The 57,671-nt window shown below is 61.6% G+C and carries 42 protein-coding genes and 2 pseudogenes (1 of these 44 running past the window's edge); 21 read left to right on the forward strand and 23 right to left on the reverse strand.

The features are described from left to right. Both BLO49_RS18605 and BLO49_RS09110 read right to left on the reverse strand, forming a co-directional pair. Nucleotides 1–150 (reverse strand): annotated as a pseudogene (locus BLO49_RS18605) (5-dehydro-4-deoxy-D-glucuronate isomerase); the annotation flags it as partial. Nucleotides 151–264: 114 nt separating this feature from the next. Beyond that, nucleotides 265–1,323: a LacI family DNA-binding transcriptional regulator gene (locus BLO49_RS09110; RefSeq protein ID WP_090647427.1), complete on the reverse strand. Its 1,059-nt coding sequence runs from the start codon at nt 1,321–1,323 to the stop codon at nt 265–267. Between the two features lie 168 nt (nt 1,324–1,491). Here BLO49_RS09110 and BLO49_RS09115 point away from each other — a divergent pair, with 168 nt between their 5' ends. Next, nucleotides 1,492–2,853: a pectate lyase family protein gene (locus BLO49_RS09115; protein ID WP_245678962.1), complete on the forward strand. Its 1,362-nt coding sequence runs from the start codon at nt 1,492–1,494 to the stop codon at nt 2,851–2,853. Nucleotides 2,854–3,041: 188 nt separating this feature from the next. Here BLO49_RS09115 and BLO49_RS09120 read toward each other — a convergent pair whose 3' ends face one another. The 11 genes from BLO49_RS09120 to BLO49_RS09170 form a co-directional block, all read right to left on the reverse strand. Beyond that, a complete protein-coding gene (locus tag BLO49_RS09120) occupies nt 3,042–4,637 on the reverse strand; it encodes a carboxylesterase/lipase family protein (RefSeq protein WP_090647429.1) in 1,596 nt (531 codons plus the stop codon). Then, a complete protein-coding gene (gene pelA, locus BLO49_RS09125; protein WP_090647434.1) occupies nt 4,634–5,941 on the reverse strand; it encodes a pectate lyase in 1,308 nt (435 codons plus the stop codon). The genes BLO49_RS09120 and pelA overlap by 4 nt, the downstream gene beginning before the upstream one ends. 10 nt (nt 5,942–5,951) lie before the next feature. Then, nucleotides 5,952–6,806, reverse strand: a complete 855-nt coding sequence (locus BLO49_RS09130) for a rhamnogalacturonan acetylesterase (RefSeq protein ID WP_090647436.1) — start codon at nt 6,804–6,806, stop codon at nt 5,952–5,954. 1 nt (nt 6,807) lies between these two features. After that, entirely contained in the window at nt 6,808–8,400 is a 1,593-nt protein-coding gene (locus tag BLO49_RS09135; RefSeq protein ID WP_245678963.1) for a family 43 glycosylhydrolase, read from the reverse strand. Between the two features lie 86 nt (nt 8,401–8,486). Continuing rightward, nucleotides 8,487–11,456 carry a TonB-dependent receptor gene (locus tag BLO49_RS09140; RefSeq protein ID WP_090647442.1) on the reverse strand — a complete coding sequence of 990 codons (2,970 nt, stop codon included), beginning with the start codon at nt 11,454–11,456 and terminating at the stop codon, nt 8,487–8,489. A gap of 275 nt (nt 11,457–11,731) precedes the next feature. Further along, nucleotides 11,732–12,895, reverse strand: coding sequence for a glycoside hydrolase family 88/105 protein (locus BLO49_RS09145; RefSeq protein ID WP_090647445.1), 1,164 nt, complete (start codon nt 12,893–12,895; stop codon nt 11,732–11,734). Beyond that, nucleotides 12,892–14,469 carry a glycoside hydrolase family 28 protein gene (locus BLO49_RS09150; protein ID WP_090647448.1) on the reverse strand — a complete coding sequence of 526 codons (1,578 nt, stop codon included), beginning with the start codon at nt 14,467–14,469 and terminating at the stop codon, nt 12,892–12,894. The genes BLO49_RS09145 and BLO49_RS09150 overlap by 4 nt, the downstream gene beginning before the upstream one ends. Beyond that, on the reverse strand, nt 14,466–15,779 hold the full coding sequence (locus BLO49_RS09155; protein WP_170828275.1) for an ABC transporter substrate-binding protein: 1,314 nt from the start codon (nt 15,777–15,779) through the stop codon (nt 14,466–14,468). The genes BLO49_RS09150 and BLO49_RS09155 overlap by 4 nt, the downstream gene beginning before the upstream one ends. Further along, nucleotides 15,776–16,645: a carbohydrate ABC transporter permease gene (locus tag BLO49_RS09160; protein WP_090647453.1), complete on the reverse strand. Its 870-nt coding sequence runs from the start codon at nt 16,643–16,645 to the stop codon at nt 15,776–15,778. Before BLO49_RS09160 ends, BLO49_RS09155 begins: the two co-directional genes overlap by 4 nt. Next, on the reverse strand, nt 16,645–17,559 hold the full coding sequence (locus BLO49_RS09165; protein ID WP_170828276.1) for a carbohydrate ABC transporter permease: 915 nt from the start codon (nt 17,557–17,559) through the stop codon (nt 16,645–16,647). The genes BLO49_RS09160 and BLO49_RS09165 overlap by 1 nt, the downstream gene beginning before the upstream one ends. Continuing rightward, nucleotides 17,559–18,677: an ABC transporter ATP-binding protein gene (locus BLO49_RS09170; protein WP_090647456.1), complete on the reverse strand. Its 1,119-nt coding sequence runs from the start codon at nt 18,675–18,677 to the stop codon at nt 17,559–17,561. The genes BLO49_RS09165 and BLO49_RS09170 overlap by 1 nt, the downstream gene beginning before the upstream one ends. Before the next feature lie 1,771 nt (nt 18,678–20,448). Here BLO49_RS09170 and BLO49_RS09180 point away from each other — a divergent pair. From BLO49_RS09180 to BLO49_RS09215, 8 genes and pseudogenes are all read left to right on the forward strand, one after another. Continuing rightward, nucleotides 20,449–21,847 (forward strand): annotated as a pseudogene (locus BLO49_RS09180) (transposase). A gap of 534 nt (nt 21,848–22,381) precedes the next feature. Continuing rightward, nucleotides 22,382–24,184: an ATP-binding protein gene (locus BLO49_RS09185; protein WP_090647461.1), complete on the forward strand. Its 1,803-nt coding sequence runs from the start codon at nt 22,382–22,384 to the stop codon at nt 24,182–24,184. Next, nucleotides 24,181–24,864, forward strand: coding sequence for a response regulator transcription factor (locus BLO49_RS09190; protein WP_090647463.1), 684 nt, complete (start codon nt 24,181–24,183; stop codon nt 24,862–24,864). The genes BLO49_RS09185 and BLO49_RS09190 overlap by 4 nt, the downstream gene beginning before the upstream one ends. A gap of 413 nt (nt 24,865–25,277) precedes the next feature. Then, nucleotides 25,278–26,630: a pilus assembly protein TadG-related protein gene (locus BLO49_RS09195; protein WP_170828277.1), complete on the forward strand. Its 1,353-nt coding sequence runs from the start codon at nt 25,278–25,280 to the stop codon at nt 26,628–26,630. Continuing rightward, nucleotides 26,627–27,178 (forward strand): TadE/TadG family type IV pilus assembly protein, encoded by a 552-nt coding sequence (locus BLO49_RS18410; protein WP_170828278.1) that lies wholly within the window; start codon nt 26,627–26,629, stop codon nt 27,176–27,178. The genes BLO49_RS09195 and BLO49_RS18410 overlap by 4 nt, the downstream gene beginning before the upstream one ends. A gap of 1 nt (nt 27,179) precedes the next feature. Further along, entirely contained in the window at nt 27,180–27,566 is a 387-nt protein-coding gene (locus tag BLO49_RS09205; protein ID WP_090647473.1) for a TadE family protein, read from the forward strand. A 253-nt stretch (nt 27,567–27,819) separates the two neighbouring features. Beyond that, nucleotides 27,820–28,767 carry an ABC transporter ATP-binding protein gene (locus tag BLO49_RS09210; RefSeq protein WP_090647477.1) on the forward strand — a complete coding sequence of 316 codons (948 nt, stop codon included), beginning with the start codon at nt 27,820–27,822 and terminating at the stop codon, nt 28,765–28,767. Further along, complete coding sequence (locus tag BLO49_RS09215) at nt 28,764–29,750, forward strand: ABC transporter permease (RefSeq protein WP_090647479.1); 987 nt, start codon at nt 28,764–28,766, stop codon at nt 29,748–29,750. Before BLO49_RS09210 ends, BLO49_RS09215 begins: the two co-directional genes overlap by 4 nt. Nucleotides 29,751–30,048: 298 nt before the next feature. On the opposite strand, the gene BLO49_RS09220 is transcribed toward BLO49_RS09215, so the two are convergent. After that, a complete protein-coding gene (locus BLO49_RS09220; RefSeq protein WP_090647481.1) occupies nt 30,049–30,417 on the reverse strand; it encodes an endonuclease domain-containing protein in 369 nt (122 codons plus the stop codon). Between the two features lie 777 nt (nt 30,418–31,194). Here BLO49_RS09220 and BLO49_RS09225 point away from each other — a divergent pair. From BLO49_RS09225 to BLO49_RS09270, 10 genes are all read left to right on the forward strand, one after another. Next, nucleotides 31,195–31,374, forward strand: a complete 180-nt coding sequence (locus BLO49_RS09225; RefSeq protein ID WP_090647484.1) for a Flp family type IVb pilin — start codon at nt 31,195–31,197, stop codon at nt 31,372–31,374. A 120-nt stretch (nt 31,375–31,494) separates the two neighbouring features. Beyond that, nucleotides 31,495–32,355 carry a Flp pilus assembly protein CpaB gene (gene cpaB, locus BLO49_RS09230; RefSeq protein WP_090647486.1) on the forward strand — a complete coding sequence of 287 codons (861 nt, stop codon included), beginning with the start codon at nt 31,495–31,497 and terminating at the stop codon, nt 32,353–32,355. A gap of 114 nt (nt 32,356–32,469) precedes the next feature. Next, nucleotides 32,470–33,906 carry a type II and III secretion system protein family protein gene (locus BLO49_RS09235; RefSeq protein WP_170828279.1) on the forward strand — a complete coding sequence of 479 codons (1,437 nt, stop codon included), beginning with the start codon at nt 32,470–32,472 and terminating at the stop codon, nt 33,904–33,906. Then, a complete protein-coding gene (locus tag BLO49_RS09240; RefSeq protein ID WP_090647492.1) occupies nt 33,893–34,207 on the forward strand; it encodes a hypothetical protein in 315 nt (104 codons plus the stop codon). The genes BLO49_RS09235 and BLO49_RS09240 overlap by 14 nt, the downstream gene beginning before the upstream one ends. Before the next feature lie 362 nt (nt 34,208–34,569). Continuing rightward, a complete protein-coding gene (locus BLO49_RS09245) occupies nt 34,570–35,769 on the forward strand; it encodes a CpaE/TadZ family protein (RefSeq protein WP_090647494.1) in 1,200 nt (399 codons plus the stop codon). Next, a complete protein-coding gene (locus BLO49_RS09250; RefSeq protein WP_090647497.1) occupies nt 35,766–37,118 on the forward strand; it encodes a TadA family conjugal transfer-associated ATPase in 1,353 nt (450 codons plus the stop codon). Before BLO49_RS09245 ends, BLO49_RS09250 begins: the two co-directional genes overlap by 4 nt. 4 nt (nt 37,119–37,122) lie before the next feature. Beyond that, nucleotides 37,123–38,121 (forward strand): type II secretion system F family protein, encoded by a 999-nt coding sequence (locus BLO49_RS09255; RefSeq protein ID WP_090647500.1) that lies wholly within the window; start codon nt 37,123–37,125, stop codon nt 38,119–38,121. A gap of 9 nt (nt 38,122–38,130) precedes the next feature. Next, nucleotides 38,131–39,081, forward strand: coding sequence for a type II secretion system F family protein (locus tag BLO49_RS09260; RefSeq protein WP_090647503.1), 951 nt, complete (start codon nt 38,131–38,133; stop codon nt 39,079–39,081). Next, on the forward strand, nt 39,081–39,899 hold the full coding sequence (locus tag BLO49_RS09265; RefSeq protein ID WP_090647505.1) for a LytR C-terminal domain-containing protein: 819 nt from the start codon (nt 39,081–39,083) through the stop codon (nt 39,897–39,899). Before BLO49_RS09260 ends, BLO49_RS09265 begins: the two co-directional genes overlap by 1 nt. Before the next feature lies 1 nt (nt 39,900). After that, nucleotides 39,901–40,785 carry a tetratricopeptide repeat protein gene (locus BLO49_RS09270; RefSeq protein WP_170828280.1) on the forward strand — a complete coding sequence of 295 codons (885 nt, stop codon included), beginning with the start codon at nt 39,901–39,903 and terminating at the stop codon, nt 40,783–40,785. Nucleotides 40,786–40,908: 123 nt separating this feature from the next. Here BLO49_RS09270 and BLO49_RS09275 read toward each other — a convergent pair whose 3' ends face one another. The 3 genes from BLO49_RS09275 to BLO49_RS09285 form a co-directional block, all read right to left on the reverse strand. Continuing rightward, on the reverse strand, nt 40,909–43,596 hold the full coding sequence (locus tag BLO49_RS09275) for a glycoside hydrolase family 3 protein (RefSeq protein ID WP_245678964.1): 2,688 nt from the start codon (nt 43,594–43,596) through the stop codon (nt 40,909–40,911). A gap of 112 nt (nt 43,597–43,708) precedes the next feature. After that, nucleotides 43,709–45,112 carry an ATP-binding protein gene (locus BLO49_RS09280; protein WP_090647510.1) on the reverse strand — a complete coding sequence of 468 codons (1,404 nt, stop codon included), beginning with the start codon at nt 45,110–45,112 and terminating at the stop codon, nt 43,709–43,711. Between the two features lie 14 nt (nt 45,113–45,126). Further along, nucleotides 45,127–45,783: a response regulator transcription factor gene (locus tag BLO49_RS09285; protein ID WP_220083718.1), complete on the reverse strand. Its 657-nt coding sequence runs from the start codon at nt 45,781–45,783 to the stop codon at nt 45,127–45,129. A gap of 246 nt (nt 45,784–46,029) precedes the next feature. Between BLO49_RS09285 and BLO49_RS09290 the strand changes: the two genes are divergently transcribed. Together BLO49_RS09290 and BLO49_RS09295 are read left to right on the forward strand one after the other, a co-directional pair. Then, the gene (locus BLO49_RS09290; RefSeq protein WP_090647513.1) at nt 46,030–48,321 is read left to right on the forward strand and encodes a TonB-dependent receptor; all 2,292 of its coding nucleotides are present in this window, start codon (nt 46,030–46,032) and stop codon (nt 48,319–48,321) included. 72 nt (nt 48,322–48,393) lie between these two features. Further along, nucleotides 48,394–49,785, forward strand: coding sequence for a metallophosphoesterase family protein (locus BLO49_RS09295; protein ID WP_220083719.1), 1,392 nt, complete (start codon nt 48,394–48,396; stop codon nt 49,783–49,785). 10 nt (nt 49,786–49,795) lie between these two features. Here BLO49_RS09295 and BLO49_RS09300 read toward each other — a convergent pair whose 3' ends face one another. The 6 genes from BLO49_RS09300 to BLO49_RS09325 form a co-directional block, all read right to left on the reverse strand. Beyond that, entirely contained in the window at nt 49,796–52,882 is a 3,087-nt protein-coding gene (locus BLO49_RS09300) for an efflux RND transporter permease subunit (RefSeq protein WP_090647515.1), read from the reverse strand. Between the two features lie 4 nt (nt 52,883–52,886). Next, the gene (locus tag BLO49_RS09305; RefSeq protein WP_090647518.1) at nt 52,887–53,807 is read right to left on the reverse strand and encodes an efflux RND transporter periplasmic adaptor subunit; all 921 of its coding nucleotides are present in this window, start codon (nt 53,805–53,807) and stop codon (nt 52,887–52,889) included. Beyond that, the gene (locus tag BLO49_RS09310) at nt 53,804–55,105 is read right to left on the reverse strand and encodes a TolC family protein (protein WP_139159657.1); all 1,302 of its coding nucleotides are present in this window, start codon (nt 55,103–55,105) and stop codon (nt 53,804–53,806) included. The genes BLO49_RS09305 and BLO49_RS09310 overlap by 4 nt, the downstream gene beginning before the upstream one ends. Nucleotides 55,106–55,180: 75 nt before the next feature. Further along, nucleotides 55,181–56,185: a YncE family protein gene (locus tag BLO49_RS09315; RefSeq protein ID WP_090647524.1), complete on the reverse strand. Its 1,005-nt coding sequence runs from the start codon at nt 56,183–56,185 to the stop codon at nt 55,181–55,183. Between the two features lie 184 nt (nt 56,186–56,369). Further along, the gene (fdhD, locus tag BLO49_RS09320; protein WP_090647527.1) at nt 56,370–57,194 is read right to left on the reverse strand and encodes a formate dehydrogenase accessory sulfurtransferase FdhD; all 825 of its coding nucleotides are present in this window, start codon (nt 57,192–57,194) and stop codon (nt 56,370–56,372) included. Next, nucleotides 57,194–57,671, reverse strand: partial view of an FdhF/YdeP family oxidoreductase gene (locus BLO49_RS09325; RefSeq protein ID WP_090647530.1) — the final stretch only. 1,802 nt of this gene lie beyond the right edge of the window; only the last 478 of its 2,280 coding nucleotides appear in the window; its start codon lies beyond the right edge, outside the window; its stop codon occupies nt 57,194–57,196. Before BLO49_RS09325 ends, fdhD begins: the two co-directional genes overlap by 1 nt.

Raw genomic sequence — 57,671 nt, forward strand, 5'->3', positions numbered from 1 at the left:
GCGCTCGAAATGGGTGTAGTTCAGCACTACGGCGTCGGGCGCAAACAGGCCCGTCATCAGGTATTTGTCGCGCAGATCGGCATTATCCGCCCCCTTCATCATATCCGGATGCGTGGCGTAGAGCGTCTTGGCATAGTGGCTGGTACACATGGTTTTATTCCCGTTTGAAAAGGCTTATGCGGACGTTTTCCGTTAGATGCCTTGTTGTTTATGCGTTTTGGTAACCGGTGTCATTTGTTTTGACAATACAATTCTGGCATGGCCTCAAAGGCCGGCCTTTGGCGCTCCCGAAGAACCGCGCACGATCAGGGCTGAAGGCACCGTCATGGTCTGGTCTGCGGTCGCTGGCCGGGAGACGAGCAGGTCAGCGGCCATGCGCGCCATGTCTCGCGTCGGCAGGCGGACCGTCGTCAGCGGCGGCGACAGGCGATCGGCGATTGGCGCATCATCGAAACCGATCAAGGTGAGGTCGCCGGGGATACGCAGGTCCGCTTCAAAAGCGGCCTTGTAGGCACCGGCGGCCATTTCGTCATTGGCGCAGATGATCGCCGTCGGGCGGTCCGGCCGGCGCAGAAGGCGTCTCGCCGCCGCATAGCCGGATTCGAAGCTGTAATTTCCCGGTTCATCGAGGTCCGGCGCGATGGCGGCGCCGTGCGCGGCCAGCCCGGTTTCGAAACCGTGCCGGCGGACATGGGCCGAGGGGTAGTCAGGGTTGCCGCCGATATAGCCAATACGACGATGACCGAGACCGGCGACGTGTGCGCCGGCCTCGGCGCAGCCGATATCATCGCAAGACACGATTTCCCGTCCGATGGCGGCATTGCCATCGCCAGAGGTGCGCGCCGTCACGCGTACACGCGGCACGTTCAGTTCCTCCAGCAGGTCCAATAGCTGCCGATCCTCGGCGATCGGCGGCAGGACGATAACACCGGAGGGCCGCTGGCTTTCCAGAAAGTCGCGCAGTTCGGAAAGGAAGGTCTCACTGTGCCAGGTACAGGGATGGACGACCAGTTCGATGCCTGAACCACGCAGGCGATCCAGTGCGCCCATCTGCATGTTGACGATGTACTGGGCATTGGGATTGTCGTAGATCAGGCCGATCAGCAGAGCCCGGCGAAAAGCCAGGCCGCGCGCCTGCGGATCAGGGCGAAAACCGACACGGGTAATAATTTCGGCGATATCGTCGCGGGTCCGGGCATGGACGCTGGGCGAGTTGTTGATGACGCGTGAAACGGTTTTTTTGGAGACACCGGCCAGCCGGGCCACATCGTTTATGGTCGCCTTCCTGCCGCGGCCGAGAAAGGCTTCAATCGTCTCCGTCATCCCGCCTCCCCGGAATCCGGCCCCTTGCAACGAGCGCCGATTAGCTTTATGACACCGGTTACCATATTATAAGGCGGACGTCACGCATCGATTTCATGCAGGGAATCGAGCGGGCGAGCCGAAGACGGCCAAACGGGTCGAAACAGGGTTTAAAAGGAAGGAAACACTATGTCTTTCAATAAGATATTGTGGCTGTGCGGCGTCATGGCTCTCGCTACCCCATTCCAAGTTCCTCCGGCAATGGCCGCGGCGCCGGCGACAGCGGATTTTCACCTGAACCGCTCGACCTATGATGTCCTGGGCTGGGCGCGCGCCACGCAGGGCGGCAAGGGGGGGCGCATTCTTCGCGTCACCAATCTCAATGAAAGCGGGCCGGGCTCCTTCCGCGCCGCGGTGGAAGCCGAAGGGCCGCGCATCGTGGTCTTTGAAGTCGGCGGCGTCATCGATCTCGACAGCGCCTCGATTCGTATCAAAAATCCTTTCCTGACCATTGCCGGCCAGACCGCGCCATCGCCCGGCATCACCTTTATCAAGGGCGAATTCAATATCGCCACTCATGATGTCATCGTGCAGCACATCATGGTCCGCACCGGCGAGGCCGGCCACCCCAAGAAAAGCGGCTGGGAAGCCGATGGCCTGTCCGCCAACGGGGCGTATAATGTCATCGTCGATCATTGCAGCTTCTCCTGGGCGACCGACGAGAATCTGTCGGCCTCCGGGCCGCGCTTCAAGGGGGCGGACATCACCGAATGGCGGCAGAATACCTCGCATAATATCACCTACAGCCATAACCTGGTCTATGAGGGACTGGCGAAATCGACCCACGGCAAGGGCGAGCATTCCAAGGGCGGCCTGATCCATGACAACGCCACGGGCATCCTGCTCTATGCCAATCTCTATGCCTCGAACGAGGAGCGCAACGCCCTGTTCAAGGGCGGGGTCCATGCCGCCGAGATCAATTCGATGATTTATAATCCGGGGCAGAAGGCGGTTCATTACAACCTGATCGCCCATGAATGGGAAACCCATCCGTTCGAGACCGGGATGATCACCCTGATCGGCAATGTTTATCGCCAAGGGCCGGATACGGTCACCGCCACGCCGCTGTTCAGCCTGGGGGGCGATGGCGATGTGTCGCTGTACATGCGCGACAATATCGCCGTCGATCCCTATGGAACACCGGTGGCGCAGACCGGTCGCTATACCACCGGTTCGGCGAAAATCATCAAGGCGCAGACGCCCTACATCCCGGAGGATATGCCGATCATTCCGGCGGCGCGGCTGGAGGACGAAATCTACGAATCCGTCGGTGCCCGCCCCTGGGACCGTGACGATGTCGATTTCAAGATCCTGTCGGATGTGGCCGAGGGCCGCGGCGAGATCATCGATTCCGAAACGCAGAACTATTACGGCTATCCGAAATATCAGCGCACCGATGCGCCCTTCGTGGAAGCCGACTGGAACCTCGATGACATGAGCCCCAGGGCCGGCTGGGCCTCACTATACACGAAGTCCCATCCGAAGCACTGAGATAACCAGAAGAATAAGGGTATCCGCAGATTACGCAGATTTTTCAGAGATCTGCCGGCGGACTGATGTGCATAAAACATTCAAAAGTGATGGCGCTTTGCGCCAGAGCAAATCTCCATCACTTTCCAATCATACCTATTAAGCGCTGAAAAATCTGCGTAATCTGTGTAATCTGCGGATACACTTTCTCAGGTGCCCTGCTGGATAAAGGGCACCTTAGCAAAGAGTTTGCGTTCCTCGCCGCGCGGATCATTCGCCAGTTGCGGCGGCAGGTCCATCAGCATTGTTTCGCGCTTTTCCATCGAATAGGGCTTCCAGTCCGGCAGGATGGCGGTTTGTGGCGAGCCTGAGCGGGCGAAGGCGATGAAAGCATCCGAGAACAGATCGGCCATTCTGCGCGCCTCTGCGCTGTCGGTTGTGATGCTGTCAGCCACGGCCGTGGTGCGGAAAACCAGCGGAATATCAATGGTGTGCGGCGCGCCCAGCCGGCCGGCGTCTTTCGGCGTTTTCCAGTCGACCTGATAGGCATAGGTGACCGCGCCAGATTTCGCACGGGCCTCCAGTTCCTCGATCGCGCCGCGCCACGATCTGCCGGCGGTGGTGGCCACAAAGAAAACATCTGATGGCGACATCTGCGGATAGAGGCGGCGGTAGGTGTCGATCACCACATAGGGGTCGATATCGATGCGGTATTGCGGCGGCAGTTTTACCGGCAGCTCTTCCCAGGTCAGATCGAAATTGTGCGGATCACCGCTTAAGAAAGCGCGGGTTTCGTCGTGCGTATTGCCGATCATCATGGGTATGTCAGCGGATTGTGACGGCGCGTCGGGCCAGAAGGGATGACGGGACAGGGTCGTTTCATCGAGCACCGGGCCGAAATAAAGCCCGCCCTTGCCGATCACCGGATCGTTGGCCTTCAGCGCTGCCACAAGGTCAGCCATGGGCAGGGCCTGTACCTGCGCCAGGCCCTCGGCGTCGGGCTTCAGGTCCAGCGCAGCCAGGAAAGCTATCGTGCGTTGGGTGGCATTGCCGGGACCGGAGGCGGTGACCTGTTGGCCGCTCATGGTGGCGGCGCGGTGAAACAGGCCCCTGGCCGCGGGTGTCGCCATCATCGTGGCGATCTTGGCGCCGCCACCGGACTGGCCGAAAACCATTACGCAACCGGGATCGCCGCCGAAGGCGGCGATATTGTCGCGCACCCATTCGAGCGCCAGATGGATATCGAGCTGACCGCAATTGCCGGAAAAGGCCAGCGGTCCCGGCGCGCCCGTGACCTCGTGTTCCAGCCGCGCCAGATAGAGATAACCGAAGGCGTTCAGGCGGTGATTGATGGTCACAACCACCACATCGCCGCGCAGGGCCAGATTTGTGGCGTCATAAAGCGGGCTGCCGCCCGAGCCGGTATTATAGGCGCCGCCGTGGATATAGACCATGACCGGCCGCCGCTTGCGCGCGCTGGCTTGCGGCGTCCAGACATTGAGGAACAGGCAGTCTTCGCTTTGGCCGTAAGGATCGGGCGTGCCGGCTTGTGGGGCCGCCGCGCCGTAATGATCGGCGATATAGGGTTTTGTCCATGGTTCCGGCTTCACCGGCGGCCGGAAGCGCGTTTTAGTCGTATCCTGGCCATAGCGCAGGCCGAGGAAGATATCGACACCGCCTTTTGCCTGCCCGATGACCGGTCCGGCCTGTGTCATGACCTGCGGTTTGCTTGTCCGGGCGAGCGCGGGCGCGGCCATCAGGCCGGCAGAGGCGCCCAGGAGTTTCAGGCTTTCGCGGCGGTTCATTGTGCGGCCTGCGGATGGACGAGGCTCCATTTGGTGTACGCCTTGAAGACTTTCAAAGGTGCGGTATTGAACCAGGCATAGCCGTTACGGCGCTCCACGCTGATTTCGTTGACATCATCGTGCAGGGTCTTGTCGCGGTCGCCGAAGATCGGTTTGCCGGTGGCCGACACGTAATAGCGTGCCCACAGGTCGGGCGCGCCGGGGCTGGAGATCAGCTTGCGGCCGGCGGCCTTGTCGCCGCCATCGGTCCAGGCGACATCATGCAGCGCTGACCCATGCAGCCATTTGACGCCGTCATGCACGGCCGCCACGACCTGCGGCGACGGATCGGGCAGTGTCATCAGATAGACGAGCAGGCTGGCGCTTTCGGCGCTGGAAAGGGCGTCAGGCTCGAAATTGCGCGCCGCCACCGGTAATTCGGTGAGAGCATCGTGTTGTTGCCCCCAGACGGTGCGATGGCCATTCACGCGCACCTGCGTGGTCAGGATGCAGGCGATGGCGCGGTTACGCGCTTCGGCGGCCTTCTGGCGTGTGGCCTCCGGCACGAAAGCGTAATCACCATTGCCAGAGGCTATATCCGACATCAGTAAGGCGGCATGGACCAGGGCGTCGTCATTGAAGGTGATGGCGTCATGATAACCGCCTTCCAGCGGCCAGACCTGCGGCCATCCGCCATTGGGGAACTGGGCGTTGAACAGATAGGCCGCGCCCTTGTCAAAAGCGGTGCGATAGGCTTGGCTGTCAGCGCCGGGCAGGGCCGTGATGACGCGCGCCAGAAACTGAAGTTCGGTGATGGTGGCGTCGTTATCGAGCGTGCCGACATAGTGCCAGTGTTCATCACGCGCGAGATCGAAATCGCCCGGCGCGGCGAAATGCGAATTATTGTCTCCGGCCCAGGGCTGGCCGGGCACACGCAGGGCGCCGTCGCGTGACTGGTTCTTGCTCCAGCCGCCGGCGGGGGTCTGGAAACTGACAATAACATCAGCGATATGCCGGGCTTCCGGCGTGGCGTACCACTCAGGCGGGCGGTCGAGCGGCATGGTCTTCTCACTGTCGCCGCGCATTTTGACAGGCGCGAAATGGCCCGGCGCCCCTTCGGCGGCCAGGGCGGCGCGATCGGCGGCCATCTGCGCCACGGAGCGGTCGAGATAGGTCCGCCAGGCCGGCTGCGCTTCCGGCGGCAGGGTGTTGATGCGCTCGGCGGTGATCGCCTGAGCCGCGGTATTGACGCCGACGACTGCGGCGAAGGCAGGCGCGGCAAGGAGTACAGTCATGATGGAAAGGACGGGAAGGCGTAATTTCATGGTGGCACTCCTAAGGAATAATATACGGACGCAGATCAGGCACTTTTTGGGCCAGTTCCTCGCTGACAAGGCCGGAAATCAGGTCGGCGCCTGTCTTGCCCAGGTGCGTATAATCGAAAGCCTGTTTGGCGAAGGCCATCTGATCAAAGGCCGGTGTCGGTGGAGCGGCTGGTGGCTTGGCGGCGGCAATGGTGGTGCCCGTACCGGCAGCCGCCACGACTTCGGGTGGCGGTGGCACCTGCGCCAGAGCCATAGCCTGAAGCGGTCCCAGCGCCTGCACCACGTCACGGCTGCGGGCATGGAGATCGACCAGAGGCACATTCATGTCGGCAGCCACCTGGCGCGTGGCCGCCGCCCAGGGCGCCAGATCGTCATCTAGCTGGCCGTCCCTGAAGCTGCGCCGCGTCAGAGGGGTGACCAGCAACGGAATGGCGCCAGCGGCGCGGGCTTCGCTGACATATTGCCGGATAAAGGCGGGAAACTCGGTCTTCAGGTCGGTGGAACGGCCTGGCTTGCCGGGCTGGTCGTTATGGCCGAACTGGATCAGCACCCAGGTTTTGGCATAGCCGCCGGATTTGATCTCGGCCAGGGCGATATCCCATGACCCTTCGGCGCGGTAACTGAAGCTGGAGCGGCCGCCGCGCGCCAGGTTGATGCAGGCGGCAAACGACGTCAGGTGATCGGCGCAGAAGGCACTGCCCCAGCCGCTTTGCACCGCCGTCGTCGAATCCCCGACCAGTATCACCCTGACAGCGCTGATCTGCTTGGTCTGGGTGCGCGCCTCGGCGTCAGCCGGTGTCAGGGTCTGACCATGCGCCGTAGTGGCAAAACAGGCGAAGGCCAGGGTGGCGAGGAGAGATTTCATATCAAAGCGCCCTGTAGGTGAAGTTGCGGAAACGGGCCTCGCCCTTGCCGGCGGCATAGAGGCCGGGGCGCAGCATCAGGAAGCCGCCGCGCACATTATGGTGGTAGCCGGAAACCTCCATGCCGCGATCGAAGCGCGTCCAGTTCTGACCGTCCGCCGATGTATGGAAACTGACAATGTGGCGGTTGTTGCGGACGCGCAGTTTCATCCGGCGGCCATGAGGATTGGCGGGGCGTCCGCGCTCGATGCCGTACTGATGGGTGATGAAGGTCTTTTCATCGAACCCCAGCCCGCAATAGAGGTTGGAATCATAGAACAGCAGCAGGCCGGCGCGGGCGTCCGGATCGATCTCGATATCGCACTCGAATTCGTATGCCTGGTCGCCGGCGACGCACAGCAGCGGCGCGGAAGAGGATGGCGTTTCACCGCGCGCCGCCAGATGGAGGACGCCGTTTTCGCGGCGGAGGCGGCCGGTTTCATCGGCGGCCGGATTGAAGAAATTCCATTGCCGGCCGTATTTTTCGGTGGTGAAATCATCGGAAAGCGCCAGGCCGTGCGGCGTGGCCGGGTCGGGGAGAGGCTTGCTTATCGGTTGCGACAGGTCGCCGCCGACGAAATCGAACCAGCCGTCGGCGCTCCAGGTGACCGGCGCCAGCAGGGTTTGTCTTCCCAGGGTCCAGAAGCCGTTTTCATATCCGTGATAAACGCCCCACCAGTCGCCTTTAGGGCCTTCCACCAGGGTGGCATGGCCGCGCGACCACCACTTTTCCGCAAGCGAGGCGGTATGGACCAGCGGATTGCGCGGATGCTGTTCCCACGGGCCATTGATCGAGTGTGACCGCGCCGCGATGACCATATGGCCGGTGGGTGGTCCCGCCGTGCCGCCCACGGCCAGGATCAGGTAATAATACTCGCCATGACGGGTGACTTTCGGCCCTTCCGGGGAAAAGCTTTCCACATCCCAGTCTTCGGGATAGTGCCACGGATCATAGACATGCTCCGGCGCGCCGAGGGTTGATAAGCCATCATCGGCCAGCCGCACCCGGTCACCGCCGCTTAAGAAAAGCCAGCGCGAACCGTCTTCGCCAACTGCATGGCCCGGATCGATATGGTCAGGCAGGTTGAGATCGACCGGCTCCGACCATGGTCCCGTGATATCATCGGCCCAGATGACCCAGGAGGTAGTCCGGCTGCCCGGCGCCTTCGTCTGTTTTGTCGGGATGTAGAGGTAATAGCGGTCCTTATGTTTACACAGTTCCGGCGCCCAGACCGAGCCGATATTGCGGGTCAGCGCCGCCGTTACCGGCTGCCAGTTCACCAGGTCACGCGAATGCCAGATGATCAGGCCGGGATAGGCTTCGAAGGTCGAGAAGGTCATGTAATAGTCAGCGCCGTCCTTCAGGATCGACGGATCGGGATGGTCACCGGCCATGATCGGATTGAGGAAGGTGCCGTCGCCAAGATCGGCCCGACGCTGGCCTTCCACGCCGCGTGCCGCTGTCAACGGAGCGGCATCGCCGCCGGCGGGCAGGCCGAAAAGCAGGGCGCCCAGTCCGGCTGATTTCAGGGCGTCGCGGCGGCTGGCTTTCGGCATGACCTCTCCTTCAAAAACATCCCCGCTCATAAAAAGGGGGCGCCGGATGACTCCGGCGCCCCAGTCATGACAGTGAGGAGGTAACTTTAGTACTTGTAACGCAGGCCGAGATAGTACTGGCGGCCCGACGTGCCGTAATCGTACAGCAGGTTCTGGGCGGTATTGCCCTGAGCCGTGTTGTAGGCGATGTAACGGTCATCCGGTTCGTTGGTCAGGTTGATGCCTTCCAGGACCAGGGTCAGTTGCTTGTTGATCTTATAGGTCATTTGCGCATCGAAGTTGAGCGTCTTGTGCTTGCCCCAGAAATCAGCCGAGGAGCCAGGGGAAAGCTGGGACAGATAGCCGTCGCGGTAAGAAGCGGCGACGCGGCCGGACAGCTTTTCGCCTTCATAATAGAGGGTGGCGTTCCAGGCTTCCGGCGACAGGCCCAGCAGATCGGCTTCGGTCGTTGTGGTGGCGCTGGCCGAGGTATAGTACTGGATCTTCGACTCGACGTGGGTGTAGTTCAGGATACCGCCCGTGTGGCTCAGGAAGCCCGGCAGGAAGGTGAAGGGTTTCTGAAGGTTGATTTCAAAGCCCTTCAGCTTGCCGCCCGGCGTGTTGACGGGCGTGGTCACCAGGTATTCGACATCGCTGGTTTCACCCAGGTCGGCATAGTTATAGCCCAGTTCGCTCAGCTTGAAGTTCTGGGCGCGTGACTGGATGTAGCTCTTCAGATCCTTCTCGAACAGTCCGACCGTGAACAGGCTGTCCTTATCCGGATACCATTCGACGGAGAGGTCCATGGTATTGGCGCGAGTCGGGTCAAGATAAGGATTGCCGGTGGTGATGGTCTTGTTGGTGGTGCTGATCGAACCGCCGCCCGGCGTCATGGACAGCAGGGTGGGGCGCGCCATGGTCTTGGCGGCTGCAAAGCGGACATAGACATTTTCCAGCGGTTCGATCATCACGTTCATCGACGGCAGGCTGTCGGTGTAGCTGCGATGGATGGTGGTCAGTTTAGAGCCCGCCGACGTGCCGACATAACCGCTGACGGTCGTGCGGGTGCGTACCTCACGCGTGCCGATATTGCCGCGGAACGGCATGGACCCGAGTTGGCCCTTGAAGTCGGCCTGGAGATAGTAGCCCGTATCGACTTCCTCGGCATTGCGGTTACCGGCGCGTGAAGACGAGTTGGTCGTGTTCACCTTGAAGTCGCCGTAAGCGTTGGAGCAGTTGCAGTTATAGTCGAAAGTATCGCGGATCTTGTCCAGATTGGGGATCAGATAGGTGTTGCCGCCCACCGTGACTGTCTCGGAATAGCCGGCTATATCGCTGTTGATCGCACTGACAATGGCACCGGAGGCGTCCTCAACCCTGGTCAGCGGATCGGTTGTATAACGGCCATATTCGATCGATGTGAATTCGTACTTCTTGCTGGAGGCGCCGAACTTGATGTCGATATTGTCGGTCAGTTCGTATTTCAGGTCGAGCTTGGCCGTGGCGAAGCTGTTTTCCACCGACTGCGGGCGCAGGCGGATCAGCGAGGCGTCGCCATTGGTCTTGCTGCTGGAATAGGTCCAGTAGCAGGCCTGATCTGGCGAGCAGCCGGTCGAGGACGTGCCGTAGTTGAAGACCGGATGCGTCATGTCCGAATAGTCGTAGCTGTAGCCATCGACATTGTAGGATTCGAACGTGAAGGTCGTCTGTTCGGGGTTGTCCTGCAGCGAATCCGAAGCACCGATCAGCAGCTTGGAGGTGAGGCGATCGCCCCAGTTCTGATCCCAGGTCAGGTTGAGCTGCTGGAAGGTGGTTTTCAGTTCATCATAGCGGTGTTCGGCGCGGATATCGACATCGTTGAACGACGCCTTGGTCATGGTGCCTTCATTATCGATCGTATAGTCGTAGACTGAGGATTTCGGGAAGCCGGCGCCGGTGCGGCTGAAGGAGATGCCTTCGATTTCCCATTCATCGCGGTTGGAACCGAAGGTGGCATACATGCCTTCCAGGGTGAACAGGGTATTGGGGTTCGGGCGCATCTGGAAGGCGGCGGTGATGCCCAGACGTTCCTGATCGGTTTCAAAGTGGTTGTAGCGCGGAATGCGCGGATGCAGCGCATGGCTGATTTTCAGCGCTTCCGGATCGGTCAGGACCGGGTTCTTGGAATTGGTTTCAGTTGTATTGCACTGATTGGCCGAGTTATTGATACACGGTTTGACGGGGATGAAGGTTTGGCCGCCATCGGTGCTGTAGCTGCCGATCCGGCCGGCATTGCCGTTGGCATAGGCATTTTCCCAGCGCGTGGTGTTGGTCGAATCCTCGATTACGGTGCGGGTGCCGTAAGCCACCGAGAGCAGGGCGCCGAGCTTGCCATCGGCCCAGCGGTTGGAAATCATGAAGGTGCCGCGTGGCTCGGTCTGTTTTGAGGCGTCGTTATAACCGGCCTGGAGCGAGCCGGCCATGGTGAAGCCCTTGTAATCGAAGGGGCGGGCGGTTTGCAGGTCAACCGTGGCGCCCAGCGAGCCTTCCTCGATCTCGGCCGACAGCGACTTGCGCACGGTCAGCGAGTTGAACAGGTCGGCGGCGAAGACGTTGAAGTCGAAGCCGCGGCCGCGATTGGTGCCGCCGGAGGAATCCTTGGAGCCGGTGGTGGCCAGGGCTTCCAGGCCGTTCAGGCGGGTGCGCGAAAATTCCGAATTGAGGCCGCGCACTGTGATCTGCTTGCCTTCGCCGCCGTCACGATCGATCGAAACGCCGGGAATGCGCTGAAGGCTTTCGGCCAGGTTGAGATCAGGGAACTGGCCGATATCTTCCGACTTGATCACGTCGATCATGTCGGTGGAGCGCTTCTTTTCGCTGATGGCGGTTTGCAGCGAACCCCGGAAGCCGGTGACGATGACAAGGGTCGAGTCATCGGCGGGTGCGGCCGTAGGCGCGGCTGCCGGCGCCGCATCCTGGGCCATGGCAGGCGCGACGTACAGACCGCCTGCGGCCAGGATAATGGCGGCGACGGACGCGCTCAGAGCGAGGGCTTTGGTGAATGTGGACGCAGTTCGGGCGTCGGTCGGTTTCAGCATCGGTTTTTACTCCCCGTTTTGCCAACAGTCCGGGCTCTCACCCGGCTGTTCGTATGAATGGAAGGCTTTTGGCCTCCGCTTCGGCTTATAAATTGACACCGGTGTCATCGAACCGCACAGGATCCGCATAACGTCGATGTTCAACAGCTAGACATAGAAATTTTGCACTGGCAAGCCCTGCGGCGGCAAAGAATGACACCGGTGGCATTAAAAATCACCGTTCTGTCAAAACTGCGATAATTTTGCCATAGTTGAGTCCGCGTTTTTCGTAAGGGTTATGGTTTGGCGGTCAGAGGCCCCGCTTCGGAGAGCGCCATCATCAACGCCCCGACACCCTTGGGATCATTGGGCGTGATCTTTTCCGACAGGTAATAGGCGTAAGAGCCGTCACGATAGGGTGTATTACCAAGCCCCGCCACGCCACAAATGCCTTCGAGCGCGGAGGGCGTGACGAAGCGATCGCAGATCATCCGCAGGGCGGACAGGCCCTCGGCGGCGGTTTCCGCGACTCCCAGCCGCTCAGCCTTCATCAGGGCGTAGGCGATCATCAATGAGGCTGACGCCTCTTCGTAATTGCCGGCGCGGCCGCCCTGATCGGCGACCTGATACCACAGGCCGCCCGGTTTGCGCGCCCGCCGCAGAGCATCGAGGCTCTCCCGCAGTAGGCGGGCGATGTCGTCGCGGCCGTCAAAACCCTCCGCCGCCTCGCAGACATCGGCCAGGGCCATGACCCACCAGCCCATGGCGCGGCTCCAGACGCAGGGCGAACGGCCGGTGACCGGATCGGCCCAGCGTTCGGCGTGCGATTCGTCCCAGCCATGGTGATAAAGGCCGCTTTCGGCTTTCAGATTGGTCTCGACGGCGAGGAACTGGCGGACCGTATCAGCGAACAGGTCCGGCTTGCCGGCGGCTTGGGCATAGGCGGTCTGGAAAGGCTGGGCCATGTAAAGACCATCCAGCCAGACCTGCCACGGATAGATCTGCTTGTGCCAGTAATTGCCGGATTGCGTGCGCGGATGGGTCAGCAACTGGGAAAACTGCCGGTCCATGGCGCGGCGATAACGTTCATCACCGGTCAAGGCATAAAGACGCGGCAGGATGCGTCCGGCGTGGATATTGTCGATATTGTAGTCAGCGGAATCGAAGGTCGTCATGACGCCTTCGGGCGTGATGCGGCGTTCGGCTTCGGTGCGGACAAAATCGAGCAGGGCCATGTCATGGGTGGCATCATAAAGATCGAGCGCGCCCAGCCAGATCATGCCGTCCTCGTAATTCCAGGCATCCTTGTAGGGTTTCCAGCTTCGGATATAGGACTCAATGAACACGGGCACCTGCGCACCGAAGGCCGACAAGGTGCGGATCGTGCCATTCCCCAAGTGGAAGGCGCGTTGCAGCGGCGCCCTGGCGACATCTTCGGGGATTTTCGGGATGACGATCACGATACGGACTCCAGTGTGATAGTTTCGCCGTCCTGGCCGGCGATATCGATACAGTCGAGGCGGAGATGGCGGGCGTGGCTGATATGGATTCCCCGGCGTGCCACGGCGGGGATGGCGGCGGCCATGTCGGGTGGTTCGGGGGTGACATCGGCGGCATAGCGCACGGAAAAGTCCTCTATAGTGATGCCGTCGATCGGCTGTTCCGGCAGGCCGAGCAGCCAGGCCGCCGCCAGCCGGATGCCGGTGCAGTGGATGTGGCTGAGCGTAAAGCCGCCAAGCGAGGGCGTGCCGTCATCGACCGGCAGGGGATTTGTATTGCCGACGTAATCGCTTTTTCCGTCCGGATCGCACCAGTAGAAGCTGTTGATGACAAAAGGCGTGCCGACGTCTTCCATATGGATGTTGTCGAAGGCAATATTGCGCACAATGGCGTTCTTGCCGCGTCCACGCCGGGTCTTGACGCGCATTCCCCGGTCGGTGCCGGTAAACAAACAGTCTTGCACCCGGACATCGTAAACGCCTGAGGCCATTTCCGAACCGATGACCACGGCGCCGTGACCGTCCTGCATATGGCAGTTGGAGATGGTGACATCACGCGTCGGGCGCAGGGCTTGCCTGGCCATGCCGAGCTTGCCGGACTTCAGCGCAATGCAGTCGTCGCCAACAGTAAAGTGAACGCCGGCAATGGTCGCACCTGTGCAGCTTTCCGGATTGAGGCCGTCGGTATTGGGGCTGTCGGCAGAGGCGGTGATCGACAGGTTGACGGCGCGCACATTGGTGCAGTGCAGCGGATGCAGGGTCCATGACGGGCTGTTTGCCAGCGTGACGCCTTCGAAGACCAGGTCACGGCTATCGACGGCATAGATCAGGCGGGGGCGCCAGCCGGTGGCATTGCCGCCGGGGAGAGCGCCGCGCTCCGGTCGCTTCTCATCGGCGATGCGATCCACCGACCACCAGGTATCGAAACCGGCGCGGCCGTCAATCAGACCCTCGCCGTAAATCATCACATCTTCCGCTGACAGGATATTCAGCAGAGCGGCATGGCAGGTCAGTGGCTCACCCTCCCATGAACCGAGAAAGGCCGGTACGCCCCCAGGACCGGGCAGGGTGGCCGGCAGCACAGGCCAAGACGCCATGTCGCGCAGGCCCAGAAGACTGGCGCCGCGCGTGACCTCCAGCCGCGTCCGACTCTTCAGGAACAGCGGTCCAGAAACGAAATCGCCACTATCTAGCCGCACCAGCCCATCCGGCGGACAGGCGGAGAGAGTGGCCTGCAAGGCGCGGGTGTCGTCGCTTACGCCGTCGCCCTTTGCGCCGAAAACGCGCGGATCGAGCACGGCGGTGAGCGGTTTTGTGCGAACCGTCAGGCTGTGGGTCCGACCGCCGCTTTCCACCTCGATGTGGTATGCCGTATCGCTTTTCAGGCCGCGCAGGGTGAAGCTGTTGCGGTCGGTCGCCAGGGCCTCGACACCATCCAGCCGGACATGATGTGGCGCCGGGCTGCGGAAGCAGTGTCCATTGGCCAGTTCCAGAGCCAGCGCGGTCGGCAGGACGGCAGTGACGGAAAGCGTCATCGGATCACGCGCGTCAGTATAGCGTTGATGTCGTCATAAAGCCGCCGGCTTGCCGTCTCTTCATCGATGACGCCATAGCCCTGCATTTCGAGAATGTCCTGGAAACCGTCACGCACGCGCGGATGCTCGAACCACGGGCTCTCCAGCACGGTGATCGGCAGTCGCGCCAGCTCAGCCTCGCTGTCGCGCTTCAGACCGGTCATCAGGCCGTCTTCCGTCAGGGTGCGGCGGGCGATGGCCGAGGAGGGCACGCCGCGGCTCAGGCCCATGGCGCGCACCCCGACCGGATCGTTCATCAGGAAATTAAGCAGCAGGGCGGTTTCCTGCGGATGCGGCGTCTGGTGGTTGATGGCGAACATCATGGCCGGGCGGTAGAGCAGGCCGGCGTCCGTGGCGCCGGGGATCAGCGGATAGGAGGCCAGTTCGACGTGCTCGCCCGGCCTGAGCGTATCGGTAAACTTGTCGATGGAGGAGTTCCACAGGTAGCAGCCGGCGAACTGGCCGTTGATCCACGGCCGCATTTCCTGCTGGGCCACATTACCGAAGGCGGCGCGGACGCGGGCCGCCGGCAGGGAATGGTCGCGCGTCAGTCCGGCATAGAGCCGGGCCATTTCGGCGATGTCCTCAGCCGTGCAGTTGAGACGCTTATTGACATCATCGACCAGAGCCTTGCCGGTTTTTTGCACGATGCGCGACCGCGCCATGGCGATGAAGTCCTGGAAGGTGCCGTCGATCGGGTAATAGGCATCTCCCAGAGCATCACGCATTTTGGGCCCGGCGGCGAGCAGGCTTTCCCAGGAAGCCGGCAGGGCCAGACGCGCCTTGTCGTAGGTGGTGCGGTTGAAATAGAACAGCCGCGCCGCATTGCCGACCGAAAGGGCATTGCGGTGTCCGTTGCGCTCGCCCATGCCGAGGGTGCGGGCGTCGTACTGCGAAAAATCGATCTCTTTTGACAGCCTGTTGAGATCGTAGAAGCCTTTTCCATCACGCGAAAACAGCACCTGCCAGTACCAGTTGATCTGCATCAGGTCGGGCGCGGTGTGGCCGGCGATCTGGGTCGTCAGGCGCTCCAGGTGGCCAAGGAAGCCGGTATATTCGCCGCGCACCTCGATATGCGGATAGCGCTGCATGAAGAGGTGCAGGGCCTCAAGCGTCGCCTTATGCGCCGAGGCCCCGCCCCACCAGCTCATGCGCAGGGTGACCTGGCGTTTTGGGCCGGGTGCGGTGCGCGGAGAACAGGCGGCCAGTGCGCCCCCCAGACTGGCCCCAAGACCAGTAAGCGCGGTGCGGCGTGTAACGGGCGCGGTCATCCTTTCACCGCCCCGGAGGTCACGCCCTCGACGAAGTATTTCTGGGCCACGAAGAACAGGATCAGCGACGGCGCCAGCGCGATAACCGACATGGCGAGGATCTCGTTCCATGACGTCGCTTCGGTCACGTCGATCGACATCTTGAGCGCCAGCGCCACCGGATATTTCTCGACGCTCGACAGATAGATCAGCGGCTGCAAAAAGTCGTTCATGCTCCACATGAACTGGAACAGGGCCACTGAAATGATCGCCGGCAGGATGACCGGGCAGACTATCAGGGTCAGCACCTGAAACGAGTTGCAACCATCCATTACCGCCGCTTCTTCCATATCGACCGGCAGGCTGCGCATGAACTGGATGATGAGGAAAACAAAGAAGCCCTCGACCGCAAAAGCCTGCGGAATGTAGAGCGGCAGATAGGTGTCGAGCCAGCCGAATTCGCGGAACATCAGGTATTGCGGGATCAACAAAACCGATTTTGGCAGCAGCACAGTCGCCATCAAAAGCGCGAACAGCAGCTTGCGGCCGGGAATGGCGAAGCGTGCGAACCCGTAGGCGACGATGACGGACGAAATCACCGTCAGAATCACCTTGGGGATGACGATCTTCATCGTGTTCAGCAGGTAGGTGGTGAAGGTGTATTCGGTCGAGGTCTTCCAGCCTTTTGTGAAGCCGTCCGTCGTCGGGTGGGCCGGAATGAAGCCCGGCGAGGCGAAGATTTCATGATTGTTCTTGAAGGCCCCGCCGATCATCCAGAACAGCGGATAGAGCATCAGGAAGCCAATGCCGATCAGCAGGCCGTAGCGGATAAAGGCGTTGATCAAGGGCAGTTGGCGGCGCCAGCCGTGGATGGAGGTCGCGCTCATCAATGGCCTCCTTTATCGCTGCGTTCCTGGGCGTAAAACACCCAGAAGCGCTGCGACCAGAAGGCCAGGGCCGTGAACAGGGCGATGATGACGAACAGCACCCAGGATAGTGCCGAGGAGTAACCGAGATTGAAGTATTTGAAGGCTTCTTCATAGATCATCAGCGGCAGCAGGTAGGTCGATTTCATCGGCCCGCCACCGGTAATGATGTAGGGGCCGTTGAACTCCTGAAACGCCTGCACGATCTGCATGATGAAGTTGAAGAACAGCACCGGCGTCAGCAGAGGCAAGGTAATCATCCAGAACTGGCGCAGGCGCGAGGCACCGTCGAGATCGGCGGCCTCGTAGAGGTCTTCGGGAATGGCTTTCAGCCCGGCCAGAAACACGACCATGGCCGAGCCGAACTGCCACAGGCGCAAAAGAATAATCGAAAACATGGCGGTCGATGGTTCGCCCAGCCAGTTGATCCCGCCGAAGCCCGCGCCATGCAGGAACTGGTTGACCAGGCCGTCGCTGGCAAAGACGAAGCGCCAGACCACGGCAATGGCCACGCTGCCGCCTAGGATCGACGGCAGGTAAAAAGCCGTGCGGAACAAGCCGATGCCGCGCAGTTTGAAATTGAGCACCACGGCGATCAGCAGGGCGAAGGCTAGTTTCAGCGGTACGGTGACGAAAACATAGAAAAAGGTGACACCGAGCGACTTGCGGAAGGTGGCGTCCGCCCACATGCCGGCATAGTTGTGCCAGCCAATGAAATGGGCGTCGCCAAGCTGGTCCTGAAGCCTTGCATCCGTCAGGCTGAGGATGAAGGAGGCTATGAACGGGAAGGCGGTGAACAGCAGAAAGCCGATGGCGAAGGGCGCGATATAGAGCGACCCGGCCCGCCGGCTGGCATAGATGGAGGCGCCGGACATCAGTCGCGCTCCTTCGTATCCGGCGCATGGCCGAGTGCCAAGCCATCAGCGCCAAAGAGATGCGCGCGCTGGCCATCGATGGCCAGATGCACCTCATCATGCACCCTTAGATCAACTTCGCCATCGAGCCGGACAATGATCGGCGGCGCCTCGAAGCCTTTCAGCGCGACATAGGCGAAGGTTTCGCCGCCCAGCCGCTCGATCAGGTTGACATAGCCCGATAGCTGCCCCTGCCCGGCGGTGGTGAGCGACAGGCTTTCCGGGCGCAGGCCGAGGCTGGCCTCCGCACCAGCCACTACGCGCGCATTGACGCGCGGCAAGGTAATCGGCCCCTGCGTCGTGTTGACCGTCACCTGGTCACGGTCCGCACCGGCGAGCGTCACAGGCAGGATATTCATGCCGGGCGAGCCGATGAAGGTGGCGACGAACAGGTTGGCCGGGCGGCGGTACAGTTCCATGGGCGGGCCGGCCTGCTCGATGCGGCCGCCATTCAGCACCACGATCTTGTCGGCCAGGGTCATGGCCTCGACCTGATCGTGCGTAACGTAAACCGAGGTGGCGCCCAGGCGGGCGTGCAGGCCGGCGATTTCCACCCGCATCTGGCCGCGCAGGGAGGCGTCGAGATTGGACAGGGGTTCGTCGAACAGGAAGACATCGGGTTCGCGCACCATGGCGCGACCGATGGCGACGCGCTGTCTTTGCCCGCCGGAGAGCGCCTTGGGCAGACGGTGCAGCAGGTGGCCCAGTTGCAGGGTTTCGGCGACGGCCCGGACTTTCAGCTTGATCTCGGCGCGCGGCATCCCCTTGATGCGCAGGGCGAAGCCGATATTGTCCTCCACTGTCATGTGTGGATAGAGGGCGTAGGACTGGAAAACCATGGCCACGCCGCGCTTCGACGGATGGGCATAGGTGACGTTCTCCCCGGCGATCTCGATGCGGCCGCTGGTGGGTGTTTCCAGCCCGGCGATCAGGCGCAGCAGGGTGGATTTTCCGCAGCCCGACGGGCCGACGAAGACGACCAGTTCACCCTTTTTGACTTCCAGCGAGACGCCCTTGATGACATCATGGCCGCTGAAAGACTTGGTGACCTGGTCCAGGATGACTCTGGACGTATTCACTTATTCCCCGTTTGCTTTTGTTGCGTGATCCGGCCTTTTGGCCCCCTTTGACGGGTGATCGGTTTAAATCGAGCCTATAGGAAACCGGTGTCATTTTCAATCGGTAACCCTTGCGCTTTGTTATTTATGTTTGGCGCCGGGATAAGCATACAGCCGCCGGGTCGTTTTGCTGGACCCCTTCGATGATGTAAGGCGCAACCAGGCAGGAGGTTCACCGTGCTTCGGCGCTCTTCGGCCTAAGCCCATTTGATGCCGCCGCCGCGCTTATCATTCTGGCTGCCGTCCTTGGTTATTGAATCATGTGACATTGAAGCTGCCGTCTTCGGTCGGACTGACATTTATGGGCGTGGTGACTTCATTGCCGGTTAGATTTGGCTTCACTTTTACCACCGTTCGATAATGGTATTGCCGTCCAATCGCTCAAAAACACTTCCTAGAAGCCTCTCTTTTTGCCAGTCCACCGCCTGCACAAGGCTCTCCACTGTCAGATGCGGACTTTGGTCCCACCAGCGTTTCGTGACCTCCCAATGGATGGACTCCACCCAGGCATGGCCAAGAAAGAGTATAGGCGATCTTGGTAGACCAAGATCGTCAGGCACCGCTATGCTTGAAGCCGTCGCCATGACGCCGGGGCTATCCAGAATATCGTCGGGCAACGCTATAGGGGGCGCCGGTCGATGTGTGCTTCTGGCATCGGGTGGTTGCCGATGAAGTCAATCCGTTCCGTCATAAAACGAGCCGGGCCCCTAGGTCAGGCCTGATAGAGGCTCTGATCACGGCCGGACACTCAGCCCGGCGATACTTGACGCACCACTCGCCACCATGGGCTAGGCGCCCGTCGTGATTAAGGATCGAACTTCCTCCCTGGCTGATCACTTGGACAGGAAACCACTCCGGGTGACGCTTGCTCATAACTGCATTGCAGAGCGCGAGCGCCTCGCGGGCGCTGAGATCCAGACTTGGCAAAGAAATTTCACAAGCGGGCGGACAGATAATTCCTGATAGAGGGTCTTGGAGGGAGTATGCCGATTTGCCGTGCCCCTCGCTCCTTACTATCCGGGTCATTTTGAGCGTAGTCCGGGGACAGCCAGCGATAAACTGGTAAGCCAAGTGCCTCGGCGCAGGCCGGCGCTATCTCGGCCCCAGGTGTAGCCGAGAGGAGGTTCCTGATAACCCGGGCCTGAGTCGCATCGATGGCCAGTTGGGTCACGCATCTAGGTCGAGTTCTCTAGTGTCGGTTACGGGTTCCACCTTCCCAAGACTGTTGCAGTCTCGATGGCACTGCCTCGGGGCGATGTAAAGTGAATGACCAGCCATGATCCTCGGCAAATGTGTATTCAAGGACAGGCATTCCCGGAACAGCCATTAACGGCTCCCCGGCATGCATAGAGCGCCCAAGTGCTTCACAAATAGGAAAGGGCGCAAATGTGAGCCGTCCATTGGCCGGCGGAAAGGCCAACCCGGAAAAGCCGCCTCGGCGCAGGCGGCTCAAGGTCTCCTTCGAGTCGCCAGTGCGGTTATGATAGCTCGTGCTAAATTCGCTCACGGCCTGCCCCCTGATGTCATAAATTCAAAACTTACGCTAACTGCAAGACCCGGAAAAGCCGATTGGCCTTCATTCAGAATGGTAGGTGCGGTATCCAAATGTCCAATATTGGATTTTTACCGTTCAGGCTGAATGTCCGGTTTGGGCCGATGTTGATGAAAAAGTCGCGGTTGCTATCGACGTAAAGTCTTGATTCACTTCCTTGCACAGCAAGGAGAAGCCACAATGATGGGCGAGCGGACGGTGATGCAGTCGGCAGTGTTTTATGAGTTTGGCCTTGAACGTCATGTGCCTGCCGGCCATCTTATTCGGTCAATAGACTGCTTCGTTGACCTCTCCCACATTCGTGAGCACCTTCGGCCTTTCTACAGCGAGATGGGACGGCCCTCGATCGACCCGGAACTGATGATCCGTATGCTGCAGGTGGGTTACTGCTTTGGCATCCGGTCGGAGCGCCGGCTTTGCGAAGAGGTGCATCTCAATCTGGCTTATCGCTGGATTTGCCGCCTGGGCCTGGACGGTAACATTCCCGATCACTCCACTTTTTACAAGAAACGCCATGGGCGTTTCCGCGATAGCGATTTGTTGCGCGAACTGTTCGAGCTAACGGTTCGCCGGTGTATCGAGGAAGGCCTGGTTATTGGTGAAGGCTTTGCGGCCGACGCCAGCCTGATCAAAGCTGACTGCAATAAACAGCGCTCCATCGCGGCTGTCGAGGAGGTCGACGGGGAGGCGCTGGCACCCACGCGCCGTTCGGTTCAGGAATATCTTGCTGTATTGGATGACGCTGCTTGGGGCGGTGCCAGTGAAACCACGCAAAGTTCGTGTCCAAGGCTGGTCCTGCGGCGCAATGGACCGGCGCCATGAAGGGGCAAGCGTTCTTTGCATATGCTACCAATTGCCTGATCGACCTGAAGTATGCCGTTATCGTCGATGTCGAGGCATCGCGCGCCATCCGTCAGGCTGAGGTTGGCACCGTACGCAACATGATCGAACGGGTCGATGAGCACTTTGGTCTCTATCCAGAGAGGTTGGCAGCCGACACCGCTGACGGATCAGCCGAGATGCTGGGCTGGCTTGTCTATGAGAAAGGCATCGAACCGCATATTCCCGTCTTCGACAATCTCAGCGTATCGATGGCACCTTCAGTCGGGTCGACTTCGTTTACGACCACCAAAATGATCTTTACCGATGCCCCGGCGGCAAGGCGCTGAGACCGAGCCAAAGGCATAACGGACCGGTCGTCGATGAAGACGGCACAATACGTTATCGCGCCAGCAAGCTCGCCTGCGAACTGAAACCGAAATGCTGTCCTTCTATGCCAGCGCGCAAGGTGCCCCGGTCAACTTACGAAGGGGCCCGTGACATGGCCAGGGATATTGCTGAAACAGACGCGTATGTGACGTCTAGGCGCGAACGAAAGAAGGTCGAAATGCTGTTTGCCCATCTCAAGCGCATGCTCAAACTCGACCGACTGCGACTGCGACTGCGACTGCGACTGCGACTGCGACTGCGACTGCGCGGTCCGAATAGCGCCCGAGACGAGTTCCTATTGGCCGCAGCGGCCCAAAATCTTCGGAAATCGGCAAAGGTTCTGCCAATCCAAAATCTACAGCCCGCTTGAGGGCAGTTTGAGGTTATCAGACGGTCAGCGAGGCGACGGTCATGGCTAAGGCAAAGCGACTTTTTCAACAATATCGGGCTATAAGCTGCCGACAGTTTCGAGGGATTGGGGCGCGAAGCGGAGATTGTTTCGAGAAAGGGCTTGGTTCTGAGTGTTGCCAACGCCTGCGAGACACTCCGAAGTACTGGGAGAGCCTGCAGTGCAGTCTGGAAGCTCTGGCGTCGTCTCCTTAGCGCAGGCAATATTTCTGTGAAGGTGATCGGAGTGCGACACATTTGGCGGGCCCCTGCAACCAAAGTTTACCTAAAATTAAACATTTAGGTCGCCCTCCAGGGCGGCTTTTGTCTGGTTGGGCGGTAATATAGTCTGGCACAAGCCTAGCACAAAAATTGCTATATTGCCGCATAAGCAACCTAAGGTCCGACCTTGGCGTGATATTTGCATAATGGTGCTCTAATCATCGGCTGAATCGTAGATTGCAGATCCACTTGACCAGACAAAAGCATTCTCGGATTACGACATAGGAACGCCTCGTTGATCCGTGACAGCGCCCTCTATTTTGTGAGCATCTTGTTTGTCACCCTGCTGGCGCTGGGCGTCAGTATGCAGATGGGGCATGGGATGCTAATTGGCGGCTCTGAAATCGCCCTGATGGCGGGGGTCGTATGCGTGTCGGCGCTCTTTGGATTTACAGCCGGTATGCTCATCCTTATCGTGCTCTATCTTGCCTGGCATGGCGTCTTCGGAATGCCACTTCTTTCCCCGACCTCCCAAACGCCGGAATTGCTTTTGCATGTGCTGTTCGGTTGCGCCGTCGCCGCGACCGGACTCTTTTCAGATGCCGTTCGCCGGCGTTACCGCTTCGATAGGGGATCCCTTCCGGCCGTCGGCCGCACGATGCCAAAGCGAGGTCCGGGAGTAAATATCGAGGACCACCTCAATATATGGCATCGCTTGGTCGCGCTGTGGCGCGTGCATCAAGGCCCTGTGCGCCTCATTGCAGGCGTTGGCTGTACAGTTATATGCTTTGGCGTGACCTGGTCGTTGCAAGATATGCTTGGCGCCGTCACCTGTGTGCTGATAATTCTTGTGGGCACCGCGGGTGCGGCATGGCTTACCGGTCATCGCGTGGGCGCTTTACTGGCAACCGTGTCCGCTCTGTCGCTGACGGTTCTGCCTGGCGCGCTGGGACATGAAGCCTGGCTGACGCCGGTAAATGGGCTTTTCTCGGTCTTGGTTTTTAGTGGGACCGGATGGGCGATCGGCAGCGTGTCGGATGGCCGCCGCCATGAACGTATGGCTCTGCGCACGCTGATCCGGTCGGGACGTGCTATGGCTATCAGCAATGAGGAGGTGGTGATACGCTGCCAGCTTTTTGATGGCCTGACCGCGCTGGCTTTCGGTGGATTGATCGAGCTTATTCGAGAGGGGGTCGATGCGGCCGCCTTACCAGATGCAGCTAACTGGAAATCCAGCCGTTTGTTGGCGCAGGGGCGTGAGGTCGGTACGGCGCGCTGGCGTTTTTACGGGTCTGACAAACAGCAAATCCGGATGGATGCGGCTATCGCGTTGTGCGACCTGGCCGCGGCCAATATTGTGCGCGTGCGGCTGGAGCAGGAAAAAAGCGGCATGGCATTCGAAGCGCGCACCGAACACCTGCGCACCATCCTGCTGGACGCTGTGTCGCACCATTTTCGCTCGCCGCTGGCCGGGATACTGGGCTCCGTCACCAGCATCCTGACCCTGCCTGATCCGCCTGACCTCCGCGCCCAGCGCGAATTGCTGCTGATCATCAAGGAGCAGGCGAACCGCCTGAGCCGCTATGTCGATAATTTCCTCAGTGTGGCCCGGCTTGAATCCGGGGCGATCGAGGTGCGGCCGGCTGAGGTCGATCTCGAAGCCCTCATCTACGATGTCTGGGAAAGTTTCGGCGAGGCCGGTGGGGCGCGGCGCTTCTTCAAGGTCACGGGCGTGGCGGGTGGATTGCGCACCGATCCGGCGCTTCTGGGGCAGGTTCTGGGCAATATCCTGGAAAACGCCATCAAGTACAGCGAGGAAGAATCCGTGGTAGAGGTCCATATCTGGCGCGCAGAGGGCCGGGTAATGATCCAGGTGACCGACCAGGGACCGGGCATACCGCCAGCCAGCCAGAAACGCATGTTCGAGCGCTTTTTCCGCAGCCCCGGCGCACGGGTGCCGGGACTTGGCCTCGGGCTCTATATTACACGAAGTCTTGTCGAAATACTGGGCGGTGATGTACAAGCAAGTAACAGGGCGCATGGCGGGCCGGGACTGGCCGTCACCATAGCGCTTCCGGGAGAGGGTGGGGTCGTATGAGTGCCGCTGCGAAAATCCTAATTGTCGAGGACGAGGAATCCCTGTCGCATATGCTGAATTGCACTCTGGTCCAGGCGGGTTATGACGTGACCAGTGCCCGCACCGGCATAGACGCCATGCAGCACATGATCCGCGAGGAGTTCTCGGTCGTGCTGCTCGATCTCGGCCTGCCGGACATGGACGGCAAGGATGTGATCACCGAGGCGCGGGCTATTTCGCGTGCGCCGTTCCTGGTCATTTCGGCGCGCGGTTCGGAAACGGAAAAGATCGCCGCTCTGGACATGGGCGCCAATGACTATGTGGCCAAGCCGTTCGACATGGGCGAACTGCTGGCGCGCATCCGCGTGGCCCTGCGTCCGGCCTGTCCGCGCCCGCAGGAGGCGGCGGGAGCGGCCGGGCTGGTGATCGATTTCGCCACACGCCGCGCCATTATCGGCAATGAATCGGTGAGCCTGTCCAAGAAAGAAATTCAGTTGCTGCAAATGCTGGCCGATGCAAAGGGCGGGATTGTTTCCCATGACCAGATCATCGCGGAAATCTGGGGCCGGGGCACCGAAGCGGACTACATGAACGTGCGGGTCCTGGCCTGGCAGGTGCGCCGCAAGATCGAGCCGGATGCCTCGGCGCCGCGTTTCCTGATCGCCGAGGCCCGCGAAGGCTATCGTTTGAAACTGGATTAACGGTGTCCTGAATTGGGACGGTTTTACCCCTCCGTCGCGGACAAGCCGCGCCACCATGGCCGGCGAACGACATGCGTTCGCTACGGCCAAACCTCCAAGAGGGGAGGATTTGTTTTCTTGATCCTCCCCTTTTCAAGGGGAGGTGTCAGCGCCCAGTACGCGGGCAAAGCCCGCAGGACTGGTGTCGCTGACGGAGGGGTAACAACCGGCTGCATCCCTTTTTACAGTTGTTATGAAGTATTAAGGTTTCATCGCCCGAATTGTGTAAATTCTTTTATTCCAGTGCCATGCAGATTATTGCTGTTGGGTTGTTTTTAACTTAATATTAATCGTCAGCATAAGGTTGGCGCGCTTCTTGCTTCCTTTAGGTTATGGATAAAGAGCGCGACGCAGGGATGAAAGGCGCGAAACGCATGTTTAGTCGCTTGCTTCGTCAATTGATCAGGGTGGCCGCCGATCGTCGCGGCGGTGTCAGTGTTATGCTAGCCCTGATGCTGGTGCCGCTGGTGGCCGTAATGGGATTGGCGACCGAAACCGCCAGTTGGTATTTCTTCCAGCGCGCCGCCCAAAACGCGGCCGACGCGGCGGCTCTGGCAGCGGCAGCGAATAACTGCGCCACGGCCTCGGTCTGCGGCACCGCCACCTATGCCGACGAAGCCAGGGCCGTCAGCAAGCGCTACAATTTCACCCACGGCGCGGATAATACGACGGTTGTGGCGCTCAATAACCAGGCCTGTCCTTCGCCTTCCACGGAAACAAACTGCTACAAGGTGACGGTCACGCGCGACCTGCCAATTTACCTGACACGCGTCGTTGGCTTCGGCGGCACCTCAGGTGTGACGGTCAATGGCGGGCCGGCCCAGCGTATTGTCGCCGTGGCCATGGCCAAGCCCAGGGCGTCGGGTGAGGGCTACTGCATGATGACGCTGAACCACGGTAACGTCACCACATCCTTTACCAGCAATGGCGCGCCGAATGCGGACATGGGCCTGTGCGATTCCTTCGTCACCGGGAATGCCAATTGCAACGGCCACGACCTGAATATCGGTGTGTCGACCACCACGGGCACGAATGATACCTGTGGTAAGTCGGAAGTTGAGCACGCGGCTGCAATTTCCGACCCTTACGCTTACCTGGGCACCAATGCCAATATTCCGCCTCATACCTGCGCTAATTACAATGGCGAAACATGGAACTCGGCGCCCAACCTGACAACCTATACGGCCGCCAATCCGCGCTATGTCTGCGGCAACCTGACCATCGGCAGCAATCTTTCCCTGTCGAGCGTGGCTTCGCCGGGCTCGGTTATCATTATCGAAAAGGGCGGCCTGGTGCTCAGCAAGAACCTCACGGTTCCGGTCGGTTCCGGGCTGACCATTGTCTTTTCGGGCGCTAGCGGCACCGCTCCGGGTTTTGTAACTGGCAATGGCATTCTGGATTATGCCGGACCAACGTCCGGCACATGGTCGGGGGTTGCCATGTATCAGGATCCGCGCCTGACAACGGCGACCAGCGCGACCTACACCGGCAACAAACCTACCTTCAACATCACCGGCCTGATGTATCTGCCCTACATGAACCTGACCATCAAGGGCGCGATCAATCACCAGACGAACGGCAATCAGTGCATATCCATCATCACCGACCAGATGCAGATCAGCGGCACCGGGTCCTTCTTCGCCAATACCACCAGCCAGTGCGCGCAGTCGGGCCTGACCCTGCCGGCGGCGGCCAATTCGGGCGCGAGGCAGGCGCTGGTTCAATGATCCGTTTGCTTGCCAGATTTAGCCGGAATACCCGTGGTGTAGCGGCGACGGAGTTCGTGCTGTGGCTGACGGTGCTGGTCTTGCCGTTGCTGAACGTGGTCGATCTCAGCATGTATATGTACCAACGGATGCAGGTGGAAGCCGCCGCGCAGGCCGCCGTTCAGGCCGCGTGGAATGCCTGCAATACTTCCACCCTTTTGCCGACCAAGAATTGCACGGGTGTCCTGACCACCATGCAGACGGCCGCGCAAGGCACCTCGCTTGGCGCCAATATTGCCTTGACCGCCGCTAATGTGACGGAGGGCTATTATTGTTCAAACGGTTCGGGCGCGCTGGTTCTGGTGGGTACGGCCGGTTCGACCACCACCTTGCCGACCAAACCCAACCCGTTCACGTGCGCGACGTCCGGAGGTGGGAGCAGCAAAGCGCCGGGCGACTATCTGCAGGCGACCACGAGCTATACCTATTCACCGCTCTTCCCTTACGCCTCGATCGTTTCACTGCTGAATACGACAGTGACCAAGACGGCGTGGATGAGGCTAGACTGACATGCGTTTTTTTCATCGTCTTTTCAGCAATCGGCATGGCCAGACGGCGGCGGAGTTCGCGCTGATCCTGCCGTGCCTGGTTATGCTAACCATCGGCACGATTAATCTCTGTGCCATGCTCTACACCTATACCAGCCTGCATTATGCGGTGGAGGACAGCGCCCGTTGCGCATCGGTGCGGCCCGGCACCTGCTCCAACAGTACGACCGTCAACACCTATGCATTGACGCGTTATAGCGGTGTGACCACTGATCAGAATTTTGTCGTTTCTCTCAAGCCCTGCGGCTATGAGGTCATCGGCACCGCGACCTATGCCTTTTCCACGGGACTGGTCAATCTGCCGGTTTCGATGACGGCCAAAGCCTGCCGCGCGCAGGCCGTGAACTAGCGTTTTTACCCTTCCGTCAGCGACACCGGCTCTGCGAGCCTCGCGCTGCCACCTCCCCTTAAAAGGGGAGGATTTTAATTTCTGATCCTCCCCTCTTGGAGGAGTTTGGGGCTAGCGAAAGTACAGCTTTCCCAAGCCATGGGCGAGCAAGCGAAGCCGCCAGGCGCAGCGCGTCGAGACGGAGTGGTAAAAAGCCCACGCCCCAAAAATCACGATTAACACCGGGTAAACCTATCGCGGGCATCATGCCCCCATGCAGAAGGCATCCGATGTTCTCCGTGTCGAAGGACTCGCCAAGCGCTTTGAGAGCGGCGGCGGGATTGACGCCGTGTCCATAAGCGTGGCGCCCGGCAGCATCACCGGTTTTATCGGCATCAATGGCGCGGGCAAGAGCACCACCCTGCGCTGCATCCTGGGGCTGATCACGCCCGATGCCGGCCGCATCTCCCTTTTCGGCGCCACCGCCACCGCGCAGGCCCGCCGCCGCATCGGTTTCCTGCCCGAAGAACGCGGCCTGTTCCCACGTGACCGCGCCCGCGACGCCATCGCCTTCCACGCCCGCCTGAAGGGCCTGAGCCAGCGCTCCGCCTATGCCTCCGCCGACTGCCTGCTGGAACGCATCGGTCTGGGCAGCCGCCTGCGTGACCGCATCGGCGATCTTTCCAAAGGCAATGCCCAGCGCGTGCAGATCCTCTGTGCCCTGGCCCATGCGCCGGACCTGCTGCTGCTTGACGAACCCTTTTCCGGCCTCGATCCGGTGGCGCAAAGCGAGGTGGTGTCGCTGTTCGCCGAATTCCGCGCCGGCGGCGGAGCCATCCTCTTCTCCACCCACGCCATGGCCGCGGCGCAAAACCTCTGCGATCGCGTGGTCATACTGGCCAATGGCCGCACCGTCTTTGAAGGCGAACTGGCCGAGGCCGCCGCCGCCAGCCCGCATGGCGCCGTGGTTGTCACCTCCGATGAGGCGGGTCTGCTCACGGCCGCGCTTGCGGTTGGTGGCGAGGCGCGGCCGATGTCCTCCGCGATCGGCGAGGCTACTCGCTGGCGTGTTCTGCTGCCGCCGAGCGTCACCCATCCGGTGCTAATGCGCGCCCTGGCCGAACATGCCGTGCCGATCATCGCCTTCGAGCCGATCAAGGCCGATCTCGAATCCGCTTTCTGGCAACTGGCCGCGCCGGCAAAGGAAAGACAAGCCGCATGACCCCGCCCGTCTGGCTGATCGCCGAGCGCGAATTCCGAACCTATGCCGCCACGGCCAGTTTCTGGGTGGCGCTGGCCATCGGGCCGCTGATCCTGGCGGGCATGATGCTGATGACCCACGGCGGCGCGGCGCATCCGGCGCCGGCCACGCTCACCCTGTCGACCGAAGCCGATGGCAGCCTGACCGCGCGCTTCAGTGATAATTTTCCGCTCTCCGGCGAAGGCCGCGCCGCCGTTTTGCGCGACATGGCGAAGGAGGTCCGGCTAAACCCGGCTTTGCGTACCGCTGCGCCTGCGAAACCGGCCATCGATCCGCGCGCCGTTTCGCGCTTCGTGCTGGTGCTGATGCTTTGGATGACCCTGACCGGGTCGCTCGGCATGTTGCTCAATGCCGTGGTGCGTGAACGCGCCAACCGCGCGCTGGAAAGCCTGCTGGCCGCCGCTTCGCCGCTCGATATCGTCGGCGGCAAGCTGATCGGCGTCGGCGGGGTGTCCTTGCTGGTGCTGGCAAGCTGGCTCGGCAGCACCTTCCTGATGGGCGGATTGATGCCGGCTTCAGGCGGTCTGATCAGCGGCCTGCTGCGCAGCGCGGCCGATCCGCTTTTGCTGGCCCATGCGGCGCTCGTCTATGTGCTGGGCTTTGCCTTCTATGGCTTCACCACCGTGGCGATCGGCGGGCTGGCGCGTGATAATGCCGATGCGCAAAATCTGGCGCGGCCGATGTTCGCTGTGCTGCTGGCGGTCTTTTTCGCAGCGTTTGCGGCGGCGGGCGGCGGTCAACTGGATTGGCTGGTCTATGTGCCGCCGTTTACGCCCTTCATGCTGCTGATGCATCCGCATTCGCTTTTGGTAGAAATGATCGCGCTGGCCCAACTGGCGGTGGCGACCGCTCTGGCGGCGTGGATGTCGGTCAGCGCCCTGACGCTCAGCGCCCGCCCGGTATGGCTGGCTGTGCTGGCGCCGAAACGCCGGGCGGTGGGTTAGTTTTTACCCCTCCAAGAAGGAAGAACCGGGAATAATAAATGCTCCCCACTTGAGGGGTTTGGCGCCAGCGAAAGTATAGCTTTCGCAAGCCATGGGACCGCGAAGCGGTGGAGGGGTAAGAACTGGCGACAGCGAGCGCGGCTTTACCCCTCCGTCTCGACGCGCTCCGCTTGCTCGCCACCTCCCCTCCAAGAGGGGAGGATCATGAAGCAAAATCCTCCCCTCTTGGAGGGGAGGTGGCAGCGCGAGGCCCTTTAGGGCCGGTGTCGCTGACGGAGGGGTAAAAACCGAGGCTGAATTATCCACCCCTTCGTTCCCTGATCCGCGCCTTGGCCAGGTTCAGCATCCCTTCCACAATATCATCCGGATCATGCAGCACATCAGCAGCCAGAATGCGGACGATCTCCAGACCGCGCGCCTGCATCCAGGCATCTCGCACCTCATCGCGCGCCGGACGGTTTCCCTGGCCATGCGAGGCGCCGTCGATCTCGATAACCAGCGCGGCTTTGGCGCAGTAAAAGTCAGCGAAATAGGGTCCGATGGGATGTTCGCGCCGGAAACGCGGTGTGTCCGCGTGTCGGCCCTTGAGGCGCGACCAGATCATCACGGCGGGCAGGGACATGGTCTGGCGCAAATGGCGCCTGAAGTCGCGGCTGTCGTCGTTCATTGTGTTCCCCCCTGTGATGACAGGGTGTAAGAAATTGACTGGAGAGGCAACGAAAAAATCCTCCCCTCTTGGAGGGGAGGGGGACCAGAAGTGGTGGAGGGGTAAGAACCGGTATTTGGAGCATGTGGTTTTTACCCCTCCGTCAGCGACACCAGCCCTTCGGGCTTCGCGCTGACACCTCCCCTCCAAGAGGGGAGGATCAAGAGCCCAAAATCCTCTCCTCTTGGAGGGGAGGGGGACCACGAAGTGGTGGAGGGGTAAGAAGCCGGCGTTTGGAGCATGTGGCTCTACCCCTCCGTCAGTGACACCGGCTCTACGAGCCTCGCACTGACACCTCCCCTTGAAAAGGGGAGGATTCGTAACCTGGTATTATTTAACCATACCCCTCAGGTTGTAAATTCGCGCATAACGCGGTTCGACCATCCGAAATGCGAACGCATCTCAGTTTTGGGCGGACAGTGTGTCTTTTTGCAAAACTTTGCAGTCGTTTCCACAAACGCTTTAATTTCTTAATATTATAAAATGTTAAAGAAATGATTGTGGTTAATTTTAGCGCGTTCGGAGAGTAGTTCTCAATAAAAACGCACCAAACGGGAAATACTTACTTAAAGTAGACTAAAATGACCGTTAACCATCTATTTACGTTTACAAATGTTTAACTTTGTGGATAACTTTGTTCTCAGGTGCGGGGCTGGGGACCTTCCCGACAACACACCTTGAAACAGCGCTTTTGCTCCAACCGGGGTGGGCGCCCCAGTCAAAATGAAGGGAACTGTCATGTCCAAGTTTGTAACATCTTTTCTGAAAGACGAATCCGGCGCCTCGGCGGCCGAATATGTGCTGATCCTGGCCCTCGTCGGCCTGGCCATCGTTCTCGGCGCGACCGCGCTGGGCGGCGCTCTTAATAAGGCGATGGACGACACGGCAACCAAAATTGGTGATGCTGTACCAGCCTAACTTTAAACTGCGCCACTTGATCTCAGTATCAGGTGGCGCATTACTTGCATAACCCAGTTATCGATACAGTAAAAAGCCACCGCGACACCCATAAGTCCGCGGTAACGGGGATGTTTTGCCATGAATATGCGTACCGTCGCCACCTTCGCCATCGCCATCCTGCTCGGCCTCATCGCCGTTATTGTCGTGCGCGGGCTTTTGCTGACCAAGAAACCTTCCGGCGGAGAGGCCCTGGCCGCCGCCAATACCACCCAGGTGGTGGTCGCCGCTGTGCCGCTGGCGCGCGGGGCCGAACTGAAGCCGGCCATGCTGAAAATCGTCAGCTATCCGAAGGATGGCGTGCCCGCCAATGCCTTTGCCTCTGTTGAACAAATCGCGCCGCAAAATGGCCAGCCGCGCATCGTCATCCGCGATATCGCCGCCAATGAACCCGTGCTGCCATCCAAGATCAGCGGCGCCGGCGGCAAGACCAATCTTTCCGGCGAACTGACGCCGGGTATGCGCGCCATCAGCGTGAAATCGAGCGATGTCGCCGGCGTCGGCGGGTTCGTCCTGCCGGGCGACCGGGTCGATATCCTGATCACGCGCTCCATCGGCAGCAATAATGACACCAGCAGCATTACGCAGGTTCTGGCCGAAAACGCCCTTGTGTTGGGCGTCGATCAGACCAGCGACCAGGAAACCGACAAGCCGGTCGTCGCCAAGGCGGTGACGGTCGAGGTGTCGCCCGATCAGGCGCAGGCCATTTCGCTGGCCCAGAGCGTGGGCGAGGTGACCCTGGCCCTGCGCTCGATCTCGGATGATGCCGCCCTGACCCGCAAGGTGACAACGATCGCCGATCTCAGCGGCCCGCGTCCGGCGGCCGTGGGCCGTCCGCGCCCCGTGCATGTGGTGCGCAAGGCGGCGGGACCGAGCAACAGCACGGAAGTGCGGGTGACAAGAGGTGTGGATACGGCCGGTTATACGGTGGGGACGAATTGAGTTTTCGGGGGCGGAGTGTGGAGGGGTAATACCGGCGGTGGCCATCTATCCCCTCCAGCGCCAGGGATATGAAAAAAGTAAAGCATACCGGAGTGGCCTTAAGGGAATATGGTGATGAAGAAGACATCTATAAGATCGGCGCTACCGGCAGCCCTGCTGCTGTGCTCGGCCCTGACCGCGCCGCTAATGGCGACATCCGTCCGCGCCGAAGAGACCGCGCCCGGCACCGCCTCGGCCTTTGCCAGCGAAATCGTGGTGGCGGCCGGCAAGTCGCAGGTGGTGGCGCTGCCCGCGCCCTATACCGATGTCATGGTCGCCGATCCGAAGGTGGCCGATGTGCTGCCGCTCAGCAACCGCTCCATCTATGTCGTCGGCAAGACGATGGGCTCAACGGCGATCACCGTCTACGGACCGGGCAAGAAGCTGATCTCGGCGGCCAATGTGGTGGTCGGGGCCGATATTGAGAGCCTGAAGACGCGCCTGCACGACGTGCTGCCCAATGAGCAGGATATCGCCGTGCGCGCCGCCAACCAGTCGATTGTCCTGTCGGGCACGGTCAGTTCGCCGGTGGCGCTGGGCCAGGTGCTTTCGCTGGCCGAATCCTACGCGCCGCAGAAGGTGGTCAATATGCTGGGCGTCCAGGGCACGCAGCAGGTCATGCTGTCGGTGCGCTTTGTTGAGATGCAGCGCTCGACCGCTAAGGATTTGCAGCTCAACCTGCGCACGGTTTCGACCGGCGGCGATCCGGCCTTTGGCATCAATACCGGCGATACGATCAACGGCAATACCAACGTCCTGAGCAACCTGTTCGGCGAGGCCACAGCGCGTCTCAGTCGCGGCGCCGACGGACTGGAACTGTTGTTCGATGCGCTGGAAACCAAGGGCCTTGTCAAGACCCTGGCCGAGCCGACCCTGGTGGCCATGTCGGGCGATACGGCCAGTTTCCTGGCGGGCGGCGAATTCCCGATTCCGGTGTCGCAATCCAACAGCGGCGGCACGACGCCGACCATCACCATAGAATACAAGCAGTTCGGCGTGGCGCTGGGCTTTACCCCGACCATCCTCAAGGACGGACTGGTCAATCTGGAGGTCAATCCGGAGGTTTCGGCCATCGACCCGACCGTCTCGGTCAGCCTGGGCGATATCAAGGTGCCGGGCATCAAGGTGCGCCGCGCCCATACCACGGTGGAACTGCGCGACGGTGAATCCTTCACCATCGCCGGCCTGCTCAAGGAAGATTATCAGAGCCAGATCCGCCAGTTTCCGTTTGTCGGCGACATACCGGTTCTGGGAGCGTTGTTCCGCTCCAATGGCTATCAGCGCAATGAATCCGAACTGGTGATCGTGGTCACGCCGCATCTGGTTTCACCGCGCCGCGGGCCGGTAGCCGAACCGGGGCAGGGCTTCGTGCCGCCGTCTGACCTGGAACTGTTCATGCTCGGCAAGTTGCAGGGCCAGAAGGACGGTGCCTCCGCCACCGATCAAGCGCTGATCGCCGCTGACCCGACCAAGGGCGGCATAGACGGAAAGCACGGCCATGTCCTCTATTAATCTCAGCAAGGAGCGCGTCATGTTCTCTCTGAAACTCCTGCCGGCTCTGGGGCTTTTGGCGGCTCTGGCGGGGTGCGCCACCGCGCCCGAACATCTCAGTGCCGATTACGGCCAGGCGCTGAAACAGGATATCGCCGCCCAGATCGCCGATCCGGACGCGGTCTATGCCGGCGATCCGGCGCCGGGCAGTGACGGCAGCCGTGTCGGTCTGGCGCAGGAACGCTACAAGACCGGCAAGGTGATCGCGCCGGTGGCGGTGGCCTCCAAGATCGGGGCTTCAGGGGCGGCGCAGGCGCAGTAGGGGGCAGGCATTTACCCCTCCGTCAGCGACACTGGCCCTGAAGGGCCTCGCGCTGACACCTCCCCTTAAAAAGGGGAGGATTAGGGAATAAAATCCTCCCCTCTTGGAGGGGTTTGGCGCCAGCGAAAGTACAGCTTTCGCAAGCCATGGGCGAGCAAGCGCAGCGCGTCGAGACGGAGGGGTAATAACCGGTGGCGGGATGCGTGACCCTTACCCCTCCGTCACGGACTTCGCCGCGACACCTCCCCTGCAACAGGGGAGGATCAAGTAAACTCTACCGGCTCTGGCCTTCGGGTTGCAGCCGAAAAACACAGTTCTTCTTCGTGTCCCGTAACGGTACGCAAAACAGGTTTCACTATCAGATGGTCGATCTTCCCAGAGCCTTTCGTGTCCTTGGTCTTAAGGCCGCCAGCAGCGAGCGGCCCCAGGAGGCGCGCCGCGTTGGGGTGATCCAGGATGCGATCGGCGGGACGGAGCGGCTTGAGTCCCTGGGCGCTCTGTTTCCGCAGGTGCTGTTTGAAACGCTCGGCCGGACCTGGCCGGAGCGTCCGGATGGCGGGCTGGATATTCTGATTGTCGGGGTTGATGCGGCGGACCCGAAAGATGTCGAGGCCGCCATCCGCCGGCTCGGCGCCGCACAGGGGGCGAGGACCGTCATCGTCCTGCGCGGCGCCGATGTCGCCACCACGCGCGCCCTGATGCGGGCCGGCGCCGCCGATGTGTTGCCGACGCCGGTGAGCGAACCGGCCCTGGCGTTGTGCCTCGAACGGCTTCTGGAAGCGGAACCGGCCGCCGGCAGCGGTGGCCGCCGCAGCGGACAGGTGGTGGCCCTGTTGAAGGCCGGTGGCGGCGTCGGGGCCACGGCGTTGGGCGTGCAGATGGCCATCATGCTGGCCGGTAAAGGAAAAGGCGAGGTCTGTTTCGCCGATCTTGACTTGCAATTTGGCGCCGCCGGCGTCCATTTCGATCTCAATGACGCCGTGACAGTGTCGGATTGCCTGGGCACCGGGGCCGAAACGCCGTTCGCCACGGCTCTGGCCAGGCATCGGTCCGGTGCGCGTCTGCTGGCCGCGCCGCGCGAAATCCTGCCGCTGGAGGCGCTCAACCCCGATATGGTGGACGGCCTGCTGAGCGGCCTGCGCCGTGATTTCGCGCTGACCCTTGTGGATCTGCCCGCCGTCTGGACGGCCTGGTCGAACCAGGTGCTGCAACAGGCGGATCATATCGTGCTGGTGACCCATCTGTCGGTGGCGCACATCCATCTGGTCAAGCGCCAACTGCGCTTTATCGCCTCGCAGCGGCTGGAGGAGCGTCCGCTGACGCTCGTTTGCAACGCGGCCTCGCCGGAGCAACTGGCCTCGGTGCCGCTGAAGGTGGCTGAAAAGGGGCTGGGACGCGCGTTTGATGTCGTCATCCCCGAAGACCGCAAGACCATGATCGCGGCGCTGAACGAGGGAGTGGAACTGTCCGCCATCCGTCGCGGCACGCCACTGGAAAAGGCAATTACTGAACTGGCCGGCAAGGTGGGGGCACCGGCCCTGGCAGCAGGGAGTGCGAGATGAGTGATATGTTGTGGAAATCGGCGCCAGGCCAGCCGCCCCTGCCGGCGGCGGCTTTCGCGCCCGTGGCGGCGCCGATAGAGGGCGCCACGGCGCTCAAGGTGCGTATCCACCAGCGGCTGATCGAACTGCTGAACTTAAGCCTGCTTGACAAGACGCCGCGCGAGAGCCTGCGTCTCGATATTCGCGGCGCGGTCAGTGCGCTGCTCACCGAGGAAAAGCGCATCCTCAGCCTGGCACAGACCGACCAGTTGATCGAGGATGTGCTCGATGAACTGCTGGGTCTCGGGCCGCTGGAGCCGCTGCTGAAGGACGAGACGGTCAGCGATATCCTGATCAATACGCACGAAACCGTATATGTCGAGCGCCGGGGCATTCTGGAACGTACCGATGTGCAGTTCCAGGATACGCGCCATCTGGTGCGTATCATCAACAAGATCGTGGCGGCGGTTGGCCGGCGGGTTGATGAGTCCCAGCCGATGGTCGATGCCCGCCTGGCCGATGGCAGCCGGGTCAATGCCATCATCCCGCCACTGGCGGTGGATGGGCCGCTGGTGTCGATCCGCAAGTTTGCCAAGACGCCGATCCATATGAACCGCCTGATCGAACTGGGCAGCGTGACGTCCGAAATGGCGCATATTCTGGAAGGGATTGTGAAGTCACGCCGCAACGTGCTGATTTCCGGTGGCACCGGCTCCGGCAAGACCACCCTGCTGAATGCCCTGTCGGCCTTTATCGATCACCACGAGCGCGTCGTCACCATCGAGGATTCGGCCGAGCTCCAGCTCCAGCAGCCCCATGTCGGGCGGCTGGAAACGCGACCGGCCAATATCGAAGGCCGGGGCGAGGTCACCCAGCGCGATCTGGTGCGCAACGCCCTGCGGATGCGGCCCGACCGTATCATTGTCGGCGAAGTGCGTGCCGGCGAGGCGTTCGATATGCTCCAGGCGATGAATACCGGCCATGACGGCTCTATGACGACGGTCCACGCCAATACGCCGCGCGATGCCCTGTCGCGGATTGAACAGATGATCGGCATGGCGGGGCTGGAAATTTCCCCGCGTTCGGTTCGTCAGCAGATCGCCGCCGCTATACATGTGGTGGTGCAGGCCGAGCGCATGGATGACGGCCGCCGGCGCATCGTCTCGATCGTCGAGATTACCGGCATGGAAGAGGATGTGATCTCGACGCAGGAAATCTTCCGTTTCAACCGCCGTGGCAGAGGGGCGGACGGCGGAATCGCTGGCCAGTTCGAGACAACCGGGGTGCGGCCGCGCTGCCTCGATGTCATGGCGGCACGCGGTCTGGCCCTGCCGCAGATGATCTTCACCAGCGGCCGTCAGTCGGTGTAAGGCCATGCCCCATAACAGTTTCCTGCCCCTGATCTATGTCCTGGCCTTCGTCGCGGTGGTGATCGCGGTGCAGGTCGTTGCCAGTCTGGTCTTCAAGGCCAGCGACAAGGCGCGGCATGTCAATCGCCGCCTGACCATGATCGATGCCGGGGTCAGCCCGGAAGAAATCTATTCCACCCTGGTGCGTAAGAGCCTGGCGCCAAAAACGGGGAATGCGCGCTTCATTCAGTGGCATGACGCGGCCGATGCCTATTTACGCCAGGGCGGCCTGTCGATCGAGCCTATGCAGCTTCTGGCGATCACCGGCGGCATTGCCGGGGCGCTCTGGCTGGTGGGGCTGAGCCTGGCCAGTTCGGCGGGCGGCATGGGCTTTCTGGTCAATGGCGCCATCTCGATGGTTGGGGCCTGCCTGCTGGCCGTCTCCGGTGTCTGGATGTGGGTGCGGCACCAAAGGATACAGCGTATCAAGAAGGTGGAGGACCAGTTGCCGCTGGCGCTCGATATCGTCAACCGGGCGGTGCGGGCCGGGCACCCGGTGATTTCCGCCGTGCAACTGGCGGCGCAGGAAATGGCCGATCCGGTTGGCACGGAATTCGGTCTGATCGTCGATGAAACCACCTATGGCGTCGAATTCAAGGAGGCCCTGACCAATTTCGCCCGGCGGACCGGCTCGGACGATGCGCACTTCTTCGCGGTCAGCGTCAGCATCCAGTCGGAGACGGGGGGCAACCTGGTCGAGATCCTGCAAGGGCTCGCCAATGTCATGCGCGGCCGCCAGACCCTGGGCAAGCGCGTCAAGGCCCTGGCCAGCGAAGGCCGGGCCTCGGCGGTGGTGCTCAGCGTGCTGCCGGTGCTGATGATCGGCTTCATGCTGATGATCCACCCGACGGTCTATTCCGACAAGTTTTCCGACCCGATCTTCTGGCCGGTGGTGATCATTACCGGGCTGGTCTACATGGCCGGCTGGATGATGGTCCGCCGTATCGTCAACTTCAAGTATTGAGGTGGTCTCATGTTGCCGGTTTTCGACCTGATTGTGCAGATTGTCACCTTCCTCAGCGTCTTTGCGGGCGTTCTCTATGCCCGGCGGGCCTTTGAGTCCTACCTGTCGATCAATCGTCGCATGGGTGCGGACGACACCCTCTCCGCCGCCGCGGCGCCGGGGACGCTTATCCGCAGCCAGACCATCCGCAACCGCTTCCTGCTGTGGGTGCAGTCGGCGACCTCGCTCAATGACCCCAAGGACGCCGGCAAACTGCGCGCCGACCTGTCGCAGGCCGGGTTCGAGCAACCGACGGCGCCGGTCTGGTATGTGATCTGCCGTTTTTCTCTGGCGATCGGCCTGCCTCTGCTGATGATCGGGTTCTTTGTCCTCCAGGGCAAGCCGCTCTCGGGCCTGGGGGCGATCGTCTTCCCGCTGGTTTTGTGCGGCATCGGCCTGATCGTGCCGCGCGCCTTTATCGACAACCGCGCCAATGCGCGCCGGACCGATCTCGAAAACGAATTCCCGGACTCGCTCGACCTGATGGTGGTCTGTGTCGAGGCCGGGCTGGGGCTGGAGGCCGCCTTCGTGCGCGTGGCGCAGGAGGTGACGGAATCGCATCCGCGCATTGCCGAGGAATTCGGCCGCCTGTCGAATGAACTGAATGCCGGCCGCAGCCGCGCCGACGCCCTGCGCGCCCTGGCCGACCGGGTGCATGTCGACAGCATCAAGTCGTTCGTGGCCCTGTTGATCCAGTCGGATGCACTGGGCGTCAGCATCGCTCAAAGCCTGCGCACCTATTCGGCTGAAATGCGTGAAACGCGCTACATGAAGGCCGAGGAAAAGGCCATGCGCATCCCGGTGCTTCTGACCATGCCGATCGTCGGCTGCTTCATGCCGGTGATCGTCGTGGCCCTGCTGCTGCCGCCGATCATCGATGCCATCCGCATCCTGGGGCCGGCACTGAATGGAGTGAAATGATGGGCAAGTTCAATAAGGCGATCCCGCTTGTTCTATGCCTGAGCATGGTTATGCTCGCCGGGTGCAGTTGGTTCCCGCATGAACACAGATGGGCCAGTATTCGTCCGGTGACGGCTGGAGCGGAAACGGCCATCGATATCGAGGAACAATACTATGCCGGCGCCGTGGCGGCGATCGATGACCGCGATTACGCCAAGGCGCTGGATATGCTTCAGGCCGCCCGAGCTGTGAAAGCACAGGATGTGCGTGTGCTCAATGCCTTTGGTGTTGTCTATGACAAGCTGGGCCGGTTCGACCTCAGCGCCCGGTATTATGCCCAGGCCGAGGCGGTCGATCCATCATCCGCCATTGTTCGCAGCAATCTGGCCTATTCGCAGAGCCTACGCGGCCTGGCCGCCGATCCGCAGACGGACCTGCCGCAACTGGCTGTGGTTTCGCAGGCCGTTGCCGTATCGTCGCAACCGGTTGTGCTGCAACTGGCGGCGACCGATACCGCGCCGGTGCGGCTGGGCCTGATTGGCCGCCCGCTGGATATCGCCGACGCCACCGGGCAGCGTGACAATGCCGAGGTGGTGCGCGTCGCGCTGATCCGCCGCGGCTGGTCCGTGGCACCGGTAGCGGGGCGACCACTGCCGCGCGCCGAACAGACCGTTATCGCCTATCCGGCGCGCAATGTCGTGGCGGCCCGCGCCTTGGCCCGGACCCTGCCGGGCAGCGTCCGCCTGATCGAATGTGCCGGCACTTGTTCCGGCATCCGCCTGACACTGGGCGCCGATGCCGCAGGCTGGTCGCAATGGGCCGGTGTGCGGAGGGGGTAGAATGCGGACGATTGCCATTTGCCTGACCTTCCTGCTGGCGTCTGGTGTACCGGCTACATCCGACGCGGCCATCTTCAAGCGGGAATTGAAAGCTCAGGCGGCCCTCAGTTCGGAAACGGTGTCGGATATCCAGCGCGCCATTGACGAGCAGCGTCTGCTCGATGCCGATCGCTATCTCAATCAGGCCTTCCTGGCCGGAGTAAAAGATCCGCGTCTCAACCTGCTGGACGGCAATCTCAACCTGGCGCAAGGGCATTTTCAGGCGGCATTGGATGCCTTCGCCGCAGCGGAAAAAGCGCCGAAAACGAAGGATGCCGCCCTGGAAGGACAGGGCATTGCCCTTTCGCTGAGTGGCAATGCGGACAAGGCCCTTCCTGTCCTTCAGGCGGCCGTGGCCGCCAATCCCGCAGCCTGGCGGGCCTGGAACGCGCTCGGCAGCGCCTATGACGACCGCGGTCAATGGACCGAGGCCAATGCCGCCTATGAGCGGGCTGTGACGGCTTCGGGCGGCGCGGCGATTGTCCTGAATAACCGCGGCTATTCCCGTCTGTTGCAGCATCAGCGCGACCTGGCGGTGACGGATTTCGTAGCGGCCCTGCGCAGGAAACCGGATCTCGCCGAGGCACGGACCAATCTGCGCCTGGCCCTGGCCATGGGGGGCGATTATGACCGGGCCATTGCCGGCGGCACGGCAAGCGAGCAGGCGGCCCTGCTGAACAATGCCGGTTTCGCTGCCGCCATGCACGGGGACTATGCGAACGCCGAACAATTGTTAAACAGGGCGTTGGCGCTGAAAAGCGAATATTATGCCGTCGCTTCGGATAATCTGAAGATTGTTCAGGCTCTCTCTGCGCGCAGTGAAGGAAGATCGAAGGCCGCGCGGTGATACCCCGCGTTACGGTGTTTTGACGATTCTGACGGGCGTCCTGAACTGGGGTGCCTGTACGGATCATATGCCGGAGACATCAAATGAAGTATTTGTCCCAAGCAAGCCATAACCGGCTTTTCCCTACGGTGCCACCTCGATTTGACCGGTGATGGTCAACGGCAAGGACACGGTTTTCGCGTAGGCCGGCTGGCCGCCGCCCAGGCTGATATCATAACGGCCGGGGAGGACATGGCGATTGCCCTTGTCATCAACCTGCGACAGGGCGCGGGCATCGAGCGCCAGGCTGACCGTGCGGCTTTCCCCTGCCTTCAGGTGGACGCGCTGGAAGCCCGCGAGAACGGGATTGGCGCTGTCACCAGGCTTTTTGACATAGAGTTGCACCACTTCGTCGCTGTCGCGGCCGCCGCCGTTGGTGATTTTAACCTGTGCCGTTACCGCGTCGCCGGCCTTGATCGCCGGTGCGGAGAGCGCAGCGTCGCTGTAGTCGAAGGTCGTATAGCTCAGGCCGTAACCGAACGGATAGAGGACATCGTCCTTGAAATAGCGATAGGTGCGACCGGTCATCGAATAATCGGTGAAGGCGGGTAACTGGTCCGCAGATTGATAGAAGGTCACGGGCAGGCGGCCCGCCGGGCTGAAATCACCGGCCAGGGCGCCGGCCACGGCCGTGCCGCCATCGCCGCCCGGATACCAGGCTTCGACGATGGCCGGCACGTTCGCCTTGGCCCAGTTGATGCCGAGCGCGCTACCGTTCATAAGCACCAGGACGACCGGCTTGCCGGTGACCGAGACGCGTTCCAGCAGTTTTTGCTGCGGCGCGGGCAAGTCCAGGCTGGTGCGGTCGCCGCCGGCGAAACCCGCCGCCTCGACCTTCATTTCCTCACCCTCGATGCGCGCCGACAGGCCGCCGACAAAGACCACGGCGTCGGCCTGTTTGGCGGCGGCCACGGCGTCATCGCCATTATTGGCCGGTGTGCTCCATACCAGGCGCTGGTTGCCAGTGGCGTCGCGCTGGAAAGCTTCGACCCTGATCGGATAGATGGTGCCGGCTTTTAGCGTTATCTTGCCGGAAGCGATCGACGGCGCATCGCCCACGCCCCATTCATCGACGATCAGCTTGTCGCCGATCCAGATGCGGTAGCCATTCTCGCTGGCGTAACGGAAGCTGTATTCGCCGTCCTGCGGCGCCTTGATATAGCCGGTGAAGCGCGCCGAACTGTCCTTGTCGACCGCGCTCCAGCTTGCCGTGGCATTGGCCACCGTGTGGGTCGATGCGGGGGTGCCCGAAGGCTCATGCGTGGTGAACCATTCGGCCTTCAGGCCCTGTTTCGTGCATTTGGCATCCAGGCACAGGGCGTCATCCGGCACCGGCGGCTGGGCCTGGCCGATCAGTCCGGTGCCTTCGGCATAGATGATCTTCGCATTGGGGAAGCGGGCGCGGAGGCCGTCGAGCACGGTCACCGGCGCGGTCGGGCGGCCGTAATAGTTGCCGACAAGCGTGTCGTAGCTGTCGGCATTTGGCCCGATCACCGCGATGGTTTTTACGGCGTCGTTAAACGGCAGCAGCTTGTTGTCGTTCTTGAGCAGGACGATCGATTCCTGGGCGATCTTCAAGGCCGTGGCGCGGTGTTCCGGCGTGTTGTAATCGGTCGGCGTGATGCTGGCATAGGGCGAGGCCGAGATCGGGTCCATCAGGCCCAGGCGGTAACGAGCCTCGAACAGGCGTTCCAGCGCCCGGTCGACAACATCCTGAGATAACAGGCCCGACTTGACAGCGGCGACAATGTTATCCGGTTCGGTCGTCATGTTGTTGCGGTAGTCGCCGCAGATCAGGTCCATGCCGGCCTTGAAGGCAATGGCCACGGCTTCGGGTGCGGTCTTGGTATAGTGCAGGCTGTCCTGGCGGTAGATATTGGCGGCCGCGCCGCAATCGGAAACGACATAGCCCTTGAAGCCCCAGTCGTCGCGCAGGTGTTCCTGCATCAGTTCGGTGCTGGCGCAGGCCGGCACATCGTAGAGGGCATTGTAGGCGCACATCACCGATTGCACCTGGCCTTCAGTCACCGCAGCGCGGAAGGCCGGCAGGTAGGTGTCTTCGAGGTCGTGCGCGGACGGCTTCATGTCCTGCTGGTGACGGCCTTCCTCGGGGCCGCTGTGAACGGCGAAGTGCTTGGCGGTGGCGATCACACGTGGATGGGCCGGATCGTCGCCCTGCAGGCCGGTGATATAGGCGACGCCCATGCGGCCGGTCAGGAACGGGTCTTCGCCGTAGGTTTCCTGGCCGCGGCCCCAGCGCGGATCGCGGAAAATGTTGATATTGGGCGACCAGACGGTCAGGCCGCGATAAAAGTCGGTGCCGCCGTTCGCATGAACACGTTCGGCATATTTGGCGCGAAACTCGGTCGAAACCGTGGTGCCGACCGTGTGCATCAGGTCGGGATCCCACGAGGCCGCCATGCCGATAGCCTGGGGGAAGACGGTGGCGATGCCCGCCCGCGCCACGCCATGCAGTCCTTCGTTCCACCAGTTGTATTCGGGCACGTTCAGGCGTGGAATGGCCGGTGCGATATGGCCCAGTTGCTGCGCCTTTTCATCCAGCGTCATGCGGCCGATCAGGTCATGGGCGCGCGTTTCGGGAGGCAAGGTGGCATCGGTGAAGGGGCAGGGGGCGTCCTGGCACGCCGCGGGCGTTTGCGGTGCGGCGGTGGCCGGTGCGGCGACCAGAATGGTTGCGGTGAGCGCGGCAGTAAGGGCGAAGGGCGCGGCCGACATAAGCCAGCGCACCGCATGAGGGGCGGTCGGTTTCATGGCATTTCCTCTTGCAACAAGGCGCATCTGACGGCGCAATATGTTAGCGGTATCAACGAAACCGGTCGCCCGTCAAGGGGGCTGTCACACATATACCGGCAAGGGGTAAAGGTTATGGGGGCACGAAGCCCTGGGTAACTGACATGCTGCCGGATAAGGCGCGAAATTCCAGCCGGACGCCCAGGCCGCTGCCGTCGGGCGGGGTGAACAGTTCCACGTCGCATCCGAGCTGGCCGGCCGCGATGCGGACGATGGCCAGGCCCAGGCCGCTGCCAGGCGCCCGCGTGCCTTTCAGCCGATAAAAACGCAGAAACACCTTATCACGTTCTGCCTCCGGAATGCCGGGGCCACGATCACGCAATTCCAGCGCGCCGGGGCGCAGATGGATATCGATATCGCTGCCTTCGGGGGCGTATTTGATGGCGTTATCCAGCAGGTTGCGCATGATGATGCCGAACAGGACGGGATTGGCGCGGATGGCCAGGCTGGCATCTCCGTAAATATTAAAGCCTGTGCCGCGCGTCTCCGCCTCAAGATAGACGTCACGGACGGCTTGCTCCACCGACGCCCGCATATTCAGTTCGCTGGCCAGCCAGGCCGTATGACGCAGTCTTGCCAGGGTCAGAAGCTGGTCCATCAGGCGTGCCGCCCGATCGACGCCCTTCTGGAGCTCGGCGAGCGCCGCCGCCCGTTCGCGTGCGGTGCGGGCGCCCGCTACCACCTCGGTCTGGGTTTTGACGGCGGCCAGGGGGGTGCGCAATTCATGGGCCGCGTTGTCGGTGAACAGGCGCTCCTGCTCGAGGGAGCTGGCAATCGTCTGAAGCAGCCCGTTGATCGAGGTGGCGAGCGTCTGCAATTCCGAAGGTGCGGCCTGGGTGTCGATGGGGGTGAGGTTTTCGGCCGAACGTTCGCGCACTGACGCCGCGAAGCCGCGCAGGTCTTTCAGCCCCCAGACTATGCCCCGCCAGATAACCAGGGCAATGAGCGGCAGGGCCAGGGTCATGGGCAGGATAAGACCCCAGAAGATGCTGTTGATCAGCTCCTGGCGCGCCTTGATATTTTCTCCGGCCTCGATCACAACCTGCGCTTCCGGCACGCTGAGTGTGAAGAAACGCCAGGTGCCGCCGGCATCGCGGATATTGTGATAGCCTGGGGGCAGGGGCGCATCCGTCGTCAGGCCATTTTCCGAGGCGAGGATAAGATGTCCGCCACGCCAGACGCGGAAGCGCCGCCAGCGGGTATATTCCGCCAGTCCGAGGCGTGAACTGGGGGTGAGATTGGGTACATCGGGCTCTATGCCCGTATGCTGCGGCGTGCGCATGTCTGTGCTGTAATAGCGCAGGAAATTGGCCGCGGTGACCAGTTGCGCGTCATAGACCTCGTCTATTTCAAAACGCGCACTGTTGTAACCCACCGTGCCGATGGCGATGAGCAGGCCGATGAGCGGCAGGCCCGCGCCGATCAGAAGGCGGCGGGTTATGGAGGGTCTGCGCAGGCGGTTGATCAGTGACGACACAATCCTAATCCGCCCTAATCTGCAATGACATAGCCGACACCGCGGACATTGCGGATCAGTTCGCGGCCCAGTTTCTTACGGATGGTATAGATGGCCGCCTCGATCGTATTGCTTTCCACGTCGCCTTCCCAGCTATAGACCTGTTCTTCGATTTCGGACTTGCTCATAATGCGGCCGATACGGGTCATGAGCAGGGCGAGGATCTGATATTCGCGCGCGGTCAGTTTCAGCCATTTCCCCCCTTTGCGGACAGTCCGGGCGCCGAGGTCCAGTTCGATGTCGCGGTGCATGATGACGGACTGCGCCAGGCCCTGGGTGCGGCGTACGACGGCGCGGAAGCGCGCCATCAGTTCGACCAGCTTGAAGGGTTTGACCAGATAATCATCGGCGCCCAGGTCGAGCCCCTCGATCCGCTGGTCCAGGGCATCGCGGGCGGTCATAATCACAATGGGCAGGTTTGAGGTTTGCCGTACCGTCCTGAGCACATCTATGCCCGACATATGCGGCAGGTTCAGATCAAGCGCGACCACCGAGAAGGGACTGGTCCGCAGGGCTTCAAGCGCGGTTTCGCCGTCCGTGACCCATTCGGGGGTGTAACCGGCCTGCTCCAGGCCGGCCTTGAGCGCCATGCCCAGCAGTTCGTCATCTTCAACCAGCAGGACGCGCATCATGAACCCCATAGCCTTCATCGGCGGATATGGGCCTAACATGTCAAACTGAAACGAAAATGAAAGAGAAAGCGGCGGAAATGCCGCAAAATTTAATGGCCTCAAGCCAGATGCGTCATGTCGCAAATGCGTCATCCAATCTCGGTCAAACTGTCATGATGAAGTAACATCAGCCCGGATCAGGCCGCGACTTCGGTGCGCCGGCTGAACATGACGATCACACAGACGATCACATAAGGGGCATGAAAAATGATCACCACCAAGCGCCGCGCAGGCCGTTACGGCCTGCTGGCTTCCTCCACCCTCATCGCGGGCCTGATGGCCGGCGCGGCCATGGCGCAGGACGCGGGCCTGATCACGGATCAGCCTGACGTCAGCGACAATACGATCAAGACCATCATCATCAAGGCGGAAGGCTCGAAGGCCGCGGCGACGGCGCCGACTAAGGCCAGTGTCGATGCCACGCAGCCGCAGTCGATCATTTCACGCCCCTATATCGATCTCGTCGTGCCGGAAACCGGCGATTTCACCAATGTGGCGCTGATTGCGCCCAGCGTTTCGGGCACCCAGGGCAATGGCGCCGGTTATGGCGACGCCAAGCTGGTGCTGCGCGGCTTTCAGGACGCGGAATATAACGTGACCTATGACGGCATTGCCTATGGCGACACCAATGATCCCTCCCACCACTCGAATACCTTCTTTCCGAATTCGACCATAGGCGCGCTTGTCGTCGATCGTGGACCCGGTGCCGCCGGAGATCTCGGCCAGGCCAATTTCGGCGGCGCGATCCACATGTTCTCGAACAAGGTTTCCGACAATTTCGGCTTTACGCAAAAGGTCAGCCTGGGCAGCTTCAATTCGTGGCAGGTGCTCTCGGTATTGCAGACCGGCCGGATCAAAAGCCTCCATGGCCTCAAGCTGTTCGTCAATCTTCAGGAGCGCAGCACCGATGGCGCGCTCAGCTATTTCCGCCTGAAAAGCGACAATCAGGAAATCAAGGCCGAACTGCCGATCAGTGACAACTGGAACATGACGTTCCTGTTCACCCACAATATGAACTTCAGCTACTCGCCGGATAATGACGGCGCGACACTGGCTCAGGTGGCGATGTACGGCAAAGACTTCTCGATGAGCAATGACCCGTCGAGCCCGACTTATTACAAGTATAACCGCATCCTCAAGCATACCAATTTCGGCTATGTCCGCCTGAACGGTGATCTGGGCAATGGCTGGACCCTCGAAAATACCGCCTATACCTACTTCTATTCCAATAAGACGCTATCGGCCCTGGATACGACCGGCGGCACGGCGCCCGGCACCTATGGCTATGCGGCCGGCGTCGATCCCCTGACGTCGACGGCAAAGCCGACCATCGCCAATGGCAATCCGACGGCGCTGAGCGGCTATGACAAGTTCAACTATTACGATGTTCATGGCGATATTCTGCGCGTGAACAAGGATATGGGCTTCGGCATTCTGAAAATGGGCGGCCTCGTCGAGACCTCCGACACGCTGCGCCATCGCTATGATTACGCGATCAATCAGAACGACCCGTATGACACTTCGACGCCGGATTACCGTGAAAAGCCCTGCGTGACTATCGAGACGGCCGCCTCCGCGACCCCTGTCAAATGCAATCCGGATAACCGCTCCGTGCAGTACGACGAGCGCTCCTGGTGGACGCAATATCAGTTGTTCGCCGATTTCGTATGGACCCCCACCGACAGGCTGACCATCACCCCCGGCCTGAAGTCTGTCGATTTCGAGCGCAACAATGCCGGCAAATCGAAGTCCAAGCCCAGCCTGACCTATGCGGCCACGCCGGAAACGGCAACCTTCAAAAAGACCCTGCAATTCCTGACGGTGAACTACAAGCTTGAGAAAAACTGGTCGGTCTACGGGCAGTATGCGACGGGCTTCCTGATTCCGCCGCTGAAGGCGCTGTATGTCAACGACCTCGCCAACAGCGATCCGAAGCCGCAAACCTCGACCAATTATCAGTTGGGAACGGTCTATAACGGCAGCCGTATCTCGGTCGATGCCGATATCTATCAGATCGATTTCAAGAACAAATTCACCTGCAACAATAACTACTGCACCAATCAGGGCGGTGTGCAGTACAAGGGTGCCGAAGGCCAGATCGCTTACGCCTTCGATTTCGGCCTGACCGCCTTCCTCAATGGCTCGGTCAATTCGGCCAAGGATAATGACAGCGGGCTGACCATCGGCCAGGCGCCTAAGTCCACGCTCGGCTTCGGCGGCATCTACAGGAAAGGCCCTCTGAAGCTGGCCCTGACCTATAAGAATGTAGGCGAGCAGTGGGCGGAAGACGGTGAAGAAGCCGAATACAAGATCAAGGCCTATGACACGACAAATCTGGTCATCTCCTACGATTTCGGCCGTATCACAACCAAGCTGGGCGTCGACAACCTGTTCGACAACCGGGCGATCACAAAGATCGACATCAACGGCGCGCCCTATGACCAGTACCATTTCCAGGCGCCGCAAAACGTCATGCTGACCGTGGCGGCCAAGTTCTAGGTCTTCGCGTTCCTCTTCTTCGCGGGGCAGCCCAAAAGGCTGTCCCGCTTTTCGGGTTTAAGGGTGGTGGGTATGAAAATGCTGAAGATCCTGTTTGGTCTGCTGGCAATCGGATTATGGCAGGGGGGCATGTGTGCGGTTCATGCAGAGGATGCGGCCTATGTCGTGCTCGGCGAGGGGCGAACGGCCGAAGCGCGGCTGATTACTCAGGCGCCCCGCTGTCCGGATATTGTGATAAACGGCCGCAAGCGACAGATGCAGGCCCGCGCCCTGCCGGCCACGGAGCCGCAGCGCCCGACCCAATCCAGGCCCGAATTCTCCAAACCCTCTGTTTTTGATGTCCGCGTGTGCGAGGCGCCCTTGCCGGCGGAGACGCGCTCGGCCTTGATCGAGGGGCACCGCCTGCCGGTGCGCAAGTCGCGGCTGGATCGCCTGGTGGTCATCGGTGACACGGGCTGTCGCCTCAAGGCGGCCGATAATGCCTGGCAGGCGTGCAACGATCCGGCGGCTTTCCCTTTCGCGCGGATCGCCCGTCAGGTGGCCGCCTGGCATCCGGATGCCGTCATACATGTCGGCGACTATGAGTACCGTGAAAATCCGTGCCCGGATGATCAGGCGGGATGTGCCGGCTCGCCCTGGGGCTATGGCTGGGATGCGTGGAAGGCCGACTTTTTCACGCCGGGCGCGCCGATTCTACGCTCTGCACCCCTGATCCTGGCGCGGGGCAATCACGAGAGCTGTTCGCGCGCCGGGCAGGGCTGGTGGCGCTTTCTTGACCCCCGTCCGCTGGAACTGCACCGCGACTGCAATGACCCCGCGTTTGACGTCACGGGCGACTACAGTGCGCCCTACGCAGTCGATTTCGGCGGCGGCGCGCAGATTGCCGTAATGGACCTGTCGCACGCCGGTGGTGCGGCCATTCCCCAGGATGATCCCCGGTTCGCGGCCTTCACCGATACCTATGACCGCCTCGCGGCCATGACGAAAAAGGCGCGCTTCACCTTTGCTGTGGATCACTATCCGTTCCTGGCGGTCTCTGCCGATGAAAAGACCCATGCCCTTTTCGCGGGCAACAAGGCGCTGGCCTCGACCTTCGGCACTCGCAATCCCTACCTGATGCCTGAAGGGGTTGATGTCCTGCTGGCCGGGCATGTGCATCTGTGGGAACAGGTCAGTTACAGGGACCATTTCCCGTCACAGTTCGTGGCCGGATTTTCCGGTACGCAGGAAGACATAGTGCCGCTGCCCGTACAGGTGCCTGCGGGTATTGGACCGGTGCCGGGCGCGGTTATCGACCAGTTCAGCTCATGGATCGATGGGTTCGGCTTCATGACGCTGGAACGTACCAGCGAAAATCGCTGGCGGGTCGAGGTCCATGACGGGGAGGGACGGGTGGTCAATCGCTGCCGTATCATTGGGCGCGCGTCTGTATGCGATCAGGCGGCGGTTGCCGCCATCAGATAAACGCGGTGTCTTATTTCTTTTGAGGGAGAAACCGCCAGATCATGGCGGGTAGGACCACCAGACTCATCAGGGTGGAGGTGATCAGGCCGCCGAGGATGACAAGGGCCATCGGTCCCTGGATCTCCCGGCCGGCCTGGCCGGTGCCGAAGGCCAGCGGCAGCAGACCGAGCGCCGTGACAAGCGCCGTCATCAGGATCGGCGTGACCCGTTCCTGCGTGGCGCGGATCACGGTGGCCGGCGTCCATTCGTGCCCCTCATCGGCCAGTTGCCGGGTATGGGCCAGCAGCAGGATGGCATTGCGCGCCGCCACGCCGATCAGGGTGACAAAGCCGACCAGGGAACCGAGTGACAGGCTGGCGCCTGTCAGGGCCACGGCGATCACGCCGCCGACCAGGGCGAAGGGCGCCGAGGCGACGATCAGCCCGACCGCGCGGCCGCTGCCGAAGGCCAGGGTCAGGAGCGCGATGATGCCGACCATCGCCAGGCCGGTATTGAGCAGCAGTTCGTTGCGCGCCCTGTTGGCATCATCGGCCACGCTGACATATTCGAGATAGACGCCGGCGGGCAGTCTGACGTGGGTGCTGATGGCGGTCTGGGCCTCTTTCGTGACGCGCGCCACGGCGTCGGGATCAGGGTTTGCAGTGACGGTTTCCAACAGGCGCCCGCCATTGTGCGAGATGAGGGTGCGGCTTTCAGCCAGCGTCACCCTGGCGATATCGCCCAGCCGGGCCATGGAGCCATCCGTGCCGCGTACCAGAAGCTCGCTGACCGCTTCCGGGCTCTGACGCAGTTCGTTGGGCAGGGTGACGGCGACATCGAGCGAGCGGTCATTGCGGTAGATCTGGGCGGCCGTCACGCCTTCATAGGCGCTCTGCACCGCGCTCAGGATGTCGACCGGCGTCAGGCCATGCCGGGCCGCGGCGGCGCGGTCGATATCGATACGGACGCTGGGCGTCGAGGGCGGCGTCTGGACCTTGACATCGCCGGCATCTTTCAGCTTGGAAAGCTCGGCCGATATCTGTTCAGCGGTGGCGGCCAGGGTATCGGGATCGCCACCATAGATGTTGACGGCCAGGGCGGCGGTTTCGCCGGTGAGAGATTCGCCGATGCGGTCGCCCAGGAAGGTCAGGACTTCGGTCTGCAGGCCGGGATAGCCGTCGAGCACCTTGTGTATGGCGGCCTCGACCTTATCCTGTTTGCCACCGGAAAGGTTCGGTTTCAACTCGACGTGAAACTCGCTCTTTTCCGGGCCCCAGGTGTCTTCACCGCCTTCGGAACGGCCAATCTGCTGCTCGACCGAGGCGATGCCATCGATGGCCAGCAGATCCTGCGAAATGGATTCGCCATAACGGCGCATGACGGAAAGCGAAGTGCCCGGCTGCGCGCTGACGCCGAGCACGAAATGGCCTTCCTTGAACGAGGGCAGCAGTTCGCCGGAAAAGAAGAACAGGCCGATAACGGCGAGTAGGCTCACCACACCGGAGATAAGGAACAGTCCATTGGGGCGATCACAGATGCGGGCCAGCAGGCCGGCGTGCCAGTTTTTCAGACCGATCAGCAGGCGAGGCTCATCGGGCAGATGCGTCTTTTGCAGGAAGATCAGGCTGAGCGCGGGCGTGACGATAATGGCCACGGCCAGCGAGATCAGGGTGGAAAGGATGAAGGCCAGGGCCAGCGGCGCGAAAAAGGCGCCCTGCAGGCCGTGCATCATCAGCACCGGCACCAGGATCAGGGCCACAACGAGCGTGGCATAGATCACGGGCGAGCGCACTTCCAGAGAGGCGCGCAGGATGATTTCGGCCGCGCTGACGTCTGCGGGGCGTTCACGCAGGCGGTGGACGATGTTTTCGACATCGATGACCGCATCATCGACCACCACACCCAGCGCCACGGCGAGACCGCCGAGCGTCATGGTGTTGATGCTCAGGCCCATCCGGTCCATCACCATGACCGTGGCCAGCAGCGACAGGGGAATGCTGACGAACGAAATCAGCACGGTCTTCAGGTTGCGCATGAACAGGAAGAGGATGATGGCGATCAGTACGGCGCCGATCAGCAGGTCGTCCATGATACCCTTCAGCGCCGTTTCGATGAAGTTGGCCGGACGGTGCAGGTTGGCGGACATGACGATGCCCTGTGATTTCAGCGCGGGCGCCATCTCGGCCAGGGCCGCTTCGACATCGCGGGTGACTTTCAGGGTATTGGCGCCGTACTGGCTCGACAACGAGATCAAAACGCCCGGCTGGCCCATGATGACCGCGTCGCCGAAATCGGGGGCCGGCGCTTCAACCACCTCGGCGACGTCACCGATATGGACAATCGCACCTGGAGCGCCATTGGGCGTGGCGGCCGGCGCCAAAGGCGTGGCGGCGATATCCGCGACACCGGCCGCCTGCGCCCTGGGCTCTACCAGGATGCGCTGTTCGGAGGTGTCGATAAAGCCGCCGCCACTCAGGGCTGTCGAGGTCTGGGTGGCCTTGAGGACATCATCGAGGCTGAGATTGCGCGCCGCCAGCGCTTCCGGATTGACGCGGACCTCGATGCGGCGGACGCTGCCGCCGTAAATCGTGGCGCGGGCGACACCGGGGACGGCCATCAGCCGCGGGCGCAACTGCCACTGCACGAAATCACGCAAAGCTTGTGGGTCCAGCTTTTCGCTGGTGAACCCGACCTTGAGCAGGTCCATGGTGGAGGAGGTCAGGGGCGACACCTTGGGCGGTCCGACCCCGGCGGGCAGGCTGGCGGCGGCCTCGGTCAGGGCTTCGGCGACGATCTGGCGGGCGCGATAGGGCTCGGCACCTTCCCGAAAGGTGACTTTCACCAGGCTGAGCCCTTGTATGGACTCCGAGCGCACACTCTGTACGCCGGCGGCGCCATTTATGGTCTGCTCGACCGGACGGGTGACAAGCTGCTCAACCTGGTCGGCCGAAAGGCCCGGCGCTTCGGTCTGGACCTCGGCCTGGGCCGGTACGAAATCGGGAAAGACATCATAATTGGCGCGGGTGAGGGTAAAACCGCCGGCGATCAGCAGGATACAGGCGGCGAGCGCGACCAGGCGCGCATGGTTCAGGCTCAGGCGGACGAGGGCGCTCAGCATGGTACTACTCTTCGTCGGCCGGGACGGAGGTGGCAGCAGTCAGAAGGGCCGAAGCCCCCTGAACCACAACCTTTTCACCGCTTGTGAAACCGGATGTGACAATCAGTCCTTCCGGTGTGACGCGGGTCGGCGTCACGATCCGGCGATCGAAGGTTTGGGCATTGGTCTTGATAAAGGCATAGACGTGACCGCCCTGGCGCAGCAGGGCCGCATTCGGGATCAGCAGGCCGCTGGTCCCGCCGCCGCTGTAAAGCGATGCTTTCAGGCTCAGGCCAATACTGAGATAGGCCGCGTTCTCGCCGCTGACGAGGGTCATCAGACCGGGGGATTGCAGGCGGGCATCGGCCGTGCGCGCGACGCCGAGCACGCGGGCATCGGCGAAACCGAGGGCGCCGAGATCGAGCGAGACGGTTTTCGCGCCCTTCAGGCCCTGTCCGGCGGGCGTATCAACACGCACCAGGGCGCAGCGCGCGGCCGCCAGGTCGCTGCCGAGCTGACGCAGGCCGTTATCGGAAAGGGTTGTGAAATAGGCGCCCCATTCCAGGCCGAGGCGCTGTTTGAGCAACCTGACCCTGGCCTGGTCGCTGCGCGCCTGGGCAGTGGCGGCCTCAGAAGCCTTGGCGGAAAGGCTGGCATCCCTGGCCAGGGCCTGGCTGCGGGCGGCTTCGGCCTGTGAGGCAGTATAGGCGGACTGCGCCGTCGCCAGATCGCTCAGCAGGGTCAGGAGCGGGGTGGGGTCGACGACAGTAGCGAAGGCGCTGACCTGATCGGAACTGTGGGCGGCTGTAAGGGGCGCAATGCGGAGCTGCAGGCGGGCCTGGGTCCTGGCGTCAAGCTGGAGGGGCTTGTCCTGTGCGTGAGCGTTCAATCGGGCACAGGTGGCGGCGAGCATCAGGATCAGGGTGGCAGCAGAGGGTAATTTCACGGTTGTACCTTTACGGCATCGGTCAGGATTTGGGTGTCGGCGGCGTCGAACGACTGATGGAGCGCGTCTTCGAGCGTCAGGCGGTCGGTGGCGGCCGTGCGTCGGGCTTGCAGGAGGTTAAGCGCCGCCTGAGTGGCGTTAATGCGGGCCAGAAGGGCCTCGGACTGGTCGGTCTCGCCGGCGGTGGCCAGGCGACCGGCACGATCGGCCATGTCACGCGACAAGGGCAGGTCGTGATCTGCGATCGTCCGGGCGGTGGTGACATCCGTCGCATAGGTGGTGGCGGCCTGGAGGACGGTGGCGCGGGTGGTCCTGACGCGGTCTTCGAGCGTCTTGCCGGCGGCCAGGCGTGTGTTCTGCGCGGCGGTTATGGCGGCGCGGTTGCCGTCCAGCGGCGGCAGGGTCAGGCTGAGCGACAGCGGCAGCTTTACCGCGCCGCGCTCCCAGGTATAGCCGGGCTGAATGTTGATGTCGGCGTACTGGGCGGCGATCGCCGTGCGCAGGTCGTTTTCGGCGATGTCGTAATCGACCACGGCGGTAAGGACATCGGCGCGGCAGTAGAGGGCCCGGTCGGTCATGCTGGCCAGTTGCGCCCCGGTCGGGGCATCAGGATCATCCGCCCGGACCGGCAGGTTGGCCGCGGTGGCCGGATCGGTAGAAAGGGCGCGGGCCAGCGCCGCGATGGCCTGAATTTTGCGGGTTTCAGCCTGTGCCAGACCTTGACGCGCAGCGGAAACATCAAGTGCAGCCTGGGCTGCCAGGCCTTGCGCATCTTCACCGTGCGTGACCCGCGCTTGCATGACCGACTGATAGCTCAGGCGCTGATCGAGCAGGGTTTGATTCAGGTCGATATCTTGTTGTGCCAGGCTAAGATCGTTCAGGGTCTGATGAAGGTTTTGCCGGACGCCCCACACGGCCTCGGCCAGTGCATAGCGTGCCCTGATCACAGCCAGGTCAGCGCCGGTCACTCTTGTGGCACGCTTTGAGCCGACATCGAGCGGAATGCCGACGGCGCCGCCATATAGCCAAGGTTTTTGCGGATCGGAATCCCTTGAATATTCAGTGGTCAGGGTGAGCGACAGTGGTGGCAGGTTGCGTGCGGCCTTTTGGGATGAAAGGGCCGCGGTCAGGGTGGCGCGGGCGGCGGCCACGGCCGGATCATGAGCCAGGGCTATGTGCAGCAGGGCATGAGCGTCGGCGTCGCCCGGCAAGTCAGCCGCCTGGACCGTGGGTTTGCCGAGATCAGTCACGGTCAGCGGCGCCGGTGCATAGCGGGCGCAGGCCGCAAGCATGGTCATTGTGCCGAGCAGCGTGATTTTGAGATAAGGTGCGCGAGACCGGAGCAATGCCACTGTTTCCTTTCCTGTCCAGGCTTACCTGCTGACCACAAGCACCTTGAAAGTGCCGGGCAGGATGTTCGGTTTGCCGGTCTTGGGGTCTTCAGGACCGAACTCTGCGGTTGGCAGGAAGATACGGCCGGTGGCGGTATCGAGTGTGGCTGTGCGCGCGCCTGATCCGGTCGTCACCGTGTCGATGACATGCGGGACGCCTGCAAAGCTGATAACCGTCAACTTGCCGTCACGGGAGGGAATATAGCCTTGATTCGTACGGGCGTCGTAGAGCGCGGCATCTGGACCCGCGCCGACTGGCAGAGTTGCCACTTCGGCGCCGGTATCCGCATTGGAGACACGGGCGATGCCATTCTGGCACGCCGAGAGGATCAGCCGGCCGTTTGGTACAAATGCCATGCCCGAAGGTTCTTCACAGTCATCCAGAGGGTGAGTGGCCACGATCTTCAGAGTCCGGGCATCCACCGTTACGAACGCATTCCTGTCTTCCAGATGAGTGAAGACGAGCCCCTGTCCATCGACCGCTCCCGATTCGGCCGCGCCGCCGACATCGACACGGCCGGCCAGGGTTGATGTCGTAAGGTCGATAGCGTCCAGCGCGCCACCTTTATTGGCCATGACAAAAGCCAGGCCGGTGACGGGTTCGACAATTGCGGCATCCGGTTTGGCGTCTGTCCTGATTTCGGCTTTCACGGCGCCGGTTGCGGCGTCATTGATGGTGACGCTGTCGGCCTTGCCCTGCGTGATCAGCAGGTCAAGCCCCCCATGAACCGGCAGGGCGATATGGGCGCCCTTGGCATCGGCCAGGTGCGGCGAGGCCAGGCCGGTTTTCAGGTCGACAGCCGAGATAAAGCTGCCATGGGCCAAGTAAAGGGTCTGCCTGCCGGGATCAAAGCTTATGTAGTCCCAGCCGCCATCGCCGCCGATCTTCAACGCATCGGTGAGCTTCAGGCCGGATGACTGCGCCAGCGAGGCATTGCCATAAAAGCCGCATAAGACTGCAAATGCTAAACTCGTCAGTCTGATCATTGGATAAGCCTTTCATGGGAGGCTGGCATGGGAGGTTGGCATGGGGGTGGCCTAAGGCCGATAACGCAGGTTTATGCTTAGCAAACGAAACTGAAGCGAAATTGAAATTCCGGAGGCGCGGATGTTTTTTTGCCCGCCGGGCAAATGAAATGGCCTGAAGCTGACAATGCGGGCGTTGGCGACCTTATAGCGTTGAGGACTCTGTCAGCACGATGCGCTCCGGATGGGTAAAGACCTCGAAGCCATTGTGACGGGCGACGGCGATCACGGTCAGGCCGGCGGCTTCGGCCGTGCGCAGGGCCAGGGCCGTGGGGGCCGAGATGGCGATCAGGACCGGCGCGCCGATCACCGCGGCCTTTTGCACCATCTCGAGCGAGACGCGGCTGGTCAGGACGATCGCGCCGGTTTCTCCCGTGACGCCCGTGCGAGCCAGGGCGCCGGCCAGCTTGTCGAGCGCATTGTGCCGGCCGACATCTTCCCGCACCGCGACCAGTCCTTCGCCCGGCGACCAGAAGCCGGCAGCATGGACGGCCCGTGTCTGTTCGCCGAGTGGTTGCCGGGTTTCAAGGCTTGTCACGGCATTCAGGATATCGGACGCCGTCATTTTCAGGGCGGAAGGCCCGATCGGCACGCGTAACCGCAAAACCTCTTCCAGGCTGTCCAGGCCGCACAGGCCGCAACCCGTGGGGCCGGTGCGGCTGCGTCGGCGGGCGGTCATTAACTGGCCGCGTTCCGGCGTCAGCCACATCCGGGCTTCTATGCCGTTAGGGCCAGGCACGATATCCAGACGCCGGATATCTTCCGGCTGCGAGATCAGGCCCTCAGTGAGGCTGAACCCATAGGCAAAATCCTCCAGATCGGCCGGCGTCGCCATCATGACGGCCTCGGTTGAGGCATCATAGACCAGGGCCACCGGCACTTCCTCGGCGACTTGGCGCGTACCGGCACGGGCTGTATCGGCCCAGACGATATGGCTTACGGAGGAAAAAGGCGCCGGAATGGATGCCATCAGGCGGCGGCCGGACTGCGCGATATCCGCACCGGCACGGACTTGTAGGAGGGGGTGCCGCTGGTCTTGTCGTGGCGCGACAGCGGGATCAGCACATTGGCTTCGGGATAGTAGGCGGCGGCACAGCCGCGCGGGATATTGTAGCTGACCACCGAATAGCCGGCCAGGATGGCATCGGACACCGCCGAGGATACATCCACCACATCGCCGGTGACGAGGCCGCGCGCCGCCAGGTCATCCGGGTTCATGAAGATGACATCGCGGCGGCCGAAAACGCCGCGATAACGGTCATCCAGGCCGTAGATGGTGGTGTTGTACTGGTCGTGGCTGCGCAGGGTGGTCAGGGTCAGCACCTCCGGATCGGGATCGGCCGCCTCGGTATGCAGACCGGCGAACACGCGAAACTCAGCCTTGCCGGACGGGGTTTTCCATATGCGCTCAGAAGGCCCGACCGGCAGCCGGAAACCGCCCGGCGTG

It is taken from the genome of Asticcacaulis taihuensis, assembly GCF_900100255.1.
Taxonomy (GTDB): domain Bacteria; phylum Pseudomonadota; class Alphaproteobacteria; order Caulobacterales; family Caulobacteraceae; genus Asticcacaulis; species Asticcacaulis taihuensis.

Coding starts and splice junctions, on each gene's coding strand:
- BLO49_RS09110 (WP_090647427.1), bottom strand. CDS start 1,323: ATGACGGAGACGATTGAAGCCTTTCTCGGCCGCGGCAGGAAGGCGACC.
- BLO49_RS09115 (WP_245678962.1), top strand. CDS start 1,492: ATGTCTTTCAATAAGATATTGTGGCTGTGCGGCGTCATGGCTCTCGCT.
- BLO49_RS09120 (WP_090647429.1), bottom strand. CDS start 4,637: ATGAACCGCCGCGAAAGCCTGAAACTCCTGGGCGCCTCTGCCGGCCTG.
- pelA (WP_090647434.1), bottom strand. CDS start 5,941: ATGAAATTACGCCTTCCCGTCCTTTCCATCATGACTGTACTCCTTGCC.
- BLO49_RS09130 (WP_090647436.1), bottom strand. CDS start 6,806: ATGAAATCTCTCCTCGCCACCCTGGCCTTCGCCTGTTTTGCCACTACG.
- BLO49_RS09135 (WP_245678963.1), bottom strand. CDS start 8,400: ATGCCGAAAGCCAGCCGCCGCGACGCCCTGAAATCAGCCGGACTGGGC.
- BLO49_RS09140 (WP_090647442.1), bottom strand. CDS start 11,456: ATGCTGAAACCGACCGACGCCCGAACTGCGTCCACATTCACCAAAGCC.
- BLO49_RS09150 (WP_090647448.1), bottom strand. CDS start 14,469: ATGACGCTTTCCGTCACTGCCGTCCTGCCGACCGCGCTGGCTCTGGAA.
- BLO49_RS09155 (WP_170828275.1), bottom strand. CDS start 15,779: ATGACCGCGCCCGTTACACGCCGCACCGCGCTTACTGGTCTTGGGGCC.
- BLO49_RS09160 (WP_090647453.1), bottom strand. CDS start 16,645: ATGAGCGCGACCTCCATCCACGGCTGGCGCCGCCAACTGCCCTTGATC.
- BLO49_RS09165 (WP_170828276.1), bottom strand. CDS start 17,559: ATGTCCGGCGCCTCCATCTATGCCAGCCGGCGGGCCGGGTCGCTCTAT.
- BLO49_RS09190 (WP_090647463.1), top strand. CDS start 24,181: ATGAGTGCCGCTGCGAAAATCCTAATTGTCGAGGACGAGGAATCCCTG.
- BLO49_RS09195 (WP_170828277.1), top strand. CDS start 25,278: ATGTTTAGTCGCTTGCTTCGTCAATTGATCAGGGTGGCCGCCGATCGT.
- BLO49_RS18410 (WP_170828278.1), top strand. CDS start 26,627: ATGATCCGTTTGCTTGCCAGATTTAGCCGGAATACCCGTGGTGTAGCG.
- BLO49_RS09205 (WP_090647473.1), top strand. CDS start 27,180: ATGCGTTTTTTTCATCGTCTTTTCAGCAATCGGCATGGCCAGACGGCG.
- BLO49_RS09210 (WP_090647477.1), top strand. CDS start 27,820: ATGCAGAAGGCATCCGATGTTCTCCGTGTCGAAGGACTCGCCAAGCGC.
- BLO49_RS09215 (WP_090647479.1), top strand. CDS start 28,764: ATGACCCCGCCCGTCTGGCTGATCGCCGAGCGCGAATTCCGAACCTAT.
- BLO49_RS09220 (WP_090647481.1), bottom strand. CDS start 30,417: ATGAACGACGACAGCCGCGACTTCAGGCGCCATTTGCGCCAGACCATG.
- BLO49_RS09225 (WP_090647484.1), top strand. CDS start 31,195: ATGTCCAAGTTTGTAACATCTTTTCTGAAAGACGAATCCGGCGCCTCG.
- cpaB (WP_090647486.1), top strand. CDS start 31,495: ATGAATATGCGTACCGTCGCCACCTTCGCCATCGCCATCCTGCTCGGC.
- BLO49_RS09235 (WP_170828279.1), top strand. CDS start 32,470: ATGAAGAAGACATCTATAAGATCGGCGCTACCGGCAGCCCTGCTGCTG.
- BLO49_RS09240 (WP_090647492.1), top strand. CDS start 33,893: ATGTCCTCTATTAATCTCAGCAAGGAGCGCGTCATGTTCTCTCTGAAA.
- BLO49_RS09245 (WP_090647494.1), top strand. CDS start 34,570: ATGGTCGATCTTCCCAGAGCCTTTCGTGTCCTTGGTCTTAAGGCCGCC.
- BLO49_RS09250 (WP_090647497.1), top strand. CDS start 35,766: ATGAGTGATATGTTGTGGAAATCGGCGCCAGGCCAGCCGCCCCTGCCG.
- BLO49_RS09255 (WP_090647500.1), top strand. CDS start 37,123: ATGCCCCATAACAGTTTCCTGCCCCTGATCTATGTCCTGGCCTTCGTC.
- BLO49_RS09260 (WP_090647503.1), top strand. CDS start 38,131: ATGTTGCCGGTTTTCGACCTGATTGTGCAGATTGTCACCTTCCTCAGC.
- BLO49_RS09265 (WP_090647505.1), top strand. CDS start 39,081: ATGGGCAAGTTCAATAAGGCGATCCCGCTTGTTCTATGCCTGAGCATG.
- BLO49_RS09270 (WP_170828280.1), top strand. CDS start 39,901: ATGCGGACGATTGCCATTTGCCTGACCTTCCTGCTGGCGTCTGGTGTA.
- BLO49_RS09275 (WP_245678964.1), bottom strand. CDS start 43,596: ATGAAACCGACCGCCCCTCATGCGGTGCGCTGGCTTATGTCGGCCGCG.
- BLO49_RS09285 (WP_220083718.1), bottom strand. CDS start 45,783: ATGATGCGCGTCCTGCTGGTTGAAGATGACGAACTGCTGGGCATGGCG.
- BLO49_RS09290 (WP_090647513.1), top strand. CDS start 46,030: ATGATCACCACCAAGCGCCGCGCAGGCCGTTACGGCCTGCTGGCTTCC.
- BLO49_RS09295 (WP_220083719.1), top strand. CDS start 48,394: ATGAAAATGCTGAAGATCCTGTTTGGTCTGCTGGCAATCGGATTATGG.
- BLO49_RS09300 (WP_090647515.1), bottom strand. CDS start 52,882: ATGCTGAGCGCCCTCGTCCGCCTGAGCCTGAACCATGCGCGCCTGGTC.
- BLO49_RS09310 (WP_139159657.1), bottom strand. CDS start 55,105: ATGACCATGCTTGCGGCCTGCGCCCGCTATGCACCGGCGCCGCTGACC.
- BLO49_RS09315 (WP_090647524.1), bottom strand. CDS start 56,185: ATGATCAGACTGACGAGTTTAGCATTTGCAGTCTTATGCGGCTTTTAT.
- fdhD (WP_090647527.1), bottom strand. CDS start 57,194: ATGGCATCCATTCCGGCGCCTTTTTCCTCCGTAAGCCATATCGTCTGG.